Origin of the sequence: Arenimonas sp. (genome assembly GCF_036275555.1) — a bacterium.
Lineage (GTDB): Bacteria > Pseudomonadota > Gammaproteobacteria > Xanthomonadales > Xanthomonadaceae > Arenimonas.
In genome coordinates this window covers 1-50,690 of the sequence record NZ_DASUDO010000046.1, presented here as the reverse complement: position 1 = coordinate 50,690, position 50,690 = coordinate 1, and the positions used below count along the sequence as shown (strand labels likewise).

Genomic DNA, 50,690 nt, shown 5'->3' with positions numbered 1-50,690 from the left:
CGCCAGCTCCTTGAACTTCCCGAAGTTCACGAGGCGGTCCTGCCGGCGCTCCAGCAGCTCGTCCGTGTCGAGGTCCTGGAGGGTGCGCAGGCTTTCCTGGATCGCCTTCTTGAGGCTCTTGGCCGATTCGACCGGGTCGCGGTGGGCGCCACCCAGGGGCTCGGGCACCACCTTGTCGATCACGCCGAGGGACTTGAGGCGCGTGGCGGTGATGCCGAGGCTCTCCGCCGCCTCGCCGGCGTTCTCCGCGCTCTTCCACAGGATCGCGGCGCACCCCTCGGGGGAGATCACCGAGTAGGTCGAGTACTGCATCATCAGCGTCACGTCGCCCACCGCGATGGCGAGCGCCCCGCCGGAGCCGCCCTCGCCGATCACCGAGACCACCACGGGCACGCGCAGGCCCGCCATGGCGTAGAGGTTGCGCCCGATCGCCTCCGATTGCCCGCGCTCCTCGGCGCCGATGCCGGGGTAGGCGCCGGGCGTGTCCACGAAGGTGAGCATCGGCACGCCGAACTTCTCGGCGAGCTTCATCAGGCGCAGCGCCTTGCGGTAGCCCTCGGGGCGCGGCATGCCGAAGTTGCGCTTGATCTTGGCCTTGGTATCGCGGCCCTTCTGCTGGCCGATCACCATCACGGCGCGGCCGTCCATGCGGGCCAGGCCGCCGACGATGGCGGCGTCGTCGGCGAAGGCGCGGTCGCCGGCCAGCTCGTGGAATTCCTCGAACATCAGGCCGATGTAGTCGTTGGTGTAGGGCCGCTGCGGGTGCCGCGCCAGCTGGGAGATCTGCCAGGGCGTGAGCGCCTTGAAGATCTCGGCGGTTCGCGCGCGCAGCTTGTCCTCCAGGCCCTTGACCTCGGTTTCGATGTTGACCGCGGGGCCGGTGCTGGCCTTGCGCAGCTCCTGGATCTTGGCGTCCAGTTCGGCGATGGGCTGTTCGAAATCGAGGAAGTTCGGATTCATGCGGTGTCTCGGTTCAGACGCGCCAGCTTGGGCCGGGCCGTCTAGAGCAAAGGGTCTAGGGCGGCGATTCTACCGCCCCCGGCCCGCCGGCGGGAGGCGGTCAGCCGCCCTGCTGCCAGGGGCGGTGCAGGTGGAGGGTGACCTGGGAGACGCCGGGCAGGGCGCGCAGCTGGCTGATCAGCTCGGGCTCGGTGCGGACGCCCTCGCTGCCGTTGACGTCGAGCGAACCGCGGGCCCGGGCCGGGGTGAGCATGTCCAGGCGCAGCGGCGTGGCGCCGGGCCGGAAGCCGGCCAGCACTTGCTGCAGCCGATCCCAAGTGCCCTGCGCGCGCAGGTCCACGGTGAGCGCCAGCCGGCGCGCATGCTGGGCGCACAGCGCGCGGAAGTCCCAGCACTGGCGCGCGCGCAGCACGAAGCCGCCGCTGAACTGGTCCTCGGCCAGGTTGCCCTCGACCAGCAGGATGCGGTCGCGCGAGAGCAGGTGCGCGCACTCGGCGAAGGCCTCCCGGAAGAAGGCGACCTCGAGCTGGCCGCGGCCGTCCTCGATGCGCGCGAAGCCCATCGTGTCGCCGCGCCGCCGCGTGGCCGTGACGATGCCCGCCAGCACCACGGCGGCCTCGCCGCGGCGATCTTTCTTCGCGCTCCAGAGCGAATCGAGGTCGGCCAGGGTGACGCCCACCAGCGACTGCAGTTCGCCGCGCCAGGGGTCGAGCGGATGCCCGCTGAGGTAGTGGCCCAGCGTCTCGCGCTCGCCCAGCAGCTTGGTTTCCAGCGGCCAGTCGGGCACCTCGGGCAGGTCGAGGTGGATCCCGGGTTCCGCGCCGCCGCCGCCGAACAGCGACACCTGGCCGGCGGCGCGTTCGCGCGCCAGCTGTTCGGTGGCCTTGATCACCTCGGGCAGCTGCAGCATCAGCGAGGCGCGGTTGGCGCCAAGCGCATCGAGCGCGCCGGCGTTGACCAGCGCTTCCAGCACGCGCCGGTTGAGCTTGGACGAGTCCACCCGCCTCAGGAAATCGAGCAGGTCGCGGAACGGCCCGCCGGCCTGGCGCGCCTCGACGATCGACTCGCAGGCGCCGCGGCCGACGCCCTTCACCGCGCCCAGGCCGTAGCGCACGGTCTTCGGGTCCAGCGCGACGAACATGTAGTCCGATTCGTTGACGTCCGGCGCCAGCACCGACAGCCCGATCTCGCGCGATTCCTCCAGGAAGGTCACCACCTTGTCGGTGTTGTCCATGTCCGAGGACATCGTCGCGGCCATGAACTCGGCCGGGTGGTGCGCCTTGAGCCACGCGGTCTGGTAGGCCACCAGCGCGTACGCGGCGGAGTGCGACTTGTTGAAGCCGTAGTCCGCGAACTTCTCCATCAGGTCGAAGATCGGGCTGGCGACGCTGGCGGCGATGCCCTGCGCCTCGGCGCCGGCCTCGAACTTCACGCGCTCCTTGGCCATCTCCTCGGGCTTCTTCTTGCCCATCGCGCGGCGCAGCAGGTCGGCGCCGCCGAGCGAGTAGCCGGCCAGGACCTGGGCGATCTGCATCACCTGTTCCTGGTAGACGATCACGCCGTAGGTGGGCTTGAGGATGGCCTCGAGCAGCGGATGCGGGTAGCTGACGTCGGCGCGGCCGTGGCGGCGGTCGATGAAGTCGTCGACCATGCCCGCGCCCAGCGGACCGGGGCGGTACAGCGCGGCCAGCGCGATCAGGTCCTCGAAGTGCGCCGGCTGGAGCTTCTTGATGTACTCCTTCATGCCGCGCGATTCGAACTGGAACACCGCGGTGGTCAGGCCCTTGGACAGCAGCGCGTAGGTCTGCGGGTCATCGAGCGGCAGCGCCAGGATGTCCAGCGGCGGGACGTCGGCGCGCCTGCGCCGTTCGTTGATGGCCTTCACCGCCCAGTCGATGATGGTGAGCGTGCGCAGGCCCAGGAAGTCGAACTTCACCAGGCCGACTGCTTCGACGTCGTCCTTGTCGAACTGCGTGACCACCGACTTGGCGGTCTCGCCCTTGGCCACGTGTTCGGCGAACAGCGGGCTGAAGTCGGTCAGCGGCGTCGGCGCGATCACCACGCCGCCGGCGTGCTTGCCGGCGTTGCGCGTGAGGTCTTCCAGGCTGCGCGCCAGGTCGACCAGGTCGCGCACGTCGTCCTCGTCGCGGTAGCGCTGGATCAGCTCGGACGAGGCGAGGTCGGCGTTCTTCTTCGCGGCCTCGCTCAGGCCCAGCGCGTCGTCGAGCGTGACGCCCAGCGTCAGCGGGATGAGCTTGGCCACCGAATCCACGAAGCCGTACGGATAGCCCAGCACGCGCCCGCAGTCGCGGATCGCCGCCTTCGCCGCCATCGTGCCGTAGGTGATGATCTGGCTGACCTTGTCGCGGCCGTACTTGTGGCCGACGTAGTCGATCACCTCGTCGCGCCGGTCCATGCAGAAGTCGATGTCGAAGTCGGGCATCGACACGCGTTCCGGGTTCAGGAAGCGCTCGAACAGCAGGTCGTAGCGGATCGGATCGAGGTCGGTGATGCCCAGCGCCCAGGCCACCAGCGAGCCGGCGCCGGAGCCGCGGCCGGGGCCGACCGGGATGTCGTTGCGCTTGGACCAGTTGATGAAGTCCGCGACGATCAGGAAGTAGCCGGGGAAGCCCATCTTGCAGATGACGTCGAGCTCGGTGTCCAGGCGTGCGCGATAGCCCGCGGCGTCGTGGCCCGGCGCGACTTCGAACTTGGCGAGGCGGCCGTCGAGGCCGCGGTGCGACTCCTCGCGGATCCAGCTGTCGAGCGTGTGGCCCTCGGGCACCGGGAAATCCGGCAGGTAGTACTTGCCCAGGCTCAGCTCGAGGTTGCAGCGCTTGGCCAGCTCGACGGTGTTTTCCAGCGCCTCGGGCAGGTCGGCGAACAGCTCCGCCATTTCTTCGGGCGACTTCAGGTACTGCTCGCGGCTGTAGTCGCGCGGCCGCTTGGGATCGTCGAGCACGCGGCCGGTGGCGATGCACACGCGCGCCTCGTGCGCGTCGAAGTCGTCGGGCGAAAGGAAGCGCACGTCGTTGCTGGCCAGCAGCGGCAGGTCGTGGTGGCCGGCCAGCGCCACGGCGGCGGCGTTGAAGGCTTCCTCGCCGTCGCGCCCGGTGCGGGTGAGCTCCAGGTACAGGCGATCGGGGAAGGCGGCGCGCCATTCGCCCAACAGGCGTCCGGCCTGCTCTTCGCGGCCCGCGGCCAGCAGCTGGCCGAGCAGGCTCTCGCGCCCGGCGATGGCGACGAGGCCGGCGCAGTCGCGGTAGAGCCATTCGGGTTCGATCGCCACGTAATCGCCGGCGTGGCCTTCGAGGAAGGCGCGGCTGATCAGCCGCGACAGCGCCAGGTAGCCGCTGCGGTCCTGGCAGAGCAGGGTGAGCCGCGAGGGCGGGCCGCCGTCGCCGGCGAGCCAGAGGTCGGCGCCGGCCAGCGGCTTGAGGCCGGCGGGTTCGGCGGCCTTGTAGAACTTCACCAGCGCGAACAGGTTGCTGGTGTCGGTGATCGCCACCGCAGGCATGCCCAGCGCCGCGCAGCGCCCGACCAGCTCCGGGATGCGGATGGTCGAGTCGGTGAGCGAGTACTCGCTGTGCAGGTGCAGGTGGACGAAGCTTGGCGTCATGCCGGGGACCGATGGCCGACCGGCAGTTTACCCCGAGGGTGGGGGCGGACAAGGCTTGACAGTCCCTGTTGCCAGGCCCTGCCGCCCGCCCCGTGGAATCGACCGCGTGCCCGGGTTCAGCCCACGCGGAACAGCGCCTGCAGCGGCTCGCCGCCGATGTAGTGGCGGGCGCGGACCTGGCGGCGCTGCTGGAGCAGCGCGACCTCGGCCAGGCAGGCGGTCTCCCAGGCCAGGCGGCGCTCGCGCGGGGTGCCGCGGGGGCGCTCGTCGGCGCGGAAGCGGCAGAAGTCGCGGTAGTCCAGGGTTTCGTCGGCGAAGGCCGGCCACGCCAGTTCGACCAGCAGCGCGTCGTCGAGCTGCCCGAGCAGCGGCTGGGTGTCGGGGATCAGGTCGTCCACCTGCTGCAGGTAGCTGATCAGCATGCGCGCGCGTTCGCGGGTGTCCACGCAGACGTCCCAATCGGTGTCGTTGAGCATGCGGCGCAGGTGCTCGGCGCGCGCCAGGCGCTCGGACAAGATCGCGACGGCGTGCTCGCGCGGCTGGTCCTGCAGCCAGCGCGCCAGGGTGACGAGCTGGTCGGCGCTGACGCGCGGGGCGTTGGGGGCGATCTGCGCGAGCAGCTGGTTGAACTGCTGCACGGCGGCATCGCGCAGTTCGATCTCCCCGACCTGTCGGCGGCGCGAGTCACGCGATTCCGGCGGCAGCGGCAGGTCGAGCGGGGCGGGGTCGTGGCGGGCGTTCATGGCGGTCTTCCGGTTTGGCCGCGGGCCACCGGAACCATTCCGGGGCCTGCGCACATCCTCTGGGATGCGCGGCCAGCATGGACCGTTGCAGCGCGCGCCACGACGCCCTGAAGTCAGCGTGACGTCCGGGCTAATTCAGCGTCGCGACAGTTTCGTGCGCCGAGTCGCCGCGACGCGTCGTCACACCACGCGCAAGGTGCCATCGCCGGGGCCGTATTCGACGTAGGGATGGCTGCGCACGCGATGCAGCTGCTCCCACAGCGCACCTTCCTCCATGCGCGCGGCCAGCCAGTCGTCGCGACCGGGGTGGCCGCCGAAATGCGCGCCGGATTCGTCGCGGAAGCGGCAGAAATCGCGGAAGTCCTCGAGCTCCTCCGCGACCATCGGCCAGGCCAGCTCCACCAGCAGCGCGTCGTCGAGCCGGCCGACGCGCGGCAGGTCGTCGGGAATCAGGTCGCGCGGCTGCGAGACGTAGTCGAGCAGGCGGTAGATGCGTCGCGCCAGCGCCGGCTCCAGCCCCCAGTCGGGATCGACGGCGAGGTCGCGCAGCTCCTGCAGGCGGCCCAGGCGCGCCTGCAGCAGCGCCTCGGACTGTGCCGGCGGCAGCTCGACCAGCCAGCGCGCGACGCTGGCGATGGCGGCGGCCTCGACGTGCGGGGCGTCCGGATGCAGTTCGTGCAGCAGGGCGTTGAAGTCGGCGACGGCCTGGTGGCCGAGCGTGACCGGGGCGTCGCGGGGATCGCCCAGCAGGCCGGCGCGCGCGGCGTGCAGGGGCAGGGCGGGTGTCGCGGGGAGGGGGGCGTCATGGCGCATGGCAGGTCTCGCTGCCGGCCGGTGGAGGGCGCTGCGCGTGGCTGGTCGGCGGGTGCCGCGGGCAGCCGCATCCGGCGGGATGCAAGTCTTGGTCTACGCCTGCCCGGCGCGCCTGTCAAATGCCCGGCAGCGCGGTCGCCAGGCAGGCGCGCACCGGCGCGAAACTGCGTCGATGCTGCGGGCATGGGCCCAGCCGGCGCAGGGCCTCGAGGTGTTCGGGCGTGGGATAGCCCTTGTGCAGCGCGAACCCGTAGCCGGGATGCGCGGACTCGAGTTCGCGCATCAGGTGGTCGCGCGCGACCTTGGCCAGGATCGACGCCGCCATGATCGCGGGCTCGCGCGCGTCGCCCTTCACCAGCGCCTGCGCAGGGCAGGGCAGGCCCGGCGGCAGGCGGTTGCCGTCCACCAGCGCGAGCGTGGCCGCGGGCGAGAGCGCGCGCACGGCGCGCGCCATGCCGGCCATCGTGGCGTGCAGGATGTTGAGGCGGTCGATCTCCTCGATCGGCACCAGCTCGAGGTGCCAGGCCAAGGCGCGCTCGCGGATCAGCGGCGCCAGCGCTTCGCGGCGCGCTTCGCTCAGCGCCTTGGAATCGCCGAGGCCGGCGATCGGGCGCGCGGGGTCGAGGATCACCGCCGCGACCGCGACCGGCCCCGCCAACGGCCCACGGCCGGCTTCGTCGACGCCGGCGACGCGCGCTTCGCTCACGGCGCGGCCAGCAGTTCGGCCACGGCGTCGGCGGCCGCGGACGAGGCATCTCGGCGCAGCTTCAGGTGGATGTGCTGGTAGCGCGGCAGCAGCGCGGCCCGCGCATCGGGGCTGCGGAACCAGTGCATCACCGCTTCGGCCAGGTTCTCCGGCGTGCAGTCCTGCTGCATCAGCTCCGGCACGATCGGCTCGTTGGCCAGCACGTTGGGCAGGCTGTAGCGGTTCACGCGCATCATCCCCAGCAGCATCACGATGCGGTAGGTAAGCGCGGAGATGCGGTAGCCCACCACCATCGGGCGCTTCGCCAGCAGGCCCTCCAGCGCGGCGGTGCCGGAGGCCAGCAGCACCACGTCGGAGGCGACCATGGCGTCGTGCGCCTTGCCGTCGGTCACCACCACGTTGGCCAAGGGCCGGGCGATCAGGCCCTGTTCGATGGCGGCGCGGCAGCCGGGATTGGCCGCCGGCACCACCACGACCAGGCCCGGCACCTGCACGGTGACGCGGCGCGCGGCCTCGATGAATTCCGGGAACAGGCGGTCGATCTCGCCCAGCCGGCTGCCGGGCAGCAGGGCCAGCACCGGCGCCTCGCCCGGCAGGCCGAGCCGCTCGCGCGCGGCGTCGCGATCAGGCTCGAGCGGGAAGGCGTCGGCCAGCGGGTGGCCGACGAAGCGCGCGTCCACGCCATGGCGCTCGTAAATGGGCGGCTCCATCGGGAACAGGCAGAGCACGCGGTCGGCGCTGCGGCCGATCTTCGCCGCGCGGCCCTCGCGCCAGGCCCATACCGAGGGGCTGACGTAGTGCACGGTGCGGATGCCGGCCTGCTTGAGCCGGCGCTCGAGGCCGAGGTTGAAGTCGGGTGCGTCCACGCCGATGAAGACGTCGGGCCGCCACTGCAGCAGGCGCCGGTGCAGGGCGCGGCGCAGGCGCAGCAGGCGCGGCAGGTGCCGCAGCACTTCGGCCAGGCCCATCACCGCCAGTTCGGAGCAGTCGTGCCAGGTGTCCAGGCCGGCCGCGCGCAGGTGTTCGCCGCCGACGCCCGCGAACTCGGCCGTGGGGAAGCGCAGCCGCAGTTCGCGCACCAGGCCCGAGGCCAGCAGGTCGCCCGAGGCCTCGCCCGCCACCACGGCGATGCGCAGCTTCTTGCCGGCCGCCAGGGCCAGCTCGAGCGAGGGCGTCAGGGTGATGCCGGCCACGGCCGGTGCGCGCGGGTCAGCGCAGCAGGCCGCGCGCGCTGCGCTCGATGAACTCGAGCATCAGCCGCACGTCCTGCGATTCGGTGGCGCCCTGGGCCAGCTGCTCGCGGACCTCGGCCATCGGCTTGCCCGACATGTACAGCGCCCGGTAGGCGCGCTTGATCGCGGCGATGCGCTCGGCGTCGAAGCCGCGGCGCTTGAGGCCCTCGGCATTGATGCCGCGCGGCCCGGCGTACTTGTCGGCCACCATCACGAACGGCGGCACGTCGGCATTGACCAGGCTGCCCATGCCGATGAAGGCGTGGTCGCCGATCTTGCAGAACTGGTGGATGGCCGCGAAGCCGCCCAGGATCACCCAGTCGCCCAGCACGGCGTGGCCGGCCAGGGTGGCGTTGTTGGCGAGGATGCACTGGTTGCCGATGATGCAGTCGTGGGCGACGTGCACGTAGGCCATGATCCAGTTGTCGTCGCCGATGCGCGTGATGCCGCCGCCGTCGGCGGTGCCGCGGCTGATCGTGGTGAACTCGAAGATGGTGTTGCGGTCGCCGATCACCAGCTCGGTGCGCTCGCCGCGGAACTTCTTGTCCTGCGGGTCGTTGCCGATCGTGGCGTGGGCGTGGATGACGTTGCCGCGGCCGAGCCGGGTCGGCCCGGTGATGACGCAGTGCGGGCCGATGCGGCTGTCGTCGCCGACCTCGACGTCCGGGCCGATGACCGCAAAGGCGCCGACCCGGACGTTGGCGCCCAGCCGCGCTCCAGGATCGATCTGCGCACTCGGGTGGATCATGTCATTCCTTGCCTTCGGCGCAGAGGATCTCGGCGCTGGCGACCACCTGGCCATCGACGCTGGCGGCGCAGTCGTACAGCGCCATGTTGCGGATCAGGCGCTTGACCTTGACCTCGAAGTCGAGCTTGTCTCCCGGCACCACCATGCGGTTGAAGCGGGCGTTGTCCACCTTCACGAGGTAGAACAGCTTGCCTTCGCTGATCTTGTCGCGCGGCTGCGAGAGCTGGGTCAGCAGGCCGCCGGCCTGGGCCATGGCTTCGACCACCAGCACGCCCGGCATCACCGGACGACCCGGGAAATGGCCCTGGAAGAACGGCTCGTTGAAGGTGACGTTCTTGTAGGCCCGGATCCGCTGGTTGGGCTCCAGCTCGACCACCCGGTCCACCAGCAGGAAGGGGTAGCGGTGGGGCAGCAGGTGCAGGATGCACGAGACATCCACGGGCAGCTTGATGGCGTCGTCGCTCATCGGGTTCCTTGCGTCAATCCTTGGACAGGGCGCCTATCTTACGCGCCAGCTGGTCCAATTGCCTGAAACGGGCGCCATTCCGGCGCCACTGGCGGCTGTCCTGCACCGGCATGCCGGAGGAATATTCGCCCGGTTCGGTGATCGACTGGGTCACCAGGCTCATGGCGGTGACGGTCACCCGGTCGCAGACCTCGAGATGGCCGGTGATGCCCACCGCGCCGCCGATCAGGCAGTAGCGCCCGATGCGCGCGGAGCCGGCGATGGCGGTGCAGCCGGCGACCGCGGTGTGGGCGCCGATGCGGACGTTGTGGCCGACCTGGATCAGGTTGTCCAGGCGCACGTCCTCGGCCAGCACGGTGTCCTCGATCGCGCCGCGGTCGATGCAGGTGTTGGCGCCGATCTCGCAGTCGTCGCCGACCACCACGCCGCCCAACTGCGGCACCTTGATCCACTGGCCGGCGTCCATCGCCAGGCCGAAGCCGTCGGCGCCGAGCACGGCGCCCGGATGCACGCGCACCCGCGCACCCAGCCGCACCCGCGCCACCAGCGTGACGCGCGCCACCAGCACGCTGCCGGGGCCGACCACGCAGTCCTCGCCGACCACGCAGCCCGGGCCGAGCACGGCGCCGGCGGCGATGCGGCTGCGGGCGCCGATGCTGCAGAACGGGCCGACCTCGGCGCCGGCGTCGACCTGGGCGGTCGGGTCCACCGTGGCCAGGGCGTGGATGCCGGGCGCGGGCGCCGCGGGCGTTTCGAACAGCGCGGCGACCTTGGCGAACGCGGTGTACGGGGATTTCGCGACCAGGCAGGGCACCGGGCAATCGCCGGCGTCCGCCGCGGAGACGATGACGGCGCTGGCGGCGGTGCCGGCCAGCTCGGCGCGGTAGCGAGGGTTGGCCAGGAAGCTGACCTGGCCGGCGCGGGCACCCGCGAGGGTGCCGACGCCATCGATCAGGACGCTGCCATCGCCGCGCAGTTCTAGCCCGAACCGGCCGGCGAGGCCGGCCAGGTCGAAGCGGGGCGGCGGGGCGGCCAGGGCGGCTGCCTCAGAACTGGCCGCCGAAGGTGAACTGCAGGCGCTCGACCTGGTCGGTGCGCTCGCGCTGCAGCGGCAGCGCGTAGCTGATCGAGATCGGGCCCATCGGCGACTGCCACTGCACGGCCAGGCCGGTCGAGATGCGCAGGGTCTTGGCTTCCCACTCGTCGACGCCGTTGTAGATGTTGCCGTAGTCGATGAAGGCCGACAGGCGCGTGCTGCGGTTGTCGAACAGGGTCGGGAAGAAGAACTCGAAGGTACCCACGGTCTTGAACGGACCGCCGATCGGCTGGCGGAAGGTGTCGGTGAACCGGTAGAACGGACCGATGGTGTTGACTTCGAAACCGCGCACCGAGCTCGGGCCGCCGGCGTAGTAGTTGCTGAAGAACGGCATGCCGCACTGCTGGGTGGCGCCCGTGACGATGTTGCCGAAGTCGTCGTAGACGCGGCAGTTGCGGTCCTTGGTGACGCCGTAGCTGTCGCCGTAGCCGATGTCCAGCGCCGACTTCAGGCCCAGCCACGAGGTGATCGGGCGGTAGTTCTCGAACACGTAGCTCAGGCGGTAGTACTCGAGGTCGCTGCCCGGCAGCACGAACTCGGCGCCGATGCGATGCAGCGTGCCGCGGGTCGGCATCAGGAAGTCGTTGCGCGAATCGCGCTGCCAGCCGGTCTTCAGGCGCCAGGCGTTGACGTTCCAGCGCCGGTTCGGGCCCAGGGTCAGCGGGTCGGTGGTGGTGGGGTCGGCGTCGTCGTTCTCGATCGGGGTGTTGGGATCGGTGTCGTCGGGCACGTGGAACTGCGGGAAGCGCGCGCGGTCGCCGAGCGCATCCACCAAGTAGTCGATGAGCAGCGGCGGGGTGGCGAAGTCGTCGGTGCTGATCTGGTTGCGGTCGATGCCGAGCGACATGCTGATGCTGTCGGTCTCGGTCAGCGGGATGCCCAGGATCACTTCGCCCGAGGCCACGGCGTTGTCGAACTGCGCCAGGTTGGCGTCGCGGTTCGAGTAGCTGTAGTCGCTGTAGCTGAGGTTGTAGCCCAGGCTGACGCCGTCGTCGGTGAAATACGGGTCGGTGAAGCCGAGCGAGAACTGGTTGGAGAAGCTGTTGTTCTGCGCCGACAGGCTGACGCGGTTGCCGGTGCCCAGGAAGTTGTTCTGCACCAGCTGGATGGTGGTCACCAGGCCGAAGTTCTGCTGGTAGCCCAGGCCGAAGGTGAACTGGCCCGAGTTGCGCTCCTTGACGTTGACGACCAGGTCGACCTGGTCCGGCTGGCCGGCGACCTCGGGGGTCTCGATGTCGACCTCCTCGAAGAAGCCCAGGCGCTGCAGTCGGATCTTCGAGCGGTCGATCGCGGCCTGCGAGAACCACGCGCCCTCGAACTGGCGCATCTCGCGGCGCATGACCTCGTCGGAGGTGCCGACGTTGCCCTTGAAGACGATGCGGCGGACCTGCACGCGCGGGCCCGGGTCGACGAAGAAGTTGATGCCGATCGTGCGCTTCTCGCGGTCGATGTCCGGCACCGGGTTCACCTGGGCGAAGGCGTAGCCGATGTTGCCCAGGGTGGCGATGACGGCGTCGGTGGTCAGCTCGACCAGGCGGCGCGAGAAGGTGTCGCCTTCCTTGAGGATGACCAGCTTCTCGATGTCCTCGATCGGCAGGATGGTGTCGCCCGAGACCTTGGTCGAGGAGATCGTGTAGACCTCGCCCTCGGCGATGTTCGCGGTGACGAAGATGTTGCGCTTCTCGGGGCTGATCGCGACCTGGGTGGACTCGACGTTGAAGTCGACGTAGCCGCGGTCGAGGTAGAAGTTGGTCAGCTTCTCGAGGTCGCCCGAGAGCTTCTCGCGCGAGTACTGGTCGTCGCGGCGGTACCAGGACAGCCAGTTGGTGGTGCCCGATTCCCAGCCCTTGCGGATCTCGTACTCGGGGTAGGCCTCGTTGCCGACGATGTTGATGTCGCTGATGCGCGAGGCCTTGCCTTCGACCACGGTGATCGTGATGTCGACGCGGTTGCGGTCGAGGTTGGCCACCGAGGGGGTGATCGAGGCGTTGTACTTGCCGCGGTTGTTGTACTGGCGGATCAGCTCCTGGGTGACGCGGTCCAGGGCCAGCGGGTTGTAGGTCTCGCCCTCGGCCAGGCCGATGTTGCGCAGGCCGGCCAGCAGGTCCTCGGACTTGATGTCCTTGTTGCCGGTCAGGGTGATGGTGTTGATGGCGGGCCGCTCGGTGACCACCACGACCAGGATGTCGCCCTGCCGCTCGAGCCGGACGTCGCTGAAGAAGCCGGTCTGGAACAGCGCGCGGATCGCCTCGGCCGAGGTGCTGCGGTCCAGGGTGTCGCCCTTTTCGACCGGCAGGTAGGTGAACACCGTGCCGGCGGAGATGCGCTGCAGCCCCTCGACGCGGATGTCGGAGACCGTGAAGGCGGGCTGGTTCTGCGCCTGCACGGGCCCGGCGAGGGCGGCGGCGAGCGCGAGGCTCAGGAGGCAGCGGCGAGCAATGGGTCGCGTCATCATCAATCCGTTGGCGGCGGGCGCACGGGCGCCCGCGAAAGGGGTGGGGTCAGGAACCGAGCCGGAGAATGTCGTTGTAGAAGGCCAGTCCCATGAGGCTGGCCAGCATGGCCAAGCCGATGTACTGGCCCGCCACGAGCGCACGCTCGCCGACCGGGCTGCCCTTGACCAGCTCGATAAGGTAATACAGCAGGTGCCCCCCATCCAAGACCGGGATGGGCAGCAGGTTCATGATGCAAAGGCTCAGGGACAAGATCGCGAGGAAGTTCAGGAACCAGGCCGGGCCCAGGCTGGCGCTGCCGTGGGCGACGCGGGCAATGGTGATCGGGCCCGAGATGTTCTGCAGCGAGGCCTTGCCGGTGACCATCCGCCAGAGCATCCCGGCCACGTCCGAGGCCATCTGGCCGGTCTGGGCCAGGGCCACCGGGACCGCCCGGAGCGGGTTGTAGCGCAGCAGGGCGTCCTGTTCCGGCGCCGCGGCCAGGATGCCGAGGATCCAGGTGGCGGCCTCGCCCTCGCCGACCAGGCGGGGGTCCACCGGCACGGTCACCCGCTGGCCGCCGCGCTCGACCACCAGGTCCAGGGTGCGGCCGGGGGCGGAGAGGCGCTGCAGGGCCGGGCCGATCTGGTCGTAGCCCAGCAGGGGCTCGCCGGCGATCGAGACGATGCGGTCGCCGACCTGCAGCCGGCCCTCGGCGGCGCCGCCGGGCTGGACGCCGCCGACCACGGGCGGGAAGCGCAGCATGAAGCCCAGGTCCTCGAACGGCTGCTCTTCGCGCAGGACCTGGCCCGGCCGGTCGAGCGGCAGCTGCCGGACCGCCTCGCGGCCCTCGGCGGTGCGGACCCGCACCGCGGTCGGCTCGCGATCCATGATGGCGGTGGACAGGGCGATGCCGGCGTCGGTCCAGGTCGGCGTCTCGCGCTCGCCCACGGCCAGCAGGCGGTCGCCCGGCTGGAACCCGGCCTCGGCCGCGATGCCCTCGACCCGCCCGAGCTCGGGCACGGCGTCGGGCTTGCCGATCACGAACATCAGCCAGAGCAGGGCGATGCACAGCAGCAGGTTCGCCACCGGCCCGGCCGCGACGATGGCGATGCGCTGCCAGACCGACTTGGCGTTGAAGCTTTCGTGGCGCTCGTGCGGGGCCACTTCGACCTCGCGCTCGTCGAGCATCTTCACGTAGCCGCCGAGCGGCAGCATCGCCACGACGTACTCGGTGCCGTCCTTGCCGCGCCGGGTCCAGAGCGGCTTGCCGAAGCCGACCGAGAATCGCAGCACGCGCACGCCGCAGCGCCGCGCCACCCAGTAGTGGCCGAACTCGTGGAAGGTGACGAGGATGCCCAGGCTGACGATCAGCCACCAGATCGAGCCGAAGAACTCGGTCATCGCGCGCCCCCGCGAGCCACGAGCCCGCGCGCCAGGCGGCGGGCTTCGGCGTCGGTGGCCATCAGGTCGTCCAGGGAGCCGGCGGGCGATGCGGGCATGGCGTCGAGGCAGGCCTGGATGAGGTCGGGAATGCCTAGGAAACCCAGTTCGCCCTGAAGAAAGGCTGAAACGGCGATTTCATTGGCCGCGTTCAGCACCGCGGGCGCGGTGCCGCCGGCTTCGAGCGCGCGGAAGGCCAGCGCCAGGCAGGGGAAGGCGGCCAGGTCGGGCGCCTCGAAGTCAAAGCGCGCCAGTGCCGCCAGGTCCAGCGGCGCCACGCCCGAATCGATGCGCTCGGGCCAGGAAAGGCCGTAGGCGATCGCGGTGCGCATGTCCGGGTTGCCCAGCTGGGCCAGCACCGAGCCGTCCACGTAGTCCACCAGCGAGTGGATGACGCTCTGCGGGTGCACCACCACTTCGATGCGGTCGGCCGGCAGGCCGAACAGGTGCCGTGCCTCGATCACCTCCAGGCCCTTGTTCATGAGGGTGGCGGAATCGACCGAAATCTTGCGGCCCATCACCCAGTTCGGGTGCGCGCAGGCCTGGTCGGGCGTGACCGCGGCCAGCGAGTCGCGGCGGCGGCCGCGGAAGGGGCCGCCGGAGGCCGTGAGCAGCAGGCGGCGCACGCCGCCGCGGCCGCCGTCGGCCGGCAGGCACTGGAAGATGGCGTTGTGCTCGCTGTCGACCGGCAGCAGGGTGGCGCCGCCCGCCGCCACCGCCTGCATCAGCAGGTCGCCGGCCAGCACCACCGATTCCTTGTTGGCCAGCAGCAGGCGCTTGCCCGCGCGGGCCGCGGCCAGGGTGGAGGCAACGCCGGCGGCGCCGACGATGGCGGCCACCACGATGTCGTTGGCCGGGTCGGCGGCGATCTCGTCCAGGGCGGCCGGCCCCGCCAGCGCGCGCGTGGGCAGGCCCAGCGCACGCAGCCCGTCGCGCAGGGCGGCGTAGCCGTCCGGGTCGGTGATGACCGCTGAATCGGGCCGGAACCGCGCGCACAGCGCCAGCAGTTCATCGACCCGCGAGTGGGCGCTGAGCGCGCCGATCCGGAAGCGCCCGGGGTGCCGCGCGACGACGTCGAGGGTGGAGCCGCCGATCGATCCGGTGGCCCCCAGCAGCGCGATCGTCTTCAGAGGCCCAGCCATGCCTTGCCCACCACGAACACCGGCAGCGCGGCCAGCAGGCTGTCGAGCCGGTCCATCAGGCCGCCGTGGCCGGGGAAGAGCGCGCCGGAATCCTTCACGCCGGAGTGCCGCTTCATCAGGCTCTCGAACAGGTCGCCGACCACCGAGATCGCCGCCGTCAGCACGGTCAGCAGCACCAGCGCCGGCAGCGAGGCCCAGCCCAAGCCCAGCAGCGGCAGCGCCGCCAGCGCCAGCAGTGCGCTGGCCGCGAGGCCGCCCCAGACGCCTTCCCAGGTCTTGCCCGGGCTGATCGCGGGCGCCAGCTTGCGGCGGCCCCAGCGCGACCCGGCGAAGTAGGCGCCGCTATCAGCGGCCCACACCAGCAGCACCGCGAACAGGGTCCAGCGCGGGCCGAACTCGCCCTCGGAATGCAGCCAGCCCAGCGCGCACCAGGCGGGGACCACGCACAGGCTGCCGGCCAGCAGCTTCAGCCCGCGGGCGCGCTGGCTGTCGCCGGTGCCGAAGCCCGGGCGCGCCAGCCACAGGCAGACCAGGCCCCACCAGGCCACGCCGACCAGGCCCACCAGCTTGAGCGTGAACAGGCTCGGCCCGCCGCCCCAGACCAGGGCCGCCATCATCAGCGCATTGGCGGTCAGGAACAGGATGCGCGGAGTCTTGTCCTCGATCCCGGCGAAGGCCGTCCACTCCCACAGGCCCGCCAGCATCACCGCGGCGACCAGCGCCGCCAGCCAGGGCGTGGGCAGGAACAGCAGCGCCAGGATCGGCAGCGGCGCGAGGATCAGGGCGGTGGTGACGCGCTGGCGCCGGCTCATGCGTTGCTCCCGGCCACCTGGGCACTGGTCAGGCCGAAGCGACGTTCGCGGTCGGCGAAGTCGGCGAGGGCGGCATCCAGCACCGTGCGATCGAGGTCGGGCCAGAGGGTTTCGGTGAACCACAGCTCGGTGTAGGCCAGCTGCCACAGCAGGAAATTGCTGATGCGCAGGTCGCCGCCGGTGCGGATGAAAAGATCGGGGGCCGGCAGGTCGGCCAGGCCGACGTGGCGGCCGACGAGGGTCTCGTCGATGCAGGACGGATCGAGCCGGCCCGCGGCGGCCTCGGCCGCCAGGTGGCGGCAGGCCTGGGCGATGTCCCAGCGGCCGCCGTAGCCCGCGGCGATCGTCAGCACCAGGCGCGGGTTGGCCGGCGCGGCGGCCTCGGCCTGCGCCATCCGGACGCGGATCGCCTCCGGGAACTGGGCGCGCTCGCCGAGGAAGGCGACGCGCACGCCGCGGCGGTGCAGTTCGTCCACCTCGGAATCGAGCATGCGCAGGAACAGCTTCATCAGCGCGCCCACTTCCTCCTGCGGCCGGTTCCAGTTCTCGCTGGAGAAGGCGAACAGGGTGAGGGCCTCGATGCCGCGGTCCAGGCAGTAGTCGACGCACACCTGCACGGCCTTGGCCCCGGCGCGGTGGCCGAGGGTGCGCGGGCGCTGGCGGCGCTCGGCCCAGCGCCCGTTGCCGTCCATGATGACGGCGAGGTGGCGGGGCAGGCGCGCGGCGGGCGGGGCGGCGGACATTCGGGCGGCGTGGCTCAGACCGCCATCAGTTCCTGTTCCTTGGCTTTCACCACCTCGTCCACGTCCTTGACGTGCTTGTCGGTGAGCTTCTGGATCTCGTCCTCGGCGCGGCGGGCGTCGTCCTCGGTGACCTGCTTTTCCTTCAGCAGTTCCTTGACGTGCTGGATCGCGTCGCGGCGGATGTTGCGGATGGCGACCTTCGAATTCTCGCCCTCGGCATGCACGTGCTTGGAGAGCTCCTTGCGGCGCTCCTCGGTCAGCGGCGGCAGGTTGATGCGGATGGCGGTGCCGGCGGTGTTCGGGTTCAGGCCCAGGTCGGAGGACAGGATGGCCTTCTCGACCGCGGCGACCATGCCCTTCTCCCAGGGCGTGATCAGCAGCGAGCGCGCGTCGGCGACCGACACCGTGGCCACCTGCGACAGCGGCATGTCCGAGCCGTAGTAGTTCACCTTCAGGTGGTCGACCAGGGCGGTGGTGGCGCGGCCGGTGCGCAGCTTGGTGAGCTCCTGGCGGAAGCCGTCCACGCTCTTGGCCATGCGGGTGGTGGCGTCTTTCTTGATGTCGTTCAGCATCTGGGGCTCCGCGTCGAATCTGGGCAGTCGCGCATTATAGGCGGGCAGGGGGCCGGTGGTTCAGGCGCAGACCAGGGTGCCCAGGTCCTCGCCCCGGAGGATCCGCATCAGGGCGCCGGGCTGCATCATGTCGTAGATGCGCAGGGGCACCTGGTTGTCGCGGCACAGGGCGAAGGCGGCGGTGTCCATGACCTGCAGGTTGCGGGCGATGACCTCGTCGTAGCTCAGGCGGTCGAACTTCTTCGCGCCCGGGTTCTTCTTCGGGTCGGCGTCGTAGATGCCGTCGACCTTGGTGGCCTTGAGCAGCAGGTCGGCGCCGATCTCGCTGGCGCGCAGGGCCGCGGCCGAGTCGGTGGTGAAGAAGGGGTTGCCGGTGCCGGCCGCGAACAGGGCGATGCGGCCCTTCTCCATGTGCCGGATGGCGCGGCGGCGGATGTAGTCCTCGCAGACCTCGTTGATCTTGATGGCGCTCATCACGCGGGCGAAGCCGCCCTGCTTCTCGAGCGCATCGGCCATGGCCAGCGCGTTGATCACGGTGGCCAGCATGCCCATGTGGTCGCCGGTGACGCGGTCCATGCCGGCGGCGGCCAGGCCGGCGCCGCGGAAGATGTTGCCGCCGCCGATCACCAGGCCCACTTCGGCGCCGGCGCGCTGCACCGCGACGATCTCGGCCGCCAGGTCGCTGATCACCACCGGGTCGATGCCGTAATCCACGTTCCCCATCAGGGCCTCGCCGGACAGCTTGAGCAGGATGCGGCGGTACTTGAGGGGGGCGGTGCTCATGGGTCTCTCCGGGGGCAGGCAAACGCGCAGATTCTAGCCGATCGCGGCCCTGTGGGAGGGACTTCAATCCCGATGCTTCTGGGATGGAGCTGTCTTAGCCACTGATGAACACAGATGAACACGGATAAAGCAAAAACACTGGATTGGGTCCAAGGTCCATTCCAAGCGCTTTTGACCTATCGGTGTTCATCTGTGTTCATCAGTGGCCAAAACAAAAAACCCGGCCGGAGCCGGGTTTTTCGTGACTTGCGGGAGGTCTTTCAGACCGCCATGGCCTTGGCGACTTCGGCGGCGTAGTCCTCTACGACCTTCTCGATGCCTTCGCCGACGGCCAGGCGCTGGAAGCCGATGACTTCGGCGCCGGCGGCCTTCAGGGTGGCCTCGACCGACAGGTCGGTGTTGAGCACGTACGGCTGGCCGTAGAGGGTGACCTCGTTGACGATCTTGGCGACCTTGCCGCCGATGATCTTCTCGAGGATCTCGGCCGGCTTGGCGCGGTCCTTGTCGGACATCTTGGCCAGCTCGATTTCCTTTTCCTTGGCCAGGAAGTCGGCCGGCACGTCGGCCGCCTTGTTGTACGGCGGGTTCATCGCCGCCACGTGCATGGCGATGCCGCGGGCCAGCTCGGCGTCGCCGCCCTTGAGCTCGACCAGCACGCCGATGCGGCCGCCATGGATGTAGGCGGCCACGTGGTTCGTGGTGTCGACGCGGGCCAGGCGGCGCACGTCCACCTTCTCGCCGACCTTGGCGATGACCGCGGCGCGGCCTTCCTCGACCGTCTCGCCCGAGGCGAGCTTGGCCGACTTCAGGGCTTCCGCGTCAGCGGCGCCCGAGGCCAGCGCGGCCTGCGCGACGGCGGCGGTGAAGGCCAGGAAGTTGTCGTCCTTGGCCACGAAATCGGTCTCGGAGTTGACCTCGACCAGCACGGCCTTGCCGCCGTCCTGCGCGGCCACGATGCGGCCTTCGGCGGCGACGCGGTCGGCCTTCTTGTCGGCCTTGGCCAGGCCCGACTTGCGCAGCCACTCGGCGGCGGCGTCGATGTTGCCGGCGTTCTCGGTGAGCGCCTTCTTGCACTCCATCATGCCGGCGCCGGTGCGCTCGCGCAGGTCCTTGACCAGGGATGCGGTGATTTCCATGGGGTTCTCCAGAATCAGTGGGAGCCGCGGCGACGCGGGGTCGCCTCGGCCGGAACAGGTGCCGCGGCGCACTCTGGCGCCGCGGCATGACGCCGCGGTGACTTACTTGGCGGCGCGCGGACCGCGCGGGGCGCGCTTGGCGTCGTCGCGCGGCGGACGCGGACCGCGCGGGGCGGCCTTCTTGTCTTCCTTGGCGACCGGGTTGCCCTCGGCGTCGAGCTCGACGAACTCGTCGGCGGCCACGTGGGCCTGCGGCGAGGCGGCCTTGCCCTCGAGCACGGCGTCGGCCGCGGCGCGAACGTACAGCTGCACGGCGCGGATGGCGTCGTCGTTGCCCGGGATCGGGTAGTCGACCAGGTTGGGGTCGTAGTTGGTGTCGACCACGGCGATGACCGGGATGCCGAGCTTCTTGGCTTCCTGCACGGCGATGTTCTCGTGGCCGATGTCGATCACGAACAGCGCGTCCGGCAGGCGGTTCATTTCCTTGATGCCGCCCAGCGACGCTTCCAGCTTGTCGCGCTCGCGGCGCAGGGTCAGCACTTCATGCTTGACCAGCTTCTCGAAGGTGCCGTCGGTCTCGGCGGCCTCGAGCTCCTTCAGGCGGGCGACCGACTTCTTCACGGTGGCGAAGTTGGTCAGGGTGCCGCCCAGCCAGCGCATGCTCATGTACGGCATGTTGCAGCGGATGGCCTCTTCCTTGATGGACTCGCGCGCCGAACGCTTGGTGCCGACGAACAGCACGGTGCCGCGCTTCTGGGCGATGCCCGAGATGAAGTTCATCGCGTCGACGAAGAGCGGGAGGGTCTTCTCGAGGTTGATGATGTGGATCTTGCCGCGGGCGCCGAAGATGTACGGGCCCATCTTGGGGTTCCAGTAGCGGGTCTGGTGGCCGAAGTGCACGCCGGCTTCCAGCATCTGGCGCATGGTGACCTGGGACATTGCGAATTTCCTTTCACGACAGGGAGCCGGCCGCACGCTGGCGGCTTCGGAGCTCCGGGGTTGGGCCTCCACCAGGCGGCCGTCTCGAACCTCGGGAAGTCCCGAGGCACCCCGGGACGGGGGATGGCCTGGTGTGTGTATTCACCGGTGACGCCCGGCGTGGGCGGTTCGAAGGCGGACCGTGCCGTTGGGGGAACGGGCCGTTTCGAGCCGCGGGAGTATAGCCCGCTGGCCTAACCCCCCGCAAGTAATGGATAATCCCGGCCCATGAGGATCACCCTGAAGAGCCCCGAAGACATCGAGCGCATGCGCGTCGCCGGCCGCCTGGCCGCCGAGGTGCTGCAGGTCGTCGCCCCCCACGTGAAGCCGGGCGTGACCACGGCCGAGCTGGACCGGATCTGCCACGACCACATCGTCGACGTCCAGAAGGCGATCCCGGCCAACGTCGGCTACAAGGGCTTCCCTGCCACGGTCTGCACCTCGGTCAACAACGTCATCTGCCACGGCATCCCGAGCGAGTCCAAGGTCCTCAAGGACGGCGACATCATCAACATCGACGTCACCGTCATCAAGGACGGCTGGCACGGCGACACCAGCCGGATGTACTTCGTCGGCGAGCCCAGCATCAAGGCCCGGCGCCTGGTCGAGGTGACGCGCGAGGCCATGTTCCGCGGCATCCGCGTGGTCAAGCCGGGCGCCACCCTGGGCGACATCGGCCATGCCATCCAGAAGTACGCCGAGGGCGAGCGCTTCTCGGTGGTGCGCGAGTACTGCGGCCACGGCATCGGCCAGATCTACCACGAGGACCCGCAGGTGCTGCACTACGGCCAGCCGATGTCCGGCATCGTGCTGCAGAAGGGCATGACCTTCACCATCGAGCCGATGATCAACGAGGGCAGCCGCCACACCAAACTGCTCGGCGACGGCTGGACCGTGGTCACCCGCGACAAGTCGCTGTCGGCCCAGTGGGAGCACACGGTGGCCGTCACCGACGACGGCGTCGAGATCCTGACCCGCCTGCCCGGCGACGACAACGAGCTGTGACCGGGGCCGGCCGGTGAGCGCCGTCCCCACGCCCGAACCCCCGTTGGCCGCGGCCCTGTCCGCGGCCGCCGACGACGCTGCCTGGCGCGAGGCCGCCAAGGCCGGCCTGGCCGCCCGCCGCGCCGACCTGCGCCGCCGCTTCGAGGCCGGGGAGGCAATCGACCGCCTGGTCGGCTTGTGCTGCGAGGCCAGCGATGCCGTGGTGGCCTCGGCCTGGGCCCGTTGCCTGCCACCCGGTGCGCCGCTGCAGCTGCTGGCCACCGGCGGCTACGGCCGGGCAGAGCTCTACCCGCAATCCGACATCGACCTGCTGGTGCTGGGCGAACCCGCCGCCCAGCAGGCGCACGAGGCCGCGATCGGCCGCTTCTTCTCCCTGCTCTGGGACGCCGGGCTGGCCACCAGCCAGGCGGTGCGCTCGCTGGCGCAGTGCGTCGAGGCCGGGCGCGAGGACATCACCGTGCTGACCTCGCTGATGGAGTGCCGCGCGCTGGCCGGCGACGACGGTGCCCCCGCGGCCCTGGCCGCCGCGCTGTCCCCCGCCGTGCTGTGGCCGCCGGCCGAGTATTTCGCCGCCAAGCGCGAGGAGCAGCGCGCCCGCCACGCCCGCTTCCACGACACCGCCCACAACCTCGAGCCCAACCTCAAGGAAGGCCCGGGCGGCCTGCGCGACCTGCAGACCGTGACCTGGATGGGCATGCGCCTTTACGGCGTACCCGGCCTGCGCGCGCTGGTGCCGCTGGGCCTGCTGGGCGAGGACGAGTGCGCCAGCCTCGAGCGCGAGTGGCGCCAGCTGGCGCGCCTGCGCTTCGGCCTGCACCTGCTGGCTGGCCGGCGCGAGGAGCGCCTGGGCTTCGACCACCAGAAGACGCTGGCGGCGATGCTGGGCCTAAAGGACGAACACCGCGACAACCTCGCGGTCGAGCAGATGATGCAGGGCTTCTTCCGCAGCGCCGCCACCGTGATGCGGATCAACGACCGCCTGCTGCAGCGCTTCGAGGAGCAGCTTTCGGGCGAGGAATCGCCGGTGCCGGTGGCCGACGGCTACGAGCTCCGCCACGGCTACCTGGCGATGCGCGCGCCGGAGCGACTGCGCGGGGGCGCGGCCCCGATGTTCGAACTGTTCGCGGCCTGGGACCGGGCGCCGCAGGCCCGCGGCCTGCATTCGGAAACGGCGCGGGCGCTGGGCGAATCGCTGTCGGCGATCCGGCCCTGCGACGAGCAGCCGCCGGAAGTGCGCCGGCAGTTCATGGCGCTGCTGGAATCGCCGCAGGCCGTCGCTACGCTGACGCGCATGGCCCGGCTGGGCGTGCTGGCGCGCTACCTGCCGGCGTTCGGCAGGGTGTCGGGGCGCATGCAGTACGACCTCTTCCACGTCTACACGGTCGACCAGCACACGCTCACCGTGCTCGCGCACATGGACGGCTTCGCGCGCCGCATCGACGAGCGCTTCGCGATCGCGCACGAGGTGCTGCCGCGCCTGCGCAAGCCGCACCTGCTGCTGCTGGCCGGGCTCTTCCACGACATCGCCAAGGGCCGCGGCGGCGACCACTCCGAGCTGGGCGCGGTGGACGCGCGCGAGTTCGCGGCGGTGCACGCACTGCCCGCGGCCGACGGCGACCTGGTGGCGTGGCTGGTCGAGCAGCATCTGCTGATGTCGGTGACCGCGCAGCGCCAGGACATCTCCGACCCCGAGGTCGTCGCGCGCTTCGCCAACAAGGTCGCCGACCGCGAGCACCTCGACTACCTGTACCTGCTGACCTGCGCCGACATCGCCGGCACCAGCCCCAAGCTCTGGAATGCGTGGAAGGACCGGCTGCTGGCCGACCTGTACTCGGCCACGCGCTTCGCGCTGCGCCGCGGCCTCGAGAACCCGGTGCACGCCAACGAGATCATGGCCGAGACCCGCGCCAAGGCGATGGAACGGCTGCTGGGCGAAGGCCTGGACGAGGCGACGGTGCAGGCGATCTGGGCGGCGTATCCCGATGTCGGCTTCCTGCGCTACCGGCCCGAGCAGATCGCGTGGCAGACGCGCGGCATCGCCGAATCCGACGCCGGCGACACCGTGGTGCTGGTGCGCCCGCACCTGCAGGCAGGCGGGCTGGAGGTGTTCGTGCGCGCGCTTGACCGCGACGGCCTGTTCGCGGCGCTGGTGGCCACGCTCGACCGCCTCGGCCTGAACGTGCTCGAGGCGCGCGTGCTCAACTCCAGCGACGGCCATGCGCTCGACACCTTCCAGCTGATCGCGCCGCAGGGCGTCGCGCCCGAGGCCGATGCCGTGGTGGCGGCGATCAAGGCCGCGCTGCGCGATCCCGCGCGCGTGCGCCCGGCGCGCCGCGCCGCGCCGCGGCAGCTGCGCCACTTCCGGGTGCCGGCGCGCGTCGCCTTCGACACCGTGGCCGATGGCCGCCGCACGCGCATGAGCCTGGTCTGCACCGACCAGCCCGGGCTGCTGGCCGGCGTGGCCCAGGTGCTGCGCCAGCACCACCTGCGCGTGCACGACGCCCGCATCGCCACTTTCGGCGAGAAGGTCGAGGATTTCTTCCTGCTCACCGACGAGCGCGACCGCGCCGTCGAGGACCAGGCCCTGTTGGACAAGCTGAGCCAGGCCATCGTGGCCTGCGTCGACGGAGAGACGGACCATGGCAAGAAAGAAGCCCGCCCTTGAGCAGCTGCAGGCGATCATCGAGGACGCGTTCGAGCGCCGCGCCACGCTGAGCGCCGCCGAGATCGAGGGCTCCACCCGCCCGGCGGTGGAGGAGGCGATCGCGCTGCTCGAATCCGGCAAGGCCCGTGTCGCCGCGCCGGCCGGCAAGGGCTGGGAGGTGAACGAGTGGCTGAAGAAGGCCGTGCTGCTGTACTTCCGCGTCAACGACATGCAGCTGGTGGAAAGCTACCCCGCGCCGTTCTGGGACAAGGTGCCGCTGCGCTTCGAGGGCTTCGACGAAGGCGACTTCCAGAAGCTGGGCGCGCGCGTGGTGCCGGGCGCGATCGTCCGCGCCGGCGCGCACATCGGCAAGGACGTGGTGCTGATGCCGAGCTTCGTGAACATCGGCGCCCACGTCGGCGCCGGCACCATGGTCGACACCTGGGCCACGGTCGGCAGCTGCGCCCAGATCGGCAAGAACTGCCACCTCTCGGGCGGCGCCGGCATCGGCGGCGTGCTCGAGCCGCTGCAGGCCAGCCCGACGATCATCGAGGACGACTGCTTCATCGGCGCCCGCGCCGAAGTGGTCGAGGGCGTGGTGGTGGAGAAGGGCAGCGTGATCGGCATGGGCGTGTTCATCGGCCAGAGCACCCGCATCTACAACCGCGCCACCGGCGAGGTCAGCTACGGCCGCGTGCCGGCCGGCAGCGTCGTGGTCTCGGGCTCGCTGCCCTCGGCCGACGGCAAGTACTCGCTGTACTGCGTCGTGATCGTGAAGCAGGTAGACGCCAAGACGCGCGCCAAGACCTCGGTGAACGAGCTGTTGCGGGGTGCGGTGGAATGACCACGGTCTACGGCCTCGATTCCTGCGACACCTGCAAGAAGGCGCGCAACTGGCTCAAGCGCTTCGAGCTGGCGCACGAGTTCACCGACTACCGGGCGAACCGCGTGCCGGCGGAGACGCTCAAGGCCTGGGCCGCGCAGCTGGGCGGCTGGGACAGGCTGATCAACAAGGCCTCCACCACCTGGCGCCAGCTGCCGGAGGCGCGCAACTCGCCGGCCTCGGACCCGGAGTGGACGCTGCTGCTCAAGGAGCACCCGGCGCTCATCAAGCGCCCGGTGCTGGTGACCGACGACGGCACCGTCAGCGTAGGATTCACCGACAACGGCTGGAAGCTTCGGTTCGGGATCAAGAAATGAGCGACGTGCTGGCCCTCACGAACGACCTGATCGCGCGGCCGTCGGTCACCCCCGACGACGCCGGCTGCCAGGCCATGATTTCCGAACGGCTGGCGCGCGCGGGCTTCCGCTGCGAGCAGATCGACTTCGGCGCGGTTAAGAACCTCTGGGCCAGCCACGGCGAGGGCGGCGACGTGCTCTGCTTCCTCGGCCACACCGACGTGGTGCCGCCGGGTCCGCGCGACGCCTGGGCCAGCGACCCGTTCACGCCGACGATCCGCGACGGCTACCTGTACGGCCGCGGCGCCGCCGACATGAAGGGCAGCGTGGCTGCCTTCGTGCTGGCGCTCGAGCAGTTCGTGGCCGCGAACCCCGGCCATCCGGGCACCGTCGCGCTGCTGCTCACCTCGGACGAAGAGGGCGACGCCATCGACGGCGTGCGCAAGGTCGCCGAGCATTTCCGCGCCACCGGCCGCCGCATCGATTTCTGCGTCACCGGCGAGCCGTCTTCGAAAGAAGTGCTGGGCGACCTGCTGCGCGTCGGCCGCCGCGGCACGCTGTCGGGCACGCTCACGGTGCACGGCATCCAGGGCCACGTGGCCTACCCGGAGAAAGCCCGCAACCCGATCCACCAGGCGATGCCGGCGCTGGCCGAACTCACCGCGCGGCGCTGGGACGAGGGCTACCCGGAATTCCCGGCCTCGAGCTTCCAGGTCTCGAACATCCATTCCGGCACCGGCGCCAACAACGTCATCCCGGGGCACTGCGAGGTGCTGTTCAACTTCCGCTACAACCCGGGCTGGAGTGCCGAAGCGCTGGAGCGTGAAGTGCACGCCGTGCTCGACCGCCACGGCCTGCAATACGACCTGCGCTGGCACCGCGGCGGCGAACCCTTCCTGACCCGCGAGGGCAGGCTGCGCGCGGCGGTGCGCGCGGTGCTGATGGAGCAGTGCGGCACGACGCCGGACGAAAACACCGGCGGCGGCACCTCGGACGCCCGCTTCATCGCGCCCCTGGGCGCCGAGGTGGTGGAGGTGGGTCCGGTGAACGCCACCATCCACAAGGTCGACGAGCGTGTCGCCGTGGCCGAGCTCGAGCGCCTCCCCGCGCTTTACCGAGCCATCGCCGAGCGACTGCTGTCCCGCTGACCCCCGCTTACCGCTCTCCCATGCTCAGGCGGCCTGGTTGAACCAGGCCTGTTCGGCGGCCACGGTGGGCTTGTGGTCCTTGAGTTCGCGCAGGATGCCCAACACCTCGCGGTGCACGGCCATCAGGCCCTCGTTCGGGGTGCCGCGGGTCTCGTGGTAAACCACGGCCAGCCAGAGCGCGATGCTGCGCTGGCGCAGCTGGATCGAGCGGTCCTTGGCGCGCGCGGCCGCCACGGCGGCGACCGGGGTCCAGGGACGATAGGGCGTGGCTTCGCTGTCGCCATGCAGGTGCGGCATCGGCAGGCGCGCCGCGGCCTGGATCTCGGCGAGGGTGAGGTCGGTGGTTTGCTTGCGCTGCTCGGCGTTCATCGCCAGCACGGCCTGGCGCACGGCCGCGGCCTGGCGGGCGAGCATGGCGCGACGCCACTGCGTCAGTAAAACGATCAGAAGTTGCATGTGAATCCACCTCGCCGTGCAAAGAAGTCGGTGAGGCGGATCGCTCCCCCTGACGGCGATCCACCCGTCGCTGCGCCGGCGGAGCTTGCCGGGCAGTGGACCGTTTATGGCCCAATTCGTGACGCCTGTCAGCTTTCCTTCATCAAAATGTGAACTTGTTCACATTTCAGGGGCCGGGCCTGCCGGCCGGAGGGCGAGGCGATGGGCCGGCTCGCCCGGCAGGAAGGGCGTCGGCTCGCCGCGAACCCAGGCCGCGTGGCCGGCACCCCAGAAGGGCGACAGCGGGTGGCCGCTCTGGCCGCCCGGCATGTGCCCGTAGCCTTCGGCCTCGCGGCCGGGCGAAACCACCATGCGCTGGCTGGCGCCGAAGCCGGGCGACTGCACCAGCGGCATGTGGCCGTCGCCGCGCAGGGGTTCGGCCGGCATGCACAGCGGGCCGCGCAGCAGGCCGGGCAGGGCGCCCGCCAGCGGGTGGCAGATGCGCGCGGTGTTGCGCTCGCCCCAGCGGCGCTCGGCCAGCGGACCGGCGGCCTCGAGTTCGCCGCGCAGCTCGCGCGCGGCGTCGGCCAGCAGCATTTCCCAGCTTTCGAAGCGGCGCGGCAGCAGGTGCTCCGGCCGCGACTGCAGCAGCGGCCAGGCCACCGCTTCCATCTGCGGCAGGTCGGGCATCACGAAGTCCTCGCCCAGCGCGGCCTGGGCCGGCGCCGTCAGCCCGTTCTGGATGCGCTCGACCACGGCCAGGCGCCAGCCGCGCACCAGGCGGTAGCCGGCGCTGTCGACGCTGGCGCGGCCGTTCCAGTCGGCCGATGCGGCGGCGATCGCCTGCAGGTCGGCGCTGCCGCTGCGCGCGGCTTCGTCGAGCAGCAGCTGGTGCCAGCGTGCGAGGAACAGCGCGCGGTCGTCCATCTGCAGGGCCAGCAGGTCCTGCTCCGACAGCACCGGCTTTTCGCGCAGGAAATCGCGGATCTGCCTCGCGCGGGCGCCGTTGGCGTAGCCGGCGTCGCCGACCAGGGCCAGCGCCTCGCCGTCCACGACGCGCGCGTTGGCGGTCCACAGCACCCCGTCGGCGGGATCGACCACGCTCGGATTCTCGGTGGACGGCAGCCAGCCGGCCCAGCGGCAGGCGTCGGCGACCCGCAGCGGCGCCTGCGGCGCGCACGCCCCGGCGCGCTCCGGCATCTGCGCGGTCAGGCGCCAGGCGATGCGGCCGTGGCGGTCGGCCATCATCAGGTTCTGCGCCGGGATGCCCGCGGTGTCGGCCACCGCCAGGCCCTGGTCGAGGTTGCCGGCCCAGGCCAGGTCGGCCAGCCCGAAGTTGAGCGAGCCGGGCAGCTGCGCCGTCCAGCGCAGCGCGAGCGCGCTGCCGTCGTCGAGCTCGCGCGTGATCGGGCCCCAGCGCGTCTCGCGCACCTTGAGCTCGACCGGGTCGCCGCCCTTCACCTGGATCCATTCGCTGGCCACGCGCAGCGCGGCGACGCCGTCGGGCACGCGGTACTTGAGCCTGTCGGCGTCGGTGAACTCGACGCGGTAGAAATCGAGCCAGTCGCCGTAGCTGTTGGTGAAGCCCCAGGCCACGTGCGTGTTGCTGCCCACGATCACCGCCGGGATGCCGGGCAGGGTGAAGCCGCTGACGTCGACCTGGCCGCCCGGCGCACGCGCGTCCGGGTATTTCATGCGCGCGCGGAACCACAGGTTGGGCGCGCGCAGGCCCAGGTGCATGTCGTTGGCGACGATGGCGCGGCCATCGGCGGTGCGCGAGCCGGCGACCGCGAAGTTGTTGCTGCCGGGCGCGGCCGGTTCGGACACGTCGTAGCCGTTGCCCTCGCCGGGCATGGGCAGCGTGCGCAGGTCGAGCACGTCCGGGCCGGGCAGCACGGCGTTGCCGCGCGCGGCGCCGACCAGCGGCGCGTCCCACTCGCTGCCGTCGGTGGCGATCAGGTCGTAGAGCGGCGCCGGCACCACCTCGCGGATGCGCCACAGCGCCAGCTCGCGCGAGTTGGTCTCGTCCTGCAGGTCGAAGAACATCGCATAGCCCACCAGCGCGATGTCCGGCACGGTCCACGGCTCGGGTTCGGCCTGCAGCAGGTAGTAGGGCCAGGGCTTGCGCTCAAGCGCCAGCAGGCCGGCGTTGACGCCATCGCGGTAGGCCTCGAGCACCGGCAGGCGGTCGCCGGCGATCTGCCGCAGTGAGTCGTCCACGCGCGCCCGCAGGCGATGCACGCGCACTTCCTTGTCGCGCTCCAGCGCCAGCGGCCCGAACAGCGCCGAGAGCTCGCCGGCCGCCGAGCGCCGCAGCAGGTCCATCTCGAAATAGCGCTCCTGCGCGTGCAGGAAGCCGAGCGCGCGGGCCGCGTCCGCTTCGTTCGCCGCCTCCACGGTGGCGAGGCCGAGCGCGTCGCGCGTCACCGTCGCGGGCGCCGCCAGGCCCTCGAGCGCCAGCTCGCCGTCGAGCGTGGCCAGGCTGCCGCGCGCCAGCCACCACGCCACGCCCGCCGCGACCAGGCCCAACAGCAGCAGGACGATGAGCAGGCGGGAAAGGATACGGACGGCTTTGCGCATGGCGTGGGTTGCTTGCGAAGGGAGACCGTGCCTAGGATGGCCCATGTCCTGCCGCCTCGCCATCGCCCGCTGCTCCGACCCGACCCGGGTCGCACCGGCCTGCGCGAACGCCAACAACGCCAATAACAACAATCGTCCCCGTCCGCGGGTCGACGACTTGGCGCGCTAGCTAAACCCAGCCCCCCAGTCCACGACGGCCCGCACTGACGAAGTGCGGGCCGTTTCCGTTTGCGTCGCCAAAAACCCACCAGGAGCCCGTCCCATGTGTTCGATACTCGGAGTGTTCGACCTGCGCCCCGGCGCCGACCTGCGTCCACTGCGGCCGCTGGCGCTGTCCCTGTCCGCGCGCCAGCGCCACCGCGGGCCCGACTGGTCGGGCGTGTTCGCCGAGCCGCGCTGCCTGCTGGTGCACGAGCGCCTGGCCATCGTCGACCCGGCCGGCGGCGCCCAACCGCTGCGCTCGGCCGACGGCGGGCTGGCGCTGGCGGTGAACGGCGAGATCTACAACCACCGTGAACTGGCGCGCGGCCTGGCCACGCCCTACGACTTCCAGACCGGCTCCGACTGCGAGGTCATCAACGCGCTCTACCGCGAGTCGGGCACCGCCGGCATCGCGCGCCTCAACGGCATCTTCGCCTTCGCGCTCTGGGACGCCGATGCCGGGCGCGTGCTGGTGGCGCGCGACCCGATGGGCGTCTGCCCGCTGTACTGGGGCCACGACGGCGACGGCCGGCTGTGGGTGGCGTCGGAAATGAAGGCGCTGGCGCGGCACTGCCCGGACGTCGCGGTGTTCCCGCCCGGGCACGTGTTCGACAGCGCCACCGGCGCGCTGCTGCGTTTCCACGAGCGCGCGTGGCGCGACCACGACGCCACCCTCGGCGCCGCCGTGGCGCCGGCCGTGCTGCGCGGTGCGCTGGAGCAGGCCGTGCACCGCCAGCTGATGACCGACGTGCCCTACGGCGTGCTGCTCAGCGGCGGCCTGGATTCCTCGCTGGTGGCCGCCTGCGCGGCGCGCTTCGCCCGGCGGCGGATCGAGGACGACGACCGCGCCGAGGCCTGGTACCCGCGACTGCACTCGTTCGCGATCGGCCTGCCGGGCTCGCCCGACCTGGCGGCCTCGGAAATCGCGGCGCAGGCGCTGGGCACGGTGCACCACGGCTTCACCTATACCCTGCAGGAAGGCCTGGACGCCGTGCCGGAGGTGATCCGCCACGTCGAAACCTACGACGTCACCACCATCCGCGCCGCCACCCCGATGTACCTGCTGGCCCGGCGCATCAAGGCGATGGGCGTGAAGATGGTGCTCAGCGGCGAGGGCGCGGACGAGATCTTCGGCGGCTACCTCTATTTCCACAAGGCGCCGGATGCGCGCAGCTTCCACGAGGAGTGCGTGCGCAAGCTCGACGCGCTGCACCTGTTCGACTGCGCGCGCGCCAACAAGGCGATGATGGCCTGGGGCGTGGAGGCGCGGGTGCCGTTCCTGGACCTGGAATTCCTGGACGTGGCGATGGCGATGGATGCCGCGTCGAAAATGGCGGGCCCCGGCCGCATCGAGAAGTCGGTGCTGCGCGAGGCCTTCGCCGGCGCGCTGCCGGACGCCATCCTGTGGCGGCAGAAGGAGCAGTTCAGCGACGGCGTGGGCTACGGCTGGATCGACGGCCTGAAGGCACACGCCGCGACCGTGGTCGATGACGCAAAGCTGGCGGCGGCCGGGGGACGCTTCCCGGTGAACCCGCCCCAGACCCACGAGGCCTGCTGGTACCGCGAACTGTTCGAGCGCGAATTCCCGGGCGAGGCCTGCGCGCGCACGGTGCCGGGGGGCAAGTCGATCGCCTGTTCCTCGCCGGCGGCCATCGCCTGGGACCCGGCGTTCGCCGCCGCCGCCGACCCGTCCGGCCGCGCGGTGGCGGGCGTGCACCGCGCCGCGGTGTGAGGGCCGCCGCGGCGTGCGTTCAACACGCCGCGGCACGGGGGCCGCGGCGCGCGCTCAGCGGTTGATGATGCGCGGGTCGCAGTCGCGGGTTTCGCCGGTCGCCTTGTTCTGCACGACGACCGAGTACTTCACGTCGGCGGGCCCGCTGTTGCGGTTGAAGATGTTTACCACGTGCGCCTCGCCGCCGCCGGCATGGACCATCTGGTCGGCGCCGTCGCCGTCGAAGCGGACCTCGGCGATGCCCCAGTCGCGGGGATCGTCCAGGCGCACCTGGATCATCTTGTTGCCGCTGCCGGCGTCGGCCTCGACGTTGCCGGCGCCGTCGCTGCCGCCGGAGAACGCGCAGGTCTCGGGGTCGAGTCCTACCTTGAAGTCGGGGCCGCCCTGGGCGGCGGCAAGCGCGGGCAGCGAAAGCAGCCCGGCGAAGAGCAGGCGCGGAACCAGTTCAGAACGTCGCATGGGTGGGTCCTCTTGTCGTGTCTTCTTCTGGCCGGAAAGTTCCGGTGAGGGTGTAGGACGGCTCCATTCGGGGATCGCGGTAGCCGGCCTGGTCGAGCACTCCTTGCAACGCGGCAAGCTCCGCGGACTGGCCAAGGTTGATGGCCAGCAGCCGCCGGACCGGATTGAACTCGAAGGTCCGGTGCGCCTGGCGGTCGAGCAGGTCGGCGGCACCGGCCCAGGTGGCGCGGGCGGCGGCGTGGTCGCCGCGGGCGGACTGCACCGTGCCCAGCACCTCGGCCACCCGCGCCAGCTCCACCAGGCGCTGGGCCGAGTAGTCGGTGCCGGCGACCAGGGCCTGCATGCGCCGGTGCGCATCGCCGGCCGCGGCCGCGGCCGCCGCGGTGTCGCCGGTGGCCAGCGCCCGCAGCGCCTGCAGCCGCAGCGCCTGCGCCAGGTCGAGCACCACGCCGGCATTGGTCGGGTCCTGCGTCGCCAGGCCAGCCAGCCCGGCCACCAGGGCGTCGAGCGCCTCCGACTGCGCCGCCGACCACTGCGCGGGCGCCGCCAGTCCCAGGCGCGTGAGGCCGGCGCGGTGCGCGCTGCGCGACCACGCCGCGTTCTGCGGATCGCGGGCGACCAGCCCGGCGAAGATCGCCTCGCCGCGGGCGATGTGTTCGGTTGCCAGGTCCACCCGGCCCAGCTCCAGCTGGGCGTTGGCCTGGAAGATCAGGTTCCGGCCGAGCAGGTCGGTGGCGTGGACGTCGTCGCCGCGCTCGTGCAGCGGCTGCAGCAGGCGCGTCACCTCGGCGAAGCCGCGCTCGCCGCCCTGCAGGTCGCCGTCGTCGAAGGTGGTCGAGCCGATCCAGGACCAGGTCTCCGCCAGCGCGATGGTCAGCGCCGGGTCGCCGGGCGACTTGGCCAGCTCCTGCTCGGTGATCTCGCGGCATAGGCCGAAGTAGGCCAGGGCGGTCTTGGCGTCGCCGCGCGCGCGGGCCAGGCTGCCGAGGTTGGAGTAGGCGTAGGACAGCTCGAGGTTGTAGTCCGGGTTGTCCGGCTGGCGGTGGCGCAGCGCCAGGCTGTGGCGCAGGTAGTTGTGCATCGCCTCGTCGGCCTTGTCGAGCTGGCCGCGCTCCCAGGCTACGTAGCCGACCCAGAACTCGGCCTGGCCGAGCTCGTAGAGGTAGTCGTTGTTCTCCGGCTCGGCCTCGTGCAGCTGGCGGGCCTGCGACAGCGCCTGTTCGAACGAGGCCAGCGCGGCCTCGAGCTGGCCCTGGTTGAAGCGCACGTCGCCGATCTGCTTGAGCGCGACTGCGCGCGCGAGCAGCTCCGACGGCGTGCCGCGCTCGCCCAGCGTGGTGAAGTAGCCCATGGCTTCGTCGCCAACCGAATCGAGCAGGTCGAGCTTGCCGATCGGCTCGAGCTTCTGGCGCAGGTCGCCAAGCATGAAGCCGATCAGCGCCTCGGCCTGCTGCCGGCGCAGCTCCGATTCCTGGCGCGACTTGAACGCATAGACCGCCAGGCCGACCGTGACCGCCGCCACCAGCAGCGAAGCCGAGGCCATGCCGGCCCAGAAGCGCGCCTGGCGCTGGGCGTCGCGGCGCTTGAGTTCGTCCACGCCGACGTCGAGCAGGCCGGCGGCGATGCGCAGCATGGCGTTGCGGCGGCCGTCGCCGGCAGGCGTGGCGTCGGCGGCCAGCGGCTCGTGCAGCAGCTCGCCGTGTTCGTCGCGCAGCATCGCGGCGGGGAACGCGCACTGCGGCGACTCGGGCCGCGGCTGGCCGGCCACCAGGTAGCAGAAGATCCGGTGGCCGCGGCCGGAAGCCCGGAAATACCGGATTTCTTCGTCCACCCAGCGCGACGCCGCCGCCGCCGGCGAGCACACCACCACCAGCGCGTCGGAATCATCGAGCGCGTGGCGGATGGCGTCGGATAGATCGTGCGCCGAGGCCAGCTCGTCGCGATCGCGGAAGACGGGGTAGAGGCGGGCGGGGACGTGCGGGTGGCTGGCGCGCAGGCTGGCCGGCGGGCGATAGCCTTCGAGCGCGCGCTGAAGCCAGCGGGCCGCCGCTTCGTCGGCGTGGCTGTAGCTGATGAAAGCGCGGTAACGCTTCTCCGTCGCCATGCGGTCCCCACCCCTGGCACACGACTCGGCCGGCGCAGGCGGTGGACCGCCCGGCGCCGGGCTCGCGCAATCCTACGCCATCAGGCGATGGCGGCGGTGAGGGTGGGGAGGCGCGGGCGCCGCGCCGCGGGCTCAGCAGCGGCCGTAGCGATCGCCGTGGTTGAGGTGGCCCTGGGCGGCGCTGGCAGGCAGCTCCATGGTCTTCTTGCCCTTGTGGCAGAGCAGGACGGTGTCGCCGCCTCGATAGGGCTGGCCGGCGACGATGGTGCCGCAGGCGGACAGGGCGAGGACGGACAGGGCGATGGCGAGCAGCTTCATGGGGGACCTCGTGGTGGGCCGGGGGGCGTGGCCAAGCTAGGCCTTGCCCGGCGGCGATGCAAGCCTTGCCGGTGGGGCGGTTCAGTTTGCCGGTGCGACGGCCGGGCGGCGTGGCGCCTCAGACCCCGCGGCTGCGCATCGTCAGCCCCTTGAGGAAGTTGCGCAGCAGCTGGTCGCCGCAGGCGCGGTAGTTCTTGTGGCCGGGCTGGCGGAAGAACGCCGAGAGTTCCGGCTTGGAGACCGGGTGGCCGGCGTCGGCGAAGGCCTGGTGCATGTCGCCGTCCTTGAGTTCGAACGCGACCCGCAGCTTTTTCAGCACGAGGTTGTTGGTGATGCGCTTTTCCACCGGCCGCGGCGGGCGCGCCGGGTCGACGCCGCGGTAGTGGATCACCAGCCCGTCGAGGAAATGCGCCAGCACGTCGTCGGGGCATTCCTCGAAGCCATCCTCGCCCTCGCGCTTGAGGTAGGCGGCGACGTCGTCGCGCACCAGGTCGAAGCCGGGGTCGGCCAGCTTCGCGACCTCGATGATGGTGGCGTCGGCGAGATCGAGCATGAAGCGCACGCTGCGCAGGACGTCGTTGTTGATCATCGGGGTTCCGGGCGGGGCGCCGGGGCCGGCGGGGTGCGCAGGATAGCAGCCGCGCCCGGCCTCAGGCCGCGGCCAGCAGGCCCCAGGTCCAAACCGCGCCGATCGCCATCTGCACCGCGAAGAAGGTGAATCGCAGCGTGATCGCCGTGGCGGACGCCGACGCGAGGTGGGTGACCGACTGCAGCCCGCGCGCAGCGAGGAAGGCATAGGCCAGCGGATCAGTGACCGCCGTGCGCTCGCTCACCAGCGCCACCAGCATCAGGCCGCCGAAGATCGGCAGGCCCTCGAGGCAGTTCGCGTGCGCGCGTGCCAGCCGCTGCATGAAGGGCGACAGCCCGGCGTTGTCGGGCGTGAAGCCGGTCGGCGCCACTTGGCGGGTGAGCACCAGGTTGGAGCGCATGGCCTCCATCAGCACCAGCAGGAAGAGCGTCCAGGCAATGAAGGCGGTGAGGGTGAACAGGGTGGGGTTCATGCAGCGGACTCCTTGAGGGCATTGAAATCGGCGATATGACGGGCCAACCGCGCGGCATCGCAGTGTTCGCACAGCCAGGCCTTGCCCTTGCCGGTGAGCTGGTGCATCGATCTCCGCCGGCAGGTCTTGCAGGCCATCCACGATACCGGCCCGGTGCTGGCGACGAAGCGGTCGCAGGTGATGTCGGGGCGGCGGCCGGCGAGGCGGGCGACTTCCTCAATCGGGAACTGGTTCGAGAGGTCCAGCCGCGTCAGCCGGGGCAGGCGGGCGAGCGGTTCGAGCGAGCCGTCCGCCAATTGCACGGTCGTCAGCGACAGCCGCTCCAGCGAGGCCAGGCCGGCCAGGGGCGCCAGCGTGCCGATCTTCAGCGGCTTGAGGCTGTTGGAATCGCCGCTGAGCGCGAGCACCTTGAGTCTGTCCATGCCGGCGAAGAAGCCCAGGTCACCGGCGGCACGGACGTTGCTGATCTCCAGGTCGACCAGGGCCGGCAAATCGGCCAAGGCTTCCAACCCCTGTGCCGAAGGCCCGCTGCCCAGATGGAAATGGGTCAGGGTCTGCAGCTGGCGGATCGGTGTGAGCGAAGTGATCGCGCTCATCCTGATGTGCAGTCCCTCGACCGCGGGCAAACGGCAAACGGCCTCGAACGTTTCCTGCGATACCGAGCCCCCGATCCAGGCGATACGTACCCGGTCCAGCGTCGGGAAACAGTCATACCAGCGGCACGCCAGCTTTCGGCGCTCGGCGGCGCCGAGGTTCATGTGGGTGAAGTTGACGCAGAGGCGCTCGCCGCCCTCGTAATCGTCCGGGTCGTGCGTGCTCTTGGGCGGGAAGTCGAGCGTGGGCCGGTAGTACCAGTAGCCGTCGCCGGGCTCGAAGATCTCGCCGCGGGGCTTCGACGCCGCCGGGTTGGGCCTGAGAAGACCGGCGAGGATGTCCTTGATGTCCATGGCGCGCAGATCCCCGGGTGCTCAGCGGGTGGACTTCCAGGCGCGTTTCCCTTCGCGCTGGTCGTCGGAATGCATGGCCGCCAGATAGGCAAGCCACAGCGCCAGCGTGGGCAGCAGCGTGGCGGCCAGGATCGAACCGATCGTGGACAGGCTGGCGCCGAACCGCGTTGAGAGCAGCGCGAGCGACAGCATCGCGCCGACCGGCAGCGTCAGCACCGCGCCGCCGAGATGGAGCCAGCCGGAACGCGCGCCGCGCCGCCGGGCACGACGGATCGCCAGCACCAGGCTGGCCGCGAAGAGCAGCGCGGCCAGGCCCATCCACGCCACGAAGAATCCGAGTTCGTCGCCGATCGGCGAACCGCTCGCCTGCGCCGGGCCGGCGGCAAACGCCAGCATCCACGCCAGCCCCGGGGCGGCCATCGCCTTGGTCATGGGGTCGGCGGCGTCGCGGCCTGGCCCTGCACGACCGGGTAGCCCAGGCTTACCCAGCCCTGGATGCCTTCCCAGAGCACGGCGGTGTTCTGCACGCCGGCCTCGCGAAGTCGCCGCACCACCGATTCAGCAGCGGCGCGCGGGCATTCGCAGTACGCCACGATCCAGGTGCCGTCCGTGGGCAGGTTCGCCATCACTTCCTCGCGGCTGGCGTAGTAGGGGCCCGGCACGGCGCCTTCGATGTGGGCGCGCTCCCACATCGAGGTGACGCGGGTGTCGAGCAGCACCATGCGCTTGCGCGCCTTGAGTTCGCGGTCGAGTTCGGCAGCGCTGACGTACAGGCCCTCGGTGAGGGTGAAGGAAGGCGCGGCCGCATCCGGGTTGATGACGTAGGCATCGAGCGGCGGCGGGGTGTGCAACTTCGGTTCGGGCACCTCACAGCCCGCGCTACGGCTGCGCAGGAAGGCGGTGACGCCGTCGATCTGTACGGGGCTGAGCACATCCTTGAACGCGACCATCGGCGTGCCCTCGCGGCCGTTCTCGATGGCGTGGCGCAGGAAGCCGTCGGGCGTCAGCGCGAGCATGGTGGCATTGCCCAGCGCGGTGCCGGTGCCGCCCTCGCCCTGCGCACCGTGGCAGCTGGCGCAGTGCTGGGCGTAGACCTCGGCGCCAAGCGCGAGGTCGCCCTCGACGCGGTCGGCGACCTCGATCGGGTCGGTGGGCGCCATGTCCATCAGCCAGAAAGCCAACTCGCGGATTTCCTGGCGCGTCAGCGGGCCGCCCATTTCGACGTGGTAGGCGCCCATCGGCGTGCCGGGGCGGCCGTAGGCAATGGCTTCGCCGATCACGACCGGGGTGCCGGTGGCGATCAGCGATGCGGACTTGAGCGAAGGCGCGTGGTCGTTGGCGTGGCCGGCGCGGTCGGGGCCGTGGCAGAGCGCGCAGTACTGCTGGTAGCGGGCCGCGGCGGCCTGGCTCTGTTCGGGCGTGAGCAGGGGCGGCGCGCCTTGCGCCAGCGCGGGCAAGGGCGCCAGCGCGGCCAACAGCAGCAGCGCAGGGAGGCGGCGGGCGAAGGCGTTCAGGCGCATGGGTGGCTCCGGTCGGGTCCTGCGGACTATAACGCCGGCGCCGGGGCGCCCCGGCCGGGACGCGGATGCCCGGCGGCCCGCGGATGGCCCCACGATTGCCCGCGAAAAGCCAGATATCCTTGCCATGCTTTGCCGAGGCCACCCGACCGGGCGTGGCATCGACCAGGGAGAGATCGACATGGCTGGCATCCTCGAGCAAGACCAATTGCGCCGGAACGGCGTGCGGGCGGTGGTGTGGGGCGGCGCGGCGGTGTTGCTGCTGCTGCCGCTGTTGGCGATGCAGTTCACCGACGAGGTGGACTGGAACGCCGGCGACTTCATCGTGATGGGCGTGATGCTGCTGGTGGCATGCACGGCCTACGAGGTCGCCGCTCGGATCGCCCGCACCAACGCCTACATGGTCGCCGCCGGGGTGGCCGTTGCCGCGGGCTTCCTGACCACCTGGGCGAACCTGGCCGTGGGAATCATCGGCAACGAGAACAACCCGGCCAATGACCTGTTCTTCTATGTGGTCGCATTCGCCCTCGTCGGCTCGCTGCTGGTGCTGCTTCGTCCGCGGCCGATGGCGTGGGTGATGGTGGCTACCGCCGCGGCACAGCTTGGCGTCTTCGCGTACGCGTGGCTGGCGGGGCTGGGCTTCGTGCCGGTATTCACCGTCGTGATGTGCGGGCTGTGGCTGGCCTCCGCGAATCTCTTCCGCCGCGCGGCGGGGCAAGCCTCGTCCTGAGCCGAGTCCGGAAACCGGGGCCGCTCCCGCGTCCGGATCTGGCGGCGCGCGCCGTTCTCCATGGCGGGCCCGAAGGCCCTGCCACCCCAACCCGTGCGCGCGATCCAGGTGAAAGCCATGAAGAAGCTCGTCCTAGCGTCGATCCTCCTGTTCCTGGCCGCCGGCACCCACCAGGTGGTGGCCTCCGTGCGGTTCACGCCTCCGCCCGGCGACACCTCGCTGCGGGACGTCGTCCACGACCTGGGCAGCAACGCAGAGGAACGGCAGCAGCTGCTGGACGCCATCACCGTGGCGAAGACCGAGCTGTTCGAGCGGCCCAATGCCGCAAAAGGGTGGAAGAACAACGTCGCCGGCGCGTACACCTTCTTCATCAGCAGCACGAGCCATGTCTGGACTGGCCAGGCGCCCGATGCCGCGGCGCAGGACGGGCTGTTCTCCCGACTGGGCGAGGCGATGGCCGCGGATCTCGCGGGGGTTTCCGACCGGGACAAGGCCGTGCTTTACAACACGATGATTGCCAGCGCCAGCTTGCCCTTGCTGCTGTACGTCGATGGCCAACAGTCCGGCAACCGGGAGCAGATGGAGCAGGCCCGGACCCTGGCGGGGGAATACAGCCGCGCGCTCCTGCAGTCCGAACCGCAGGCGCTGGTGGCGATGCTGTCGGGCGGCGCAGTTGACGCCCCGTCGGCCGCCCGGGCGGCGGCTCCGGCTCCGGCGCATTCCGCGCCCAAGGCCGCCGTTTCCGGCGGCCTCGATGGCCAGTGGGAGTGCATGGTGCTGTCGCCGCGGCTCGTGCCCGGGATGGGCGGCAACTCGATGATGATTTTCCAGCCGGTGCCGGGCGTCCGCTTCGAGATCGCCGGCAACCGCTACCGCACGACCGGCGGCGGCGGAACGGTGTCGCGGTCCGGTGACACGCTGCGATTCTCCGGCACCGACATGAACGGCATGGTGGCCAGCGTCAATGGCGACAGCCTGAAATTCGGCGAAGACCAGACCTGCAGCCGGCCCTGATTGGCACGGCTATCCGCCGCTGTCCACGCGATCGACCTTGGTGAAACCGCGCGGGAGCAGGTTGCCGCGGCTGGCGCGGGCGCCCTCGTAGGCCTGCAGGTCGCGCCAGCCCAGCACCAGCTTCTGGCGGCCCGAGTAGATGGTCAGCTCGCCGCCCTGCTTCACGCTGGCGACGGCGATGACCTTTTCCTCGCCGGACTTCAGCTTGGCCGGCGGGATCTGCACCAGCTTGTTGCCCTTGCCCTTGTCCAGTTCCGGCAGTTCGCTGATCGGGAAGGCGAGCAGGTGGCCGGCGCTGGTGATGCTGACGATCCAGTCGGTCTTCGCATCCGCCACCGGCACCGGCGGCAGGATCTCGGCGGCGTCGTCGGCGTTGATCAGGGCCTTGCCGGCCTTGTTGCGGCCAGTGAAGTTCTCGAACTTGGTGACGAAGCCATAGCCCCAGCTGGACGCCACGACATAGCGCGCCTCGTTGTCCGCCGCGGCCAGGCCGACGAAGCTGGCGCCCGCCGGCGGCGCGAAGCGGCCGCTGAGCGGCTCACCGTTGCCGCGCGCGCTGGGCAGCGTGTGCGCCAGCGTCGAATAGCTGCGGCCGGTGGAATCGAGGAAGGCCACCTGCTGGGTGCTGCGCCCGCGCACCGCCTGCAGCAGGCCGTCGCCGTCGCGGTAGCTCAGCGCGGCGGCCTCGACGTCGTGGCCCTTGGCGCTGCGGATCCAGCCCTTCTTCGACAGCACCACGGTCACCGGCTCGCTGGGCACCAGCTCGGTCTCGCTGATGGCCTGCGCGGCCTCGCGCTGCACCAGCGGCGAGCGGCGGGCGTCGCCGAACTTCTTGGCATCGGCCAGCAGCTCGTCCTTGACCTGCTTCTTGAGCTTGGCCTTGGACTCCAGGATGCCCTTGATCTTCTCGGCCTCCTTCGCCAGCTCGTCCTGCTCGCCGCGGATCTTCATTTCCTCCAGGCGCGCCAGCTGCTTGAGCTTGGTCTCGAGGATGTACTCGGCCTGCTCGTCGCTGAGGCCGAAGCGCGCCATCAGCACCGGCTTGGGCTCGTCCTCGGTGCGGATGATGCGGATGACTTCGTCGAGGTTGAGGAAGGCGACCAGCAGGCCTTCGAGCAGGTGCAGGCGGCGCTCGACGCGCTCGAGGCGGTGGCGCAGGCGGCGCGCCACGGTGTCGGTGCGGAACTGCAGCCACTCCGACAGGAAGGCCTTGAGGTTCTTGACCTGCGGCCGGCCGTCGAGGCCGATGATGTTGAAGTTGACCCGGAAGCTCTTCTCGAGGTCGGTGGTGGCGAACAGGTGGCCCATCAGCGCCTCGAAATCGACGCGGTTGCTGCGCGGCACCAGCACCAGGCGCACCGGGTTCTCGTGGTCGGACTCGTCGCGCAGGTCCTCGAGCCAGGGCAGCTTCTTGGCGCGCATCTGCATCGCCACCTGCTCCATGATCTTCGAGGGCGAGACCTGGTAGGGCAGCTGCGTGATGACGATGTTGGCGTTCTCGCGCGTCCACGTGGCGCGGGCGCGGACGCTGCCGTTGCCGGTCTCGTACATCTGCACGAGGTCGGCGGCGGGGGTGATGATCTCGGCCGCCGTGGGGTAGTCGGGACCGCGCACGTGCTCGCAGAGTTCGCGCACGCTGGCGTCGGGGTCGTCGAGCAGGCGGATCGCCGCGCTCACTACTTCATTGAGGTTGTGCGGCGGGATGTCGGTGGCCATGCCGACCGCGATGCCGGTGGTGCCGTTGAGCAGCAGGTGCGGCAGGCGCGCCGGCAGCCAGCTGGGTTCCTGCAGGGTGCCGTCGAAGTTGGGCACCCAGTCGGCGGTGCCTTGCGCCAGCTCGCCCAGCAGCACTTCGGCGATCGGCGTGAGCTTGGATTCGGTGTAGCGCATCGCCGCGAACGACTTCGGGTCGTCGGTGGAGCCAAAGTTGCCCTGGCCTTCGATCAGCGGGTAGCGGTAGGAGAACGGCTGCGCCATCAGCACCAGCGCCTCGTAGCAGGCGCTGTCGCCGTGCGGGTGGAACTTGCCGATCACGTCGCCGACGGTGCGCGCGCTCTTCTTGGGCTTGGCGGTGGCGCCCAGGCCCAGTTCGCTCATCGCGTAGATGATCCGGCGCTGCACAGGCTTCAGCCCGTCGCCCAGGAAGGGCAGGGCGCGGTCGAGCACCACGTACATCGAATAGTCGAGGTAGGCACGCTCGGCGTACTCGCGCAGCGGGATCTGTTCGAAGCCGTGGAAGGTGGGGCGGGCAGGCTCGCTCATGCGGGGGTCAGGCTCAAGGCGGTAACGATGGCGTCATTCTACCGGCCCGAGGGCCGGAGGATGACCCCCGATAGGCAAGGAGCAAACGTATGAGCTGGTTGGGAATTTTCCTGGTGGTGCTGGGCCTGGTGCTGGCCTGGAAGATCACCGCCTTCGTACTCCGGCTGGTCTTCGTCGGCATCATCCTGGTCGGCCTCTACCTGGCCGTGGGCCCGATGCTGGGCGCGGCCTAGCCCACCGGCGCGGGGGCCGGCGACGGCCCCGGTGCCGGTTGCTCCTGCTGCTGGAGGCGCCACATGCGGGCGTAGTGGCCGTTGGCGGCGAGCAGGGCGGCGTGGCCGCCGCGCTCGACCACGCGGCCCTGGTCGAGCACCAGGATCTCGTCGGCGTCCATCACCGTGGACAGGCGGTGGGCGATCACCAGGGTGGTGCGGCCGACGGCGATGCGGTCGAGTTCGTCCTGGATCGCCTGTTCGCTGGCGGAATCCAGGGCCGAGGTCGCCTCGTCGAAGATCAGGATGGCCGGGTTCTTGAGCAGGGCGCGGGCGATGGCCACGCGCTGCTTCTCGCCACCGCTGAGCTTGAGGCCGCGTTCGCCGACCTCGCTGTCGTAGCCGTCGGGCAGGGTCAGGATGAAGTCGTGGATGTGCGCCGAGCGCGCCGCGGCTTCGACCTCGGCGTCGCTGGCGTCGGGCCGCCCGTAGCGGATGTTGTAGCGGATGGTGTCGTTGAACAGCACGGTGTCCTGCGGGACGATGCCGATGGCGGCGCGCACGCTGTCCTGGCGCAGTTCGCGCAGGTCCTCGCCGTCGATGCGGATGGCGCCCGACTGGATTTCGTAGAAGCGGTACAGCAGGCGCGAGAGCGTGGACTTGCCGCTGCCCGAATGCCCCACCACCGCCAGCGTGCCGCCCGGGGGGATGGAGAAGCTGACGCCGTGCAGGATCTCGCGGCGGCCGTCGTAGCCGAAGCGCACGTCCTCGAACTCGACGCGCGGCTGGTGCGTCACCAGCGCGCGGGCGTCGGGGCGGTCGCGCACTTCCTGCGCCTCGTCCAGCAGCCCGAACAGGCGCTCGATGTTGGTGATCGCCTGCTTCACTTCCCGGTACACCATGCCCAGGAAGTTCAGCGGCGCCGACAGCTGCAGCAGGTAGGCATTGACCAGCACCAGGTCGCCGATGGTCATCGTGCCCGCGGCGACGCCCGCCGCGGCCCGCCACATCAGCGCCGTGATGCCGACCGCGACGATGGCGCTCTGGCCCAGGTTCAGCACCGCGAGCGACTTGAGGCTCTTCACCGAGGCCTCTTCCATCTGCACCAGGTGCTCGTCGTAGCGGCGCGCCTCGTGCTCCTCGTTGTTGAAGTACTTCACCGTCTCGTAGTTCAGCAGCGAATCCACGGCACGGGCGCTGGCGCGGGTGTCGGCCTCGACCGCGGCGCGGTAGAAGCGCGTGCGCCACTCGGTGACGCGGAAGGTCCAGGCCACGTACACGGCGATGGTGCCCAGCGTGATCGCGGCGAAGCCCCAGTCGTAGGCCCACACCAGCACCGCGGTCACCAGCGTGATCTCGAGCAGGGTCGGCAGGATGGTGTAGATGGTCCAGTCGAGCAGGTCGGAGATGGCGGTGCCGCCTCGCTCGACGTCGCGCGCCACGCCGCCGGTGCGGCGGTTGAGGTGGAAGCGCAGGCTCAGCGCGTGCAGGTGCCGGAACACGCGCAGCATCACCGTGCGCGAGCTGCGAGCCATCACGCGCGCGAAGACGATGCCGCGCAGCTCCGTGAACATCGTCACCGAGAGGCGCGCGGCGCCATAGGCCAGCAGCAGGCCGACCGGCAGCACCAGCAGGGAGGGTTCGACGTCCAGCCCGTCCACCAGCGCCTTGAGCACCAGCGGCACGCCGAGGTTGGCCAGCTTGGCGGCCACCAGGCAGGCCATCGCCAGCAGGATGCGGCCGAGGTAGGGCTTCAGGAACGGACCCAGTTCGCGCAGCACCGCCGCGAGGCTGCGTTCGGCGACGGGCGGGGCTTCGGGCGTGGCGTTCGGGGCGTGGGTCATGGCCGCTCGGATGGGGGTCGGGGCGCCCGGGTTCAAGCGGCGGGGTGGTCGGGCTTGTATGCTGGCACGGTTTTCCGCCCTGGTTTGCGATGATCCCCCATCTTTCCATTTCGCGCGCGCGGCTGGCCTTCATCCTGGGCGGCCTGGCGATGTTCGGCCCGTTCTCGATCGACACGGTGTTCCCGGCCTTTTTGGTGATGGCCGACGACCTGGGCGTGGGCAAGGTCGCGATGCAGCAGACCATCAGCGTGTACCTGATCGGCTACGCGGCGATGTCGCTGTTCCATGGCCCGATCTCGGATGCGATCGGGCGCAAGAAGGTGCTGCTGGCGGGCATCGTGGTGTTCACGCTGGCCTCGGTCGGCGCGGCGCTGGCCAACGACATGCCGACGATGCTGGTCTACCGCGCGCTGCAGGGACTGTCCGCCGGCGTCGGCCTGATCGTGGGGCGCGCGGTGGTGCGCGACTGCCTGCAGGGCGACGATGCGCAGCGGCTGATGAGCCAGATCTCTATGATCTTCGGCATCGCGCCGGCGATCGCGCCCGTGATCGGCGGCTGGATCCTCGGGTTCTCCAACTGGCACGGCATCTTCTGGTTCCTGGCCGGTTTTGGCGTGCTGCTGCTGGTGCTCACGGCCTGGGGCCTGCCCGAGAGCCATCCGCCGGAGCAACGCGTGCCGCTGCACCCGATGACGTTGGCGCGCGATTACGGCGGGATGCTGTCGAACCGCAGCTTCCGGCTGCTCACGCTGGCCGGCACGGCCAACTTCGGCGCGCTGTTCCTGTACATCGCCTCGGCGCCGGCCTTCGTGATGGACCTGCTGGGCCTGGGCGAGCAGGACTTCGTCTGGTTCTTCGCACCCACCATCGGCGGCATGATGCTGGGCGCCTTCGCCAGCGGCCGCGCGGCCGGCCGCATCAGCGGGCGCCGGCTGGTGGAGTGGGGCTTCCTGTGCTGCGGCGTGGCCGCGGCCTACAACATCGGCTACAACGCGCTCACCGAGGCCCCCACGCTGCCCTGGGCGGTGCTGCCGACGGCGCTGGGCGCGTTCGGCATCGCGCTGGTGTTTCCGATCGTCACCCTGTCGATCCTCGACATGTACCCGCGCCAGCGCGGCAGCGCGTCCTCGATGCAGGCCTTCGTCGGCCTGCTCTCGAACGCCGCCATCGCGGGCCTGCTCTCGCCCCTGGTCAGCCACAGCGGCCTGGCGCTCGCCCTCACCGCCGCCACCTTCACCGCCGTCGCCTACGCCCTCTGGCGCTGGTACCTCGCCCACGGCGCCCGGCTGGCTTCGGGTGGGGGCTCTTGAGAGCTTTTTTGACGCGGATTTACGCGGATAAACGCGGATAGAGCAGAGGCTGGGTTTGGTCTGCGTGGGCTGCCAGGACAGGCGAAAGCCCACTCCAATCGCTTTTGCCTTATCCGCGTTTATCCGCGTAAATCCGCGTCCAAGCGCTCTTCAGTCCACCTGCAAGCGGTAGGCGGCGCGGAGGAGTTCGTGGAAGTGGTGGACGGCGTTTTCGCGCAGGGGGTTCAGGCGGCCGGGGACGTAGGAGCCGGAGGCGAGGCCGCGCTGGACGTGCTCGCAGATCTCGATGTCCTCGTCCTGCACCTGGTGCGCGAAGTCGTGGTCGGCCTGGTGCCGCGCCGCCACGTCGTCGCCCGCGGCGTAGTAGTAGTCGAACTCGACGATGCAGCGGTCCGCGCCCAGCGGCAGCACGCGGTTGGTCTGCAGCCGGCCCGGCAGCAGGTTGAGCATCGTGTTCGGATAGATGAAGTAGTAGACCGCGTCGCCGTCGCCGTACAGGCCGGCGTCGCTGGCCAGCGGGCTGTACTGGTAGGAGAACCAGTCGCCGCACTCGGTGACGTACTGCCGGTAGTCGAGCAGGCTGTTGAGGCCCGGGTGGATGTGCGGGACGTGGTAGCCCTCGAGGTAGTTGTCGCAGTAGATCTTCCAGTTGCAGGCCACTTCGTAGCGGAAGCGCTTGTGGAAGACGTAGCCCTTCGGCGACAGGCCGCGCAGCGGGCCGTCCAGGCCGCGGCTGAAGTCCCCGAACGACACCGCGCCGTCGCCGGCGACGAACACCAGGCCCTGCCAGGTGTCGATTCGCAGCTCCGGCAGGCGCACGTCGGACACGTTGAAGTCCTCGGTGGCCTGCATCTCGGGCGCGCTGCGCAGCACGCCGTCGAGCGTATAGGTCCAGCCGTGGTACTTGCAGCGCAGCACCTTGGCGCCCTTGCCGTCGCAGGTGGCCAGCGGCCCGGCGCGGTGCCGGCAGACGTTGTGGAAGGCGCGCAGCCGGCCTTCGGTGTCGCGGATCACGACCACCGGGATGCCGCCGACGTCGGTGACCAGGTGGTCGCCGGCGTTGGCGAGCGCGGTCTCATGCCCGACCAATTGCCAGCTGCGGGCGAACACCGCCTCGCGGTCGCGCTGCACCATGCCTTCGCCGGTGTAGAACGCCGCGTCGAGCGAGAGCGCGTGCGACAGGGGCTGGGGGGCGAGGGTGGCGGGGATCGGTGGATTCATGGGTGGCTCAATGCATCCTGGGAAATGTGGGGGGCTCCCGCCCCGAACCTGGCGCCCAAGGTAGGAGGGCCTTCAGGCCCGAAGCTTTTCCGCGAAGAGCTTCGGGCCTGAAGGCCCTCCTACGGGGAGCGGTGTCGCCGGGCCCGTGGGTCCGGCGACGGGTTCAGCGGATCAGGGCTTGGCGGCGTCCCAGCCGCAGGTCTTGCCTTCGTTCTGTTCCTTGAGCCAGGCCTGCAGCGGCGCGAAGTACTCCAGCACCGCGGAAGCGTCCATCTGCTCGCCGCCGGTCAGCTCCTTCAGCGTTTGCTGCCAGGGCTGGCTGGCGCCGCGCTGCATCATCGCCCAGTAGCGCTTGCCCGCTTCCGGGTTGTTGGCGAAGGAGCAGGTGTACAGCGGGCCGGTGTGGCCGGACGCGTCGCACAGCGACTTGTAGAACTGGAACTGCAGGATGTGCGACAGGAAGTAGCGCGTGTACGGCGTGTTGCCCGGCACGTGGTACTTGGCGCCGGCGTCGAAGAACTCCTCGCCGCGCGGGCCGCCGGCCGGGGCCACGCCCTGGTACTTCGCCTTCAGCTCCCACCAGGCCGCGTTGTAGCGGTCCGGCGTGATCGAACCGTCGAACACGCCCCAGCGCCACTGGTCGATCATCAGGCCGAAGGGCAGGAAGGCGACCTTGGCCAGCGCCATGCGCATCTGCGAATTGATCACCGCCTCCTCGCTCACCGCCGGCTTGTCCACCAGGCCGATCGAGGCCAGGTAGTCCGGGGTCATCGACAGCACGATGGTGTCGCCGATGGCTTCGTGGAAGCCGTCGTGCGCGCCGGTCTGGAACACCGGCGGCTGGTCCTTGTAGGCCAGGTAGTAATAGATGTGGCCGAGCTCGTGGTAGATCGTGGTCAGCTCTTCCTCGGTCGGCTTGATGCACATCTTCATGCGCACGTCGGAGGCATCCGAGTTCATCTGCCAGGCGCTGGCGTGGCAGACCACGTCGCGGTCGCGCGGCTGGGTCAGCATCGACTTGGCGTAGAAGCTCTCCGGCAGCGCCGGCATGCCCAGCCCGGTGTAGAAGCTCTCGGCCAGCTTGGTCATGCGGGTGGCCATCTCGTGGTCGGCCTTGCGCTCGAGCTCGACCTGCTGCGACGCGGTCAGCTTGCCCATGCCGCCGGCATCGGCGACCAGGTTGGCCAGGATCGCGTCACGCTGCTTCTGCAGCGCGCTGTTGATGTCCAGGCTGCCCACGCCCTGGTAGGGCTCGAGCAGCGGCCACAGGCCACCCCAGTCCTGCTGCCACAGGTTGCCGGTGAGGTGGGCCGGGATCATGCCGTCCACCGAACCCTGCTCGCCGTACTTGGACACCAGCTTCTCGCGGGTGTAGCACTGCAGCTGCTCGTACAGCGGCTGCACCTGGCCCCAGAGGCGGTCGGCCTCGGCCTTGAACGCGTCGGCCGGCATGTCGTAGCCGGCGCGCCAGACGTCGCCGGTGTTGGCGAAGCCCATTTCCTTGGCGCCTTCATTGGTCAGCTCGACGAAGCGCTGGTAGTCCTTGCGCATCGGCTGGGCGATGGTGTGCCAGCCTTCCCACGCGGCCTTCATCTCGTCGTAGCTGCTGCCCTCGGTGTCGGCGAGGATCTCGCTGACCTGGCCGATGTCCTTGCAGTCGTCGCCCACGCACCACTTGCCGGCGCCGTAGGTGGCGCCCAGGCGGCTGGCGATGTCGGTGAGTTCCTTGAGCTGGGCCGGGTCGCGCGGGGCCGGCATCGAGGCGCTGACCTTGAGCAGGTGCAGGGCACGCGCGGTGGCCGGCGTCAGGCCCGCGGGGTCGTAGGTCTTGGCTTGTTCGACGAACTCGTTGTTCTTGGCCAGCCAGCGCTCGTTCGCCGCGGCCTCGAGGCGCTGGCTGTCTTCGCTGATGTAGGTCGCGCCGAGCCACGCGGCGGAGGTCATCTCCGGCGTCATGTCCTTGACGGTCTTGTTCACGCGCGCCACGAAGGCGTCGGCGTCCTCGCTGCCGGCGGCGGTGCTGCCGGCCTGGCCGGGAGCGGACGCGTCGGTGTCGGTCTTGGAGCAGCCGGCGGCGAACAGCAGGCTGGTGGAGATGGCGAGCGCCAGCAGGGCGCGTTGGGATTTCACGGGAAAGGCTCCGGGTTCGGCTGCAATCGCAGGGTGCCGGAAGGCTAGTCCCCCGACCGGCCCCTCCGCAAGCCGCCGATTCCTGTAGGAGGGACTTCAGTCCCGAAGCTTCTCGCCCAAAAGCTTCGGGACTGAAGTCCCTCCTACAGGGGGGGCGCCGGGCAGGAGGCCGCGGGTGGCGAGGAAGGCGCGGGCGTCCTCGGCGTCGTGCTCGAACCAGGCGCGGGCCGAGCCTAGGCGGAAGCTGTAGCCCCAGGCGTCCATGTCGGCCATCAGGCGGTCGCGGCCGACGCCGGGCAAGTGGTCGGCCAGCAGGATCTGCAGGCAGCAGGCGGCGTCTTCCTCGGGCACCGAATCGGTGGCGTCGGTGTGCACCGCGGCGCGGCGCTCGGGGGGCATCACCAGCAGGTGGCAGGCCTCGTGCAGCAGCGAATGCACCGGCGTGTCGCTGCGGGCGTGGACCGTGCTTCCGATCAGCCCGGCTTCGCACTCGCCCCAGTAGCTGCCGGGGATGGGCTCGCCGTCGGGCACGCGGGCCAGCGCCAGACCGTGCCGCGCCAGCAGCGCCGCGGGCGCCTCGAAGCCGACGTCGGCCAGCGTCAGCACCGGCGCCGCGTCGGCGCCGGATGTGGAAACGGCACCGGCGGGCGCCGGTGCCGTCGTGTCGTCGCCCGCCATCGCGATCAGCCGTTGGCGGCGGGCGCGGCCTTGTCGGGCAGCGCGACCGAGATGTCGAGCAGCTCGTTGTCGCCGTCCTTGTGCAGGCCGACCTTCACCGCGTCGGAGTCGACGTTGATGTACTTGCGGATCACTTCCAGCAGCTCGCGCTGCAGCAGCGGCAGGTAGTCGGGCGCGCCGCGCATCGAGCGCTCCTGCTGGATCAGGATCTGCAGGCGGTTCTTGGCGACGTTGGCGGTGTTCTTGTTGCGCTGGGTGAGGAAATCAAGGATGCCCATGGCTCAACCCCCGAACATCTTCGAGAAGAAACCCTTCTTCTCGACGGTGGTGAAGCGCATCGGGCGGTTCTCGCCGAGGATGCGGGCGACGGCGTCGGTGTAGGCCTGGCCCGCGGGCGAGGTCTCGTCGAGGATCACGGGCACGCCGGCGTTGGAGCTCTGCAGCACCTCGGGCGATTCCGGGATCACGCCGACCACGTCCAGGCCGAGGATTTCCTGCACGTCGCCGATCGACAGCATGTCGCCGGCCTCCACGCGCTTGGGGCTGTAGCGGGTCAGCAGCAGGTGCTCCTGCACGCGCTCGCCCTTCTCGGCCTTGCGGGTCTTGGAGGCCAGCAGGCCCAGGATGCGGTCGGAGTCGCGCACCGAGGACACTTCCGGGTTCACCACCACCACGGCGCGGTCGGCGAAGTACATCGCCAGGAAGGCGCCCTTCTCGATGCCGGCGGGGGAGTCGCAGACGATGAAGTCGAAGCCCTCGTCGGCCAGGGCCTTGAGCACCTTCTCGACGCCTTCCATGGTCAGCGCGTCCTTGTCGCGGGTCTGCGACGCGGCCAGCACGAACAGGTTCTCGAAGCGCTTGTCCTTGATCAGGGCCTGCTTGAGGTTGGCCTCGTCGTTGACGACGTTGACGAAGTCGTACACCACGCGGCGCTCGCAGCCCATGATCAGGTCGAGGTTGCGCAGGCCGACGTCGAAGTCGATGACGGCGGTCTTCTTGCCGGCGCGGGCGAGGCCCATCGCGATGCTGGCCGAGGTGGTCGTCTTGCCGACGCCGCCCTTGCCCGAGGTGACTACGAGGATTTCCGCCAAGGTCGTTTCTCCGTCTTTGTGTGGCCGTCAGGCCAGCGGCTGGATTTGCAGGATGTCGTTCTTGTCGAGCCAGATCTGCACGGGCTTGCCGTGCAGGTCCTTCGGCACGTCGTCGAGCACTTTGTACTGCCCGGCGATGGCCACGAGCTCGGCGTGGAATTCGCGGCAGAAGATTCGGGCGCCGGTGAAGCCGGAGGCGCCGGCGAGGGCGCGGCCGCGCAGCGCGCCATAGACATGGATGGAGCCGTCCGCCACCACCTCGGCGCCGGCGCCGATCGGGGCGAGCACGGTGAGGTCGCGGTTCGCGGCGAACACCTGTTGGCCGGAACGGACGGGCAGGGCGTGGACGAGGCCCGGTTCGGACTCGGCCATCGGGGCCGGGGGTGTCGGCGCGGGATCACGCGGCGCACTGGGGCGCTCGGCGGCGCGCGGTTCCGGGACCGG

Annotated in this window: 46 protein-coding genes and 1 pseudogene; 11 read left to right on the top strand and 36 right to left on the bottom strand. The window is 70.5% G+C overall.

Annotation, left to right across the window (positions count from 1 at the left end; genetic code table 11):
• The 18 genes from VFV21_RS12400 to rpsB all read right to left on the bottom strand — a co-directional run.
• Nucleotides 1-960, bottom strand: a 960-nt coding sequence (locus tag VFV21_RS12400; protein ID WP_329669729.1) for an acetyl-CoA carboxylase carboxyltransferase subunit alpha, incomplete at its 3' end; no start/stop codon positions are given.
• A gap of 100 nt (nt 961-1,060) precedes the next feature.
• A complete protein-coding gene (gene dnaE, locus VFV21_RS12395; RefSeq protein WP_329669728.1) occupies nt 1,061-4,579 on the bottom strand; it encodes a DNA polymerase III subunit alpha in 3,519 nt (1,172 codons plus the stop codon).
• A 116-nt stretch (nt 4,580-4,695) separates the two neighbouring features.
• Nucleotides 4,696-5,322 carry a YkvA family protein gene (locus VFV21_RS12390; protein WP_329669727.1) on the bottom strand — a complete coding sequence of 209 codons (627 nt, stop codon included), beginning with the start codon at nt 5,320-5,322 and terminating at the stop codon, nt 4,696-4,698.
• 180 nt (nt 5,323-5,502) lie between these two features.
• Nucleotides 5,503-6,135, bottom strand: coding sequence for a hypothetical protein (locus VFV21_RS12385; protein WP_329669726.1), 633 nt, complete (start codon nt 6,133-6,135; stop codon nt 5,503-5,505).
• Nucleotides 6,136-6,250: 115 nt separating this feature from the next.
• Nucleotides 6,251-6,841, bottom strand: a complete 591-nt coding sequence (gene rnhB / locus VFV21_RS12380; RefSeq protein WP_329669725.1) for a ribonuclease HII — start codon at nt 6,839-6,841, stop codon at nt 6,251-6,253.
• The gene (gene lpxB, locus VFV21_RS12375) at nt 6,838-8,034 is read right to left on the bottom strand and encodes a lipid-A-disaccharide synthase (protein ID WP_329669724.1); all 1,197 of its coding nucleotides are present in this window, start codon (nt 8,032-8,034) and stop codon (nt 6,838-6,840) included. The genes rnhB and lpxB overlap by 4 nt, the downstream gene beginning before the upstream one ends.
• 16 nt (nt 8,035-8,050) lie before the next feature.
• Nucleotides 8,051-8,821, bottom strand: coding sequence for an acyl-ACP--UDP-N-acetylglucosamine O-acyltransferase (lpxA, locus tag VFV21_RS12370; protein WP_329669723.1), 771 nt, complete (start codon nt 8,819-8,821; stop codon nt 8,051-8,053).
• A 1-nt stretch (nt 8,822) separates the two neighbouring features.
• Nucleotides 8,823-9,287 (bottom strand): 3-hydroxyacyl-ACP dehydratase FabZ, encoded by a 465-nt coding sequence (fabZ, locus tag VFV21_RS12365; RefSeq protein ID WP_329669722.1) that lies wholly within the window; start codon nt 9,285-9,287, stop codon nt 8,823-8,825.
• A 13-nt stretch (nt 9,288-9,300) separates the two neighbouring features.
• Nucleotides 9,301-10,323, bottom strand: coding sequence for a UDP-3-O-(3-hydroxymyristoyl)glucosamine N-acyltransferase (gene lpxD, locus VFV21_RS12360; protein ID WP_414638579.1), 1,023 nt, complete (start codon nt 10,321-10,323; stop codon nt 9,301-9,303).
• Between the two features lie 10 nt (nt 10,324-10,333).
• Entirely contained in the window at nt 10,334-12,835 is a 2,502-nt protein-coding gene (gene bamA / locus VFV21_RS12355; RefSeq protein ID WP_329669721.1) for an outer membrane protein assembly factor BamA, read from the bottom strand.
• Nucleotides 12,836-12,884: 49 nt separating this feature from the next.
• On the bottom strand, nt 12,885-14,219 hold the full coding sequence (rseP, locus tag VFV21_RS12350) for an RIP metalloprotease RseP (protein WP_329669720.1): 1,335 nt from the start codon (nt 14,217-14,219) through the stop codon (nt 12,885-12,887).
• Complete coding sequence (locus tag VFV21_RS12345) at nt 14,216-15,400, bottom strand: 1-deoxy-D-xylulose-5-phosphate reductoisomerase (protein ID WP_329669719.1); 1,185 nt, start codon at nt 15,398-15,400, stop codon at nt 14,216-14,218. The genes rseP and VFV21_RS12345 overlap by 4 nt, the downstream gene beginning before the upstream one ends.
• Complete coding sequence (locus VFV21_RS12340; RefSeq protein WP_329669718.1) at nt 15,385-16,212, bottom strand: phosphatidate cytidylyltransferase; 828 nt, start codon at nt 16,210-16,212, stop codon at nt 15,385-15,387. The genes VFV21_RS12345 and VFV21_RS12340 overlap by 16 nt, the downstream gene beginning before the upstream one ends.
• Nucleotides 16,209-16,955 carry a polyprenyl diphosphate synthase gene (uppS, locus tag VFV21_RS12335; RefSeq protein WP_329669717.1) on the bottom strand — a complete coding sequence of 249 codons (747 nt, stop codon included), beginning with the start codon at nt 16,953-16,955 and terminating at the stop codon, nt 16,209-16,211. Before uppS ends, VFV21_RS12340 begins: the two co-directional genes overlap by 4 nt.
• 14 nt (nt 16,956-16,969) lie before the next feature.
• Nucleotides 16,970-17,527 carry a ribosome recycling factor gene (gene frr, locus VFV21_RS12330; protein WP_290888418.1) on the bottom strand — a complete coding sequence of 186 codons (558 nt, stop codon included), beginning with the start codon at nt 17,525-17,527 and terminating at the stop codon, nt 16,970-16,972.
• Nucleotides 17,528-17,587: 60 nt separating this feature from the next.
• On the bottom strand, nt 17,588-18,310 hold the full coding sequence (gene pyrH, locus VFV21_RS12325; protein ID WP_034211880.1) for a UMP kinase: 723 nt from the start codon (nt 18,308-18,310) through the stop codon (nt 17,588-17,590).
• 260 nt (nt 18,311-18,570) lie between these two features.
• On the bottom strand, nt 18,571-19,446 hold the full coding sequence (tsf, locus tag VFV21_RS12320; protein ID WP_034211881.1) for a translation elongation factor Ts: 876 nt from the start codon (nt 19,444-19,446) through the stop codon (nt 18,571-18,573).
• Between the two features lie 102 nt (nt 19,447-19,548).
• A complete protein-coding gene (gene rpsB / locus VFV21_RS12315) occupies nt 19,549-20,385 on the bottom strand; it encodes a 30S ribosomal protein S2 (protein ID WP_329669716.1) in 837 nt (278 codons plus the stop codon).
• Between the two features lie 267 nt (nt 20,386-20,652).
• Between rpsB and map the strand changes: the two genes are divergently transcribed.
• The 5 genes and pseudogenes from map (at nt 20,653) to dapE (ending at nt 26,400) form a co-directional block, all read left to right on the top strand.
• Nucleotides 20,653-21,429, top strand: a complete 777-nt coding sequence (gene map, locus VFV21_RS12310; RefSeq protein WP_034211882.1) for a type I methionyl aminopeptidase — start codon at nt 20,653-20,655, stop codon at nt 21,427-21,429.
• 13 nt (nt 21,430-21,442) lie between these two features.
• Nucleotides 21,443-24,094, top strand: a complete 2,652-nt coding sequence (gene glnD / locus VFV21_RS12305; RefSeq protein ID WP_329669715.1) for a [protein-PII] uridylyltransferase — start codon at nt 21,443-21,445, stop codon at nt 24,092-24,094.
• Nucleotides 24,066-24,917, top strand: a pseudogene (dapD, locus tag VFV21_RS12300) (2,3,4,5-tetrahydropyridine-2,6-dicarboxylate N-succinyltransferase); the annotation flags it as partial. The gene glnD and the pseudogene dapD, both read left to right, overlap by 29 nt.
• Nucleotides 24,914-25,273 carry a Spx/MgsR family RNA polymerase-binding regulatory protein gene (locus tag VFV21_RS12295; protein ID WP_329669713.1) on the top strand — a complete coding sequence of 120 codons (360 nt, stop codon included), beginning with the start codon at nt 24,914-24,916 and terminating at the stop codon, nt 25,271-25,273. The pseudogene dapD and the gene VFV21_RS12295, both read left to right, overlap by 4 nt.
• A complete protein-coding gene (gene dapE / locus VFV21_RS12290) occupies nt 25,270-26,400 on the top strand; it encodes a succinyl-diaminopimelate desuccinylase (RefSeq protein WP_329669712.1) in 1,131 nt (376 codons plus the stop codon). Before VFV21_RS12295 ends, dapE begins: the two co-directional genes overlap by 4 nt.
• Before the next feature lie 24 nt (nt 26,401-26,424).
• Here dapE and VFV21_RS12285 read toward each other — a convergent pair whose 3' ends face one another.
• Nucleotides 26,425-26,856, bottom strand: coding sequence for a hypothetical protein (locus VFV21_RS12285; RefSeq protein WP_329669711.1), 432 nt, complete (start codon nt 26,854-26,856; stop codon nt 26,425-26,427).
• A gap of 159 nt (nt 26,857-27,015) precedes the next feature.
• Nucleotides 27,016-29,415, bottom strand: a complete 2,400-nt coding sequence (locus VFV21_RS12280; protein ID WP_329669710.1) for a penicillin acylase family protein — start codon at nt 29,413-29,415, stop codon at nt 27,016-27,018.
• 43 nt (nt 29,416-29,458) lie between these two features.
• On the opposite strand from VFV21_RS12280, the gene VFV21_RS12275 reads away from it, so the two are divergent.
• Both VFV21_RS12275 and asnB read left to right on the top strand, forming a co-directional pair.
• A complete protein-coding gene (locus VFV21_RS12275) occupies nt 29,459-29,584 on the top strand; it encodes a hypothetical protein (RefSeq protein WP_329669709.1) in 126 nt (41 codons plus the stop codon).
• A gap of 93 nt (nt 29,585-29,677) precedes the next feature.
• Entirely contained in the window at nt 29,678-31,348 is a 1,671-nt protein-coding gene (gene asnB, locus VFV21_RS12270) for an asparagine synthase B (protein ID WP_329669708.1), read from the top strand.
• A 54-nt stretch (nt 31,349-31,402) separates the two neighbouring features.
• Here asnB and VFV21_RS12265 read toward each other — a convergent pair whose 3' ends face one another.
• The 8 genes from VFV21_RS12265 to VFV21_RS12230 all read right to left on the bottom strand — a co-directional run bounded on the left by VFV21_RS12265 (nt 31,403) and on the right by VFV21_RS12230 (nt 37,757).
• On the bottom strand, nt 31,403-31,807 hold the full coding sequence (locus VFV21_RS12265; protein WP_329669707.1) for a hypothetical protein: 405 nt from the start codon (nt 31,805-31,807) through the stop codon (nt 31,403-31,405).
• Nucleotides 31,794-33,911, bottom strand: coding sequence for a toll/interleukin-1 receptor domain-containing protein (locus tag VFV21_RS12260; RefSeq protein ID WP_329669706.1), 2,118 nt, complete (start codon nt 33,909-33,911; stop codon nt 31,794-31,796). Before VFV21_RS12260 ends, VFV21_RS12265 begins: the two co-directional genes overlap by 14 nt.
• A 132-nt stretch (nt 33,912-34,043) precedes the next feature.
• Nucleotides 34,044-34,229 carry a hypothetical protein gene (locus VFV21_RS12255; RefSeq protein WP_329669705.1) on the bottom strand — a complete coding sequence of 62 codons (186 nt, stop codon included), beginning with the start codon at nt 34,227-34,229 and terminating at the stop codon, nt 34,044-34,046.
• Nucleotides 34,230-34,347: 118 nt separating this feature from the next.
• Entirely contained in the window at nt 34,348-34,818 is a 471-nt protein-coding gene (locus VFV21_RS12250) for a DUF1456 family protein (RefSeq protein WP_329669704.1), read from the bottom strand.
• A 61-nt stretch (nt 34,819-34,879) separates the two neighbouring features.
• On the bottom strand, nt 34,880-35,290 hold the full coding sequence (locus VFV21_RS12245) for an MAPEG family protein (protein WP_329669703.1): 411 nt from the start codon (nt 35,288-35,290) through the stop codon (nt 34,880-34,882).
• Nucleotides 35,287-36,237, bottom strand: coding sequence for a hypothetical protein (locus VFV21_RS12240; RefSeq protein ID WP_329669702.1), 951 nt, complete (start codon nt 36,235-36,237; stop codon nt 35,287-35,289). Before VFV21_RS12240 ends, VFV21_RS12245 begins: the two co-directional genes overlap by 4 nt.
• A gap of 21 nt (nt 36,238-36,258) precedes the next feature.
• Entirely contained in the window at nt 36,259-36,669 is a 411-nt protein-coding gene (locus VFV21_RS12235) for a hypothetical protein (RefSeq protein WP_329669701.1), read from the bottom strand.
• Nucleotides 36,666-37,757 carry a c-type cytochrome gene (locus tag VFV21_RS12230; RefSeq protein WP_329669700.1) on the bottom strand — a complete coding sequence of 364 codons (1,092 nt, stop codon included), beginning with the start codon at nt 37,755-37,757 and terminating at the stop codon, nt 36,666-36,668. Before VFV21_RS12230 ends, VFV21_RS12235 begins: the two co-directional genes overlap by 4 nt.
• Nucleotides 37,758-37,935: 178 nt before the next feature.
• Here VFV21_RS12230 and VFV21_RS12225 point away from each other — a divergent pair, with 178 nt between their 5' ends.
• Nucleotides 37,936-38,484, top strand: coding sequence for a hypothetical protein (locus VFV21_RS12225; protein WP_329669699.1), 549 nt, complete (start codon nt 37,936-37,938; stop codon nt 38,482-38,484).
• A 117-nt stretch (nt 38,485-38,601) separates the two neighbouring features.
• A complete protein-coding gene (locus tag VFV21_RS12220) occupies nt 38,602-39,498 on the top strand; it encodes a DUF6683 family protein (protein WP_329669698.1) in 897 nt (298 codons plus the stop codon).
• Between the two features lie 9 nt (nt 39,499-39,507).
• Here VFV21_RS12220 and parC read toward each other — a convergent pair whose 3' ends face one another.
• Complete coding sequence (gene parC, locus VFV21_RS12215; RefSeq protein ID WP_329669697.1) at nt 39,508-41,760, bottom strand: DNA topoisomerase IV subunit A; 2,253 nt, start codon at nt 41,758-41,760, stop codon at nt 39,508-39,510.
• A gap of 89 nt (nt 41,761-41,849) precedes the next feature.
• On the opposite strand from parC, the gene VFV21_RS12210 reads away from it, so the two are divergent.
• Complete coding sequence (locus VFV21_RS12210; RefSeq protein ID WP_329669696.1) at nt 41,850-41,993, top strand: hypothetical protein; 144 nt, start codon at nt 41,850-41,852, stop codon at nt 41,991-41,993.
• On the opposite strand, the gene VFV21_RS12205 is transcribed toward VFV21_RS12210, so the two are convergent.
• On the bottom strand, nt 41,990-43,816 hold the full coding sequence (locus VFV21_RS12205; RefSeq protein WP_329669695.1) for an ABC transporter ATP-binding protein/permease: 1,827 nt from the start codon (nt 43,814-43,816) through the stop codon (nt 41,990-41,992). The genes VFV21_RS12210 and VFV21_RS12205 overlap by 4 nt on opposite strands.
• 89 nt (nt 43,817-43,905) lie before the next feature.
• Here VFV21_RS12205 and VFV21_RS12200 point away from each other — a divergent pair, with 89 nt between their 5' ends.
• Complete coding sequence (locus VFV21_RS12200; RefSeq protein ID WP_329669694.1) at nt 43,906-45,126, top strand: multidrug effflux MFS transporter; 1,221 nt, start codon at nt 43,906-43,908, stop codon at nt 45,124-45,126.
• A gap of 150 nt (nt 45,127-45,276) precedes the next feature.
• On the opposite strand, the gene VFV21_RS12195 is transcribed toward VFV21_RS12200, so the two are convergent.
• From VFV21_RS12195 to minC, 6 genes are all read right to left on the bottom strand, one after another.
• Nucleotides 45,277-46,347: an aromatic ring-hydroxylating dioxygenase subunit alpha gene (locus VFV21_RS12195; RefSeq protein ID WP_329669693.1), complete on the bottom strand. Its 1,071-nt coding sequence runs from the start codon at nt 46,345-46,347 to the stop codon at nt 45,277-45,279.
• A 171-nt stretch (nt 46,348-46,518) separates the two neighbouring features.
• Nucleotides 46,519-48,477 (bottom strand): M2 family metallopeptidase, encoded by a 1,959-nt coding sequence (locus tag VFV21_RS12190; RefSeq protein ID WP_414638578.1) that lies wholly within the window; start codon nt 48,475-48,477, stop codon nt 46,519-46,521.
• A gap of 96 nt (nt 48,478-48,573) precedes the next feature.
• A complete protein-coding gene (locus tag VFV21_RS12185) occupies nt 48,574-49,155 on the bottom strand; it encodes a hypothetical protein (protein ID WP_329669692.1) in 582 nt (193 codons plus the stop codon).
• A 5-nt stretch (nt 49,156-49,160) separates the two neighbouring features.
• Entirely contained in the window at nt 49,161-49,433 is a 273-nt protein-coding gene (gene minE, locus VFV21_RS12180) for a cell division topological specificity factor MinE (RefSeq protein ID WP_329669691.1), read from the bottom strand.
• Nucleotides 49,434-49,436: 3 nt separating this feature from the next.
• Nucleotides 49,437-50,246, bottom strand: coding sequence for a septum site-determining protein MinD (gene minD / locus VFV21_RS12175; RefSeq protein WP_329669690.1), 810 nt, complete (start codon nt 50,244-50,246; stop codon nt 49,437-49,439).
• 27 nt (nt 50,247-50,273) lie between these two features.
• On the bottom strand, nt 50,274-50,690 hold a 417-nt coding region (gene minC / locus VFV21_RS12170), incomplete at its 5' end, for a septum site-determining protein MinC (protein WP_329669689.1).

Coding starts and splice junctions, on each gene's coding strand:
- VFV21_RS12285 (WP_329669711.1), bottom strand. CDS start 26,856: ATGCAACTTCTGATCGTTTTACTGACGCAGTGGCGTCGCGCCATGCTC.
- VFV21_RS12260 (WP_329669706.1), bottom strand. CDS start 33,911: ATGGCGACGGAGAAGCGTTACCGCGCTTTCATCAGCTACAGCCACGCC.
- lpxA (WP_329669723.1), bottom strand. CDS start 8,821: ATGATCCACCCGAGTGCGCAGATCGATCCTGGAGCGCGGCTGGGCGCC.
- VFV21_RS12185 (WP_329669692.1), bottom strand. CDS start 49,155: ATGGCGGGCGACGACACGACGGCACCGGCGCCCGCCGGTGCCGTTTCC.
- uppS (WP_329669717.1), bottom strand. CDS start 16,955: ATGTCCGCCGCCCCGCCCGCCGCGCGCCTGCCCCGCCACCTCGCCGTC.
- VFV21_RS12230 (WP_329669700.1), bottom strand. CDS start 37,757: ATGCGCCTGAACGCCTTCGCCCGCCGCCTCCCTGCGCTGCTGCTGTTG.
- VFV21_RS12295 (WP_329669713.1), top strand. CDS start 24,914: ATGACCACGGTCTACGGCCTCGATTCCTGCGACACCTGCAAGAAGGCG.
- map (WP_034211882.1), top strand. CDS start 20,653: ATGAGGATCACCCTGAAGAGCCCCGAAGACATCGAGCGCATGCGCGTC.
- VFV21_RS12240 (WP_329669702.1), bottom strand. CDS start 36,237: ATGGACATCAAGGACATCCTCGCCGGTCTTCTCAGGCCCAACCCGGCG.
- VFV21_RS12205 (WP_329669695.1), bottom strand. CDS start 43,816: ATGACCCACGCCCCGAACGCCACGCCCGAAGCCCCGCCCGTCGCCGAA.
- VFV21_RS12250 (WP_329669704.1), bottom strand. CDS start 34,818: ATGATCAACAACGACGTCCTGCGCAGCGTGCGCTTCATGCTCGATCTC.
- bamA (WP_329669721.1), bottom strand. CDS start 12,835: ATGACGCGACCCATTGCTCGCCGCTGCCTCCTGAGCCTCGCGCTCGCC.
- VFV21_RS12340 (WP_329669718.1), bottom strand. CDS start 16,212: ATGAGCCGGCGCCAGCGCGTCACCACCGCCCTGATCCTCGCGCCGCTG.
- dnaE (WP_329669728.1), bottom strand. CDS start 4,579: ATGACGCCAAGCTTCGTCCACCTGCACCTGCACAGCGAGTACTCGCTC.
- parC (WP_329669697.1), bottom strand. CDS start 41,760: ATGAGCGAGCCTGCCCGCCCCACCTTCCACGGCTTCGAACAGATCCCG.
- VFV21_RS12255 (WP_329669705.1), bottom strand. CDS start 34,229: ATGAAGCTGCTCGCCATCGCCCTGTCCGTCCTCGCCCTGTCCGCCTGC.
- VFV21_RS12345 (WP_329669719.1), bottom strand. CDS start 15,400: ATGGCTGGGCCTCTGAAGACGATCGCGCTGCTGGGGGCCACCGGATCG.
- VFV21_RS12225 (WP_329669699.1), top strand. CDS start 37,936: ATGGCTGGCATCCTCGAGCAAGACCAATTGCGCCGGAACGGCGTGCGG.
- frr (WP_290888418.1), bottom strand. CDS start 17,527: ATGCTGAACGACATCAAGAAAGACGCCACCACCCGCATGGCCAAGAGC.
- VFV21_RS12385 (WP_329669726.1), bottom strand. CDS start 6,135: ATGCGCCATGACGCCCCCCTCCCCGCGACACCCGCCCTGCCCCTGCAC.
- VFV21_RS12220 (WP_329669698.1), top strand. CDS start 38,602: ATGAAGAAGCTCGTCCTAGCGTCGATCCTCCTGTTCCTGGCCGCCGGC.
- VFV21_RS12195 (WP_329669693.1), bottom strand. CDS start 46,347: ATGAATCCACCGATCCCCGCCACCCTCGCCCCCCAGCCCCTGTCGCAC.
- VFV21_RS12235 (WP_329669701.1), bottom strand. CDS start 36,669: ATGACCAAGGCGATGGCCGCCCCGGGGCTGGCGTGGATGCTGGCGTTT.
- dapE (WP_329669712.1), top strand. CDS start 25,270: ATGAGCGACGTGCTGGCCCTCACGAACGACCTGATCGCGCGGCCGTCG.
- VFV21_RS12265 (WP_329669707.1), bottom strand. CDS start 31,807: ATGCGACGTTCTGAACTGGTTCCGCGCCTGCTCTTCGCCGGGCTGCTT.
- VFV21_RS12200 (WP_329669694.1), top strand. CDS start 43,906: ATGATCCCCCATCTTTCCATTTCGCGCGCGCGGCTGGCCTTCATCCTG.
- fabZ (WP_329669722.1), bottom strand. CDS start 9,287: ATGAGCGACGACGCCATCAAGCTGCCCGTGGATGTCTCGTGCATCCTG.
- rpsB (WP_329669716.1), bottom strand. CDS start 20,385: ATGTCCCAGGTCACCATGCGCCAGATGCTGGAAGCCGGCGTGCACTTC.
- VFV21_RS12275 (WP_329669709.1), top strand. CDS start 29,459: ATGTCCTGCCGCCTCGCCATCGCCCGCTGCTCCGACCCGACCCGGGTC.
- pyrH (WP_034211880.1), bottom strand. CDS start 18,310: ATGAGCACCGCCCCCCTCAAGTACCGCCGCATCCTGCTCAAGCTGTCC.
- VFV21_RS12245 (WP_329669703.1), bottom strand. CDS start 35,290: ATGAACCCCACCCTGTTCACCCTCACCGCCTTCATTGCCTGGACGCTC.
- tsf (WP_034211881.1), bottom strand. CDS start 19,446: ATGGAAATCACCGCATCCCTGGTCAAGGACCTGCGCGAGCGCACCGGC.
- rseP (WP_329669720.1), bottom strand. CDS start 14,219: ATGACCGAGTTCTTCGGCTCGATCTGGTGGCTGATCGTCAGCCTGGGC.
- VFV21_RS12280 (WP_329669710.1), bottom strand. CDS start 29,415: ATGCGCAAAGCCGTCCGTATCCTTTCCCGCCTGCTCATCGTCCTGCTG.
- VFV21_RS12210 (WP_329669696.1), top strand. CDS start 41,850: ATGAGCTGGTTGGGAATTTTCCTGGTGGTGCTGGGCCTGGTGCTGGCC.
- asnB (WP_329669708.1), top strand. CDS start 29,678: ATGTGTTCGATACTCGGAGTGTTCGACCTGCGCCCCGGCGCCGACCTG.
- VFV21_RS12390 (WP_329669727.1), bottom strand. CDS start 5,322: ATGAACGCCCGCCACGACCCCGCCCCGCTCGACCTGCCGCTGCCGCCG.
- minE (WP_329669691.1), bottom strand. CDS start 49,433: ATGGGCATCCTTGATTTCCTCACCCAGCGCAACAAGAACACCGCCAAC.